Annotated in this window: 55 protein-coding genes and 1 pseudogene (2 of these 56 running past the window's edge); 37 read left to right on the top strand and 19 right to left on the bottom strand. The window is 59.7% G+C overall.

Annotated features, from left to right (window positions below):
* The 8 genes from KW837_RS14255 to KW837_RS14220 form a co-directional block, all read left to right on the top strand.
* Positions 1–1,849, top strand: partial view of a phytase gene (locus KW837_RS14255; RefSeq protein WP_218396614.1) — the 3' portion only. The gene continues 65 nt to the left of window position 1, outside the view; only the last 1,849 of its 1,914 coding nucleotides appear in the window; its start codon lies off the left edge, out of view; the stop codon is at positions 1,847–1,849.
* A gap of 96 nt (positions 1,850–1,945) precedes the next feature.
* On the top strand, positions 1,946–2,656 hold the full coding sequence (gene tolQ, locus KW837_RS14250; protein ID WP_123499589.1) for a protein TolQ: 711 nt from the start codon (positions 1,946–1,948) through the stop codon (positions 2,654–2,656).
* 13 nt (positions 2,657–2,669) lie between these two features.
* Complete coding sequence (gene tolR / locus KW837_RS14245) at positions 2,670–3,116, top strand: protein TolR (RefSeq protein ID WP_218396612.1); 447 nt, start codon at positions 2,670–2,672, stop codon at positions 3,114–3,116.
* Positions 3,113–3,907, top strand: coding sequence for an energy transducer TonB (locus KW837_RS14240; protein WP_218396610.1), 795 nt, complete (start codon positions 3,113–3,115; stop codon positions 3,905–3,907). The genes tolR and KW837_RS14240 overlap by 4 nt, the downstream gene beginning before the upstream one ends.
* 96 nt (positions 3,908–4,003) lie before the next feature.
* Positions 4,004–5,224: a helix-turn-helix domain-containing protein gene (locus tag KW837_RS14235; RefSeq protein WP_218396608.1), complete on the top strand. Its 1,221-nt coding sequence runs from the start codon at positions 4,004–4,006 to the stop codon at positions 5,222–5,224.
* Between the two features lie 36 nt (positions 5,225–5,260).
* Positions 5,261–5,890: a PQQ-binding-like beta-propeller repeat protein gene (locus KW837_RS14230; protein WP_218396606.1), complete on the top strand. Its 630-nt coding sequence runs from the start codon at positions 5,261–5,263 to the stop codon at positions 5,888–5,890.
* A 103-nt stretch (positions 5,891–5,993) separates the two neighbouring features.
* Entirely contained in the window at positions 5,994–6,716 is a 723-nt protein-coding gene (locus KW837_RS14225) for a DUF2238 domain-containing protein (RefSeq protein WP_218396604.1), read from the top strand.
* A gap of 434 nt (positions 6,717–7,150) precedes the next feature.
* Positions 7,151–10,351, top strand: a complete 3,201-nt coding sequence (locus KW837_RS14220; RefSeq protein ID WP_218396602.1) for a glycogen debranching N-terminal domain-containing protein — start codon at positions 7,151–7,153, stop codon at positions 10,349–10,351.
* Positions 10,352–10,370: 19 nt separating this feature from the next.
* On the opposite strand, the gene KW837_RS14215 is transcribed toward KW837_RS14220, so the two are convergent.
* Positions 10,371–10,634, bottom strand: coding sequence for a hypothetical protein (locus tag KW837_RS14215; protein ID WP_218396600.1), 264 nt, complete (start codon positions 10,632–10,634; stop codon positions 10,371–10,373).
* A gap of 456 nt (positions 10,635–11,090) precedes the next feature.
* On the opposite strand from KW837_RS14215, the gene KW837_RS14210 reads away from it, so the two are divergent.
* Both KW837_RS14210 and KW837_RS14205 read left to right on the top strand, forming a co-directional pair.
* Positions 11,091–12,152: a hypothetical protein gene (locus tag KW837_RS14210; RefSeq protein WP_218396598.1), complete on the top strand. Its 1,062-nt coding sequence runs from the start codon at positions 11,091–11,093 to the stop codon at positions 12,150–12,152.
* 16 nt (positions 12,153–12,168) lie between these two features.
* Positions 12,169–12,522, top strand: a complete 354-nt coding sequence (locus KW837_RS14205) for a DUF1428 domain-containing protein (RefSeq protein WP_008068166.1) — start codon at positions 12,169–12,171, stop codon at positions 12,520–12,522.
* 14 nt (positions 12,523–12,536) lie between these two features.
* On the opposite strand, the gene KW837_RS14200 is transcribed toward KW837_RS14205, so the two are convergent.
* A complete protein-coding gene (locus KW837_RS14200) occupies positions 12,537–12,731 on the bottom strand; it encodes a hypothetical protein (protein ID WP_192343516.1) in 195 nt (64 codons plus the stop codon).
* A 126-nt stretch (positions 12,732–12,857) separates the two neighbouring features.
* On the opposite strand from KW837_RS14200, the gene thpR reads away from it, so the two are divergent.
* Positions 12,858–13,397: an RNA 2',3'-cyclic phosphodiesterase gene (gene thpR / locus KW837_RS14195; protein WP_192343517.1), complete on the top strand. Its 540-nt coding sequence runs from the start codon at positions 12,858–12,860 to the stop codon at positions 13,395–13,397.
* A gap of 307 nt (positions 13,398–13,704) precedes the next feature.
* On the opposite strand, the gene KW837_RS14190 is transcribed toward thpR, so the two are convergent.
* The 5 genes from KW837_RS14190 to KW837_RS14170 all read right to left on the bottom strand — a co-directional run bounded on the left by KW837_RS14190 (position 13,705) and on the right by KW837_RS14170 (position 18,981).
* Positions 13,705–14,802: a polyamine ABC transporter substrate-binding protein gene (locus KW837_RS14190; RefSeq protein WP_218396596.1), complete on the bottom strand. Its 1,098-nt coding sequence runs from the start codon at positions 14,800–14,802 to the stop codon at positions 13,705–13,707.
* Between the two features lie 131 nt (positions 14,803–14,933).
* Positions 14,934–15,818: an ABC transporter permease subunit gene (locus tag KW837_RS14185; protein WP_218396593.1), complete on the bottom strand. Its 885-nt coding sequence runs from the start codon at positions 15,816–15,818 to the stop codon at positions 14,934–14,936.
* Positions 15,815–16,696 (bottom strand): ABC transporter permease subunit, encoded by an 882-nt coding sequence (locus tag KW837_RS14180; RefSeq protein ID WP_218396758.1) that lies wholly within the window; start codon positions 16,694–16,696, stop codon positions 15,815–15,817. Before KW837_RS14180 ends, KW837_RS14185 begins: the two co-directional genes overlap by 4 nt.
* 29 nt (positions 16,697–16,725) lie before the next feature.
* Positions 16,726–17,868 carry a polyamine ABC transporter ATP-binding protein gene (gene potA, locus KW837_RS14175; RefSeq protein ID WP_008011735.1) on the bottom strand — a complete coding sequence of 381 codons (1,143 nt, stop codon included), beginning with the start codon at positions 17,866–17,868 and terminating at the stop codon, positions 16,726–16,728.
* Positions 17,869–18,219: 351 nt separating this feature from the next.
* The gene (locus KW837_RS14170) at positions 18,220–18,981 is read right to left on the bottom strand and encodes a gamma-glutamyl-gamma-aminobutyrate hydrolase family protein (RefSeq protein ID WP_218396591.1); all 762 of its coding nucleotides are present in this window, start codon (positions 18,979–18,981) and stop codon (positions 18,220–18,222) included.
* A 280-nt stretch (positions 18,982–19,261) separates the two neighbouring features.
* Here KW837_RS14170 and KW837_RS14165 point away from each other — a divergent pair, with 280 nt between their 5' ends.
* From KW837_RS14165 to KW837_RS14130, 8 genes are all read left to right on the top strand, one after another.
* Complete coding sequence (locus tag KW837_RS14165; protein WP_050681361.1) at positions 19,262–20,638, top strand: glutamine synthetase family protein; 1,377 nt, start codon at positions 19,262–19,264, stop codon at positions 20,636–20,638.
* Between the two features lie 239 nt (positions 20,639–20,877).
* Positions 20,878–22,368: an aldehyde dehydrogenase gene (locus KW837_RS14160; RefSeq protein WP_192343522.1), complete on the top strand. Its 1,491-nt coding sequence runs from the start codon at positions 20,878–20,880 to the stop codon at positions 22,366–22,368.
* 52 nt (positions 22,369–22,420) lie between these two features.
* Entirely contained in the window at positions 22,421–23,719 is a 1,299-nt protein-coding gene (locus KW837_RS14155; RefSeq protein WP_218396588.1) for an FAD-binding oxidoreductase, read from the top strand.
* Positions 23,720–24,025: 306 nt separating this feature from the next.
* Entirely contained in the window at positions 24,026–24,574 is a 549-nt protein-coding gene (locus tag KW837_RS14150) for a cupin domain-containing protein (protein ID WP_008011722.1), read from the top strand.
* Between the two features lie 299 nt (positions 24,575–24,873).
* The gene (locus tag KW837_RS14145) at positions 24,874–25,341 is read left to right on the top strand and encodes a GNAT family N-acetyltransferase (protein WP_218396586.1); all 468 of its coding nucleotides are present in this window, start codon (positions 24,874–24,876) and stop codon (positions 25,339–25,341) included.
* Between the two features lie 180 nt (positions 25,342–25,521).
* Positions 25,522–26,517, top strand: coding sequence for an isocyanide synthase family protein (locus KW837_RS14140; protein ID WP_218396582.1), 996 nt, complete (start codon positions 25,522–25,524; stop codon positions 26,515–26,517).
* Positions 26,517–27,233, top strand: coding sequence for an HAD family hydrolase (locus tag KW837_RS14135; RefSeq protein ID WP_218396579.1), 717 nt, complete (start codon positions 26,517–26,519; stop codon positions 27,231–27,233). Before KW837_RS14140 ends, KW837_RS14135 begins: the two co-directional genes overlap by 1 nt.
* Positions 27,234–27,260: 27 nt before the next feature.
* Positions 27,261–29,021, top strand: a complete 1,761-nt coding sequence (locus tag KW837_RS14130; RefSeq protein WP_218396577.1) for an L-tyrosine/L-tryptophan isonitrile synthase family protein — start codon at positions 27,261–27,263, stop codon at positions 29,019–29,021.
* A gap of 280 nt (positions 29,022–29,301) precedes the next feature.
* Here KW837_RS14130 and KW837_RS14125 read toward each other — a convergent pair whose 3' ends face one another.
* Positions 29,302–29,595, bottom strand: coding sequence for a fructose-bisphosphate aldolase (locus tag KW837_RS14125; RefSeq protein ID WP_218396576.1), 294 nt, complete (start codon positions 29,593–29,595; stop codon positions 29,302–29,304).
* A 593-nt stretch (positions 29,596–30,188) separates the two neighbouring features.
* On the opposite strand from KW837_RS14125, the gene KW837_RS14120 reads away from it, so the two are divergent.
* Together KW837_RS14120 and KW837_RS14115 are read left to right on the top strand one after the other, a co-directional pair.
* A complete protein-coding gene (locus tag KW837_RS14120; protein WP_218396572.1) occupies positions 30,189–30,539 on the top strand; it encodes a hypothetical protein in 351 nt (116 codons plus the stop codon).
* Between the two features lie 15 nt (positions 30,540–30,554).
* On the top strand, positions 30,555–30,977 hold the full coding sequence (locus KW837_RS14115; RefSeq protein WP_218396570.1) for an HD domain-containing protein: 423 nt from the start codon (positions 30,555–30,557) through the stop codon (positions 30,975–30,977).
* Positions 30,978–31,009: 32 nt separating this feature from the next.
* Here KW837_RS14115 and KW837_RS14110 read toward each other — a convergent pair whose 3' ends face one another.
* Positions 31,010–31,450, bottom strand: coding sequence for a hypothetical protein (locus tag KW837_RS14110; protein ID WP_218396568.1), 441 nt, complete (start codon positions 31,448–31,450; stop codon positions 31,010–31,012).
* Between the two features lie 117 nt (positions 31,451–31,567).
* Here KW837_RS14110 and KW837_RS14105 point away from each other — a divergent pair, with 117 nt between their 5' ends.
* From KW837_RS14105 to KW837_RS14095, 3 genes are all read left to right on the top strand, one after another.
* Positions 31,568–32,242: an isoprenylcysteine carboxylmethyltransferase family protein gene (locus KW837_RS14105; RefSeq protein WP_218396566.1), complete on the top strand. Its 675-nt coding sequence runs from the start codon at positions 31,568–31,570 to the stop codon at positions 32,240–32,242.
* Positions 32,243–32,387: 145 nt separating this feature from the next.
* Positions 32,388–32,591 carry a hypothetical protein gene (locus KW837_RS14100; protein WP_218396563.1) on the top strand — a complete coding sequence of 68 codons (204 nt, stop codon included), beginning with the start codon at positions 32,388–32,390 and terminating at the stop codon, positions 32,589–32,591.
* 146 nt (positions 32,592–32,737) lie between these two features.
* Entirely contained in the window at positions 32,738–34,066 is a 1,329-nt protein-coding gene (locus KW837_RS14095; RefSeq protein WP_218396561.1) for an alkaline phosphatase, read from the top strand.
* Between the two features lie 656 nt (positions 34,067–34,722).
* Here KW837_RS14095 and KW837_RS14090 read toward each other — a convergent pair.
* On the bottom strand, positions 34,723–35,559 hold the full coding sequence (locus KW837_RS14090; protein WP_218396557.1) for an NAD(P)H-dependent oxidoreductase: 837 nt from the start codon (positions 35,557–35,559) through the stop codon (positions 34,723–34,725).
* Between the two features lie 85 nt (positions 35,560–35,644).
* Here KW837_RS14090 and KW837_RS14085 point away from each other — a divergent pair, with 85 nt between their 5' ends.
* The 5 genes from KW837_RS14085 (at position 35,645) to KW837_RS14065 (ending at position 38,649) form a co-directional block, all read left to right on the top strand.
* Positions 35,645–36,538, top strand: coding sequence for a LysR family transcriptional regulator (locus KW837_RS14085; protein ID WP_218396555.1), 894 nt, complete (start codon positions 35,645–35,647; stop codon positions 36,536–36,538).
* Between the two features lie 191 nt (positions 36,539–36,729).
* Positions 36,730–37,554 carry a DeoR/GlpR family DNA-binding transcription regulator gene (locus tag KW837_RS14080; protein ID WP_218396552.1) on the top strand — a complete coding sequence of 275 codons (825 nt, stop codon included), beginning with the start codon at positions 36,730–36,732 and terminating at the stop codon, positions 37,552–37,554.
* A gap of 25 nt (positions 37,555–37,579) precedes the next feature.
* Positions 37,580–37,816: a hypothetical protein gene (locus KW837_RS14075; protein WP_008006271.1), complete on the top strand. Its 237-nt coding sequence runs from the start codon at positions 37,580–37,582 to the stop codon at positions 37,814–37,816.
* 128 nt (positions 37,817–37,944) lie between these two features.
* A complete protein-coding gene (locus tag KW837_RS29080; RefSeq protein ID WP_371317129.1) occupies positions 37,945–38,181 on the top strand; it encodes a hypothetical protein in 237 nt (78 codons plus the stop codon).
* A gap of 69 nt (positions 38,182–38,250) precedes the next feature.
* The gene (locus tag KW837_RS14065; RefSeq protein WP_218396549.1) at positions 38,251–38,649 is read left to right on the top strand and encodes a DUF5329 domain-containing protein; all 399 of its coding nucleotides are present in this window, start codon (positions 38,251–38,253) and stop codon (positions 38,647–38,649) included.
* A 14-nt stretch (positions 38,650–38,663) separates the two neighbouring features.
* On the opposite strand, the gene chrA is transcribed toward KW837_RS14065, so the two are convergent.
* Together chrA and KW837_RS14055 are read right to left on the bottom strand one after the other, a co-directional pair.
* Positions 38,664–40,022, bottom strand: coding sequence for a chromate efflux transporter (chrA, locus tag KW837_RS14060; RefSeq protein WP_218396547.1), 1,359 nt, complete (start codon positions 40,020–40,022; stop codon positions 38,664–38,666).
* Between the two features lie 35 nt (positions 40,023–40,057).
* A complete protein-coding gene (locus tag KW837_RS14055; protein ID WP_218396545.1) occupies positions 40,058–40,909 on the bottom strand; it encodes a CAP domain-containing protein in 852 nt (283 codons plus the stop codon).
* A gap of 190 nt (positions 40,910–41,099) precedes the next feature.
* Here KW837_RS14055 and KW837_RS14050 point away from each other — a divergent pair, with 190 nt between their 5' ends.
* The 3 genes from KW837_RS14050 (at position 41,100) to KW837_RS14040 (ending at position 46,063) form a co-directional block, all read left to right on the top strand.
* Complete coding sequence (locus tag KW837_RS14050) at positions 41,100–41,720, top strand: cell wall hydrolase (RefSeq protein WP_218396543.1); 621 nt, start codon at positions 41,100–41,102, stop codon at positions 41,718–41,720.
* 337 nt (positions 41,721–42,057) lie between these two features.
* Positions 42,058–43,959 (top strand): potassium transporter Kup, encoded by a 1,902-nt coding sequence (locus KW837_RS14045; RefSeq protein ID WP_218396541.1) that lies wholly within the window; start codon positions 42,058–42,060, stop codon positions 43,957–43,959.
* 388 nt (positions 43,960–44,347) lie between these two features.
* Positions 44,348–46,063, top strand: a complete 1,716-nt coding sequence (locus KW837_RS14040; RefSeq protein ID WP_218396539.1) for an amidase — start codon at positions 44,348–44,350, stop codon at positions 46,061–46,063.
* 316 nt (positions 46,064–46,379) lie between these two features.
* Here KW837_RS14040 and KW837_RS14035 read toward each other — a convergent pair whose 3' ends face one another.
* From KW837_RS14035 to KW837_RS28800, 3 genes are all read right to left on the bottom strand, one after another.
* The gene (locus tag KW837_RS14035; protein ID WP_218396537.1) at positions 46,380–47,120 is read right to left on the bottom strand and encodes a Mut7-C ubiquitin/RNAse domain-containing protein; all 741 of its coding nucleotides are present in this window, start codon (positions 47,118–47,120) and stop codon (positions 46,380–46,382) included.
* 31 nt (positions 47,121–47,151) lie between these two features.
* Entirely contained in the window at positions 47,152–47,631 is a 480-nt protein-coding gene (locus KW837_RS14030; protein ID WP_218396535.1) for a VOC family protein, read from the bottom strand.
* 107 nt (positions 47,632–47,738) lie between these two features.
* Positions 47,739–48,038 carry a hypothetical protein gene (locus tag KW837_RS28800; RefSeq protein ID WP_256348756.1) on the bottom strand — a complete coding sequence of 100 codons (300 nt, stop codon included), beginning with the start codon at positions 48,036–48,038 and terminating at the stop codon, positions 47,739–47,741.
* 177 nt (positions 48,039–48,215) lie between these two features.
* Between KW837_RS28800 and KW837_RS29075 the strand changes: the two are divergent.
* A pseudogene (locus tag KW837_RS29075) lies at positions 48,216–48,293 on the top strand (GFA family protein); the annotation flags it as partial.
* 59 nt (positions 48,294–48,352) lie between these two features.
* On the opposite strand, the gene KW837_RS14025 reads toward KW837_RS29075, so the two are convergent.
* From KW837_RS14025 to KW837_RS14015, 3 genes are all read right to left on the bottom strand, one after another.
* Complete coding sequence (locus KW837_RS14025; protein ID WP_218396533.1) at positions 48,353–49,279, bottom strand: sugar ABC transporter substrate-binding protein; 927 nt, start codon at positions 49,277–49,279, stop codon at positions 48,353–48,355.
* A 243-nt stretch (positions 49,280–49,522) separates the two neighbouring features.
* Positions 49,523–50,311 (bottom strand): TIM barrel protein, encoded by a 789-nt coding sequence (locus KW837_RS14020; RefSeq protein WP_218396531.1) that lies wholly within the window; start codon positions 50,309–50,311, stop codon positions 49,523–49,525.
* Positions 50,308–51,330: a Gfo/Idh/MocA family oxidoreductase gene (locus KW837_RS14015; RefSeq protein ID WP_218396529.1), complete on the bottom strand. Its 1,023-nt coding sequence runs from the start codon at positions 51,328–51,330 to the stop codon at positions 50,308–50,310. The genes KW837_RS14020 and KW837_RS14015 overlap by 4 nt, the downstream gene beginning before the upstream one ends.
* A 200-nt stretch (positions 51,331–51,530) precedes the next feature.
* Between KW837_RS14015 and KW837_RS14010 the strand changes: the two genes are divergently transcribed.
* On the top strand, positions 51,531–53,561 hold the full coding sequence (locus tag KW837_RS14010) for a sigma-54-dependent Fis family transcriptional regulator (protein WP_218396756.1): 2,031 nt from the start codon (positions 51,531–51,533) through the stop codon (positions 53,559–53,561).
* On the opposite strand, the gene KW837_RS14005 is transcribed toward KW837_RS14010, so the two are convergent.
* Complete coding sequence (locus tag KW837_RS14005; RefSeq protein ID WP_218396527.1) at positions 53,541–54,590, bottom strand: LacI family DNA-binding transcriptional regulator; 1,050 nt, start codon at positions 54,588–54,590, stop codon at positions 53,541–53,543. The genes KW837_RS14010 and KW837_RS14005 overlap by 21 nt on opposite strands.
* A gap of 180 nt (positions 54,591–54,770) precedes the next feature.
* On the opposite strand from KW837_RS14005, the gene KW837_RS14000 reads away from it, so the two are divergent.
* From KW837_RS14000 to KW837_RS13990, 3 genes are all read left to right on the top strand, one after another.
* Positions 54,771–55,883: a fatty acid desaturase family protein gene (locus KW837_RS14000; RefSeq protein WP_218396525.1), complete on the top strand. Its 1,113-nt coding sequence runs from the start codon at positions 54,771–54,773 to the stop codon at positions 55,881–55,883.
* A 149-nt stretch (positions 55,884–56,032) separates the two neighbouring features.
* A complete protein-coding gene (locus KW837_RS13995) occupies positions 56,033–56,353 on the top strand; it encodes a MocE family 2Fe-2S type ferredoxin (RefSeq protein WP_007904516.1) in 321 nt (106 codons plus the stop codon).
* 18 nt (positions 56,354–56,371) lie between these two features.
* Positions 56,372–56,423, top strand: partial view of an NAD(P)/FAD-dependent oxidoreductase gene (locus KW837_RS13990; protein ID WP_218396522.1) — the 5' portion only. It continues 1,190 nt past the right edge of the window; the window shows 52 of its 1,242 coding nt (coding positions 1–52); its start codon is at positions 56,372–56,374; the stop codon falls past the right edge of the window.

Raw genomic sequence — 56,423 nt, 5'->3', positions numbered from 1 at the left:
GGCCATGGCGGCCGCGCCGAACCTGAACCTCACACCCTGGGCGCCGAACCTGGCGGTCGACGCAGTGGCGTTTTTGCCCGCCGACCTCGGCCCCGAACGCCTGGCCGCCAGCGAGCGTGACGGCTTGCTGCTGCTCGACGCGCAGGGCAAAGAGCTGGCGCGCCTGAAAGGTTCGTTCAGTAGCCTGGACAGCCGCGCCGCCGGCCAACACGTCTTGGTGGCCAGCCTCGACAACGCCCGTCAACAAGCGGTGCTGGTCAGCCTCGATCCGGCCAAGCGCAGTTGGGGGCAACCGGTGTATCTGCCGACGCGGGATTACCCGGTGAACGGTTTGTGCCTGTACCGCGACGAAGCCGGCAACCTGTTCCTGTTTCTGGTGGGCGAGGAGGGCAAGGGTGAGCAATGGCTGGTGGGCAATGGCGCCACTTTGAACCCGCAACCGCAACGGGTGCGCGGTCTGCCGCTGCCGCCGTCGGCACAGTTTTGCCAGGTCGACGATGGGGCCAATCAGTTGGTGGTCAATGAAGAGAATGTCGGCTGGTGGGCCTACCCGGCGCATGCCGAAGCCGATGTGACGCGCTCACCGGTGGCCATGCGCGAACCGTTCGGCGAGATCAAACAGGCCGCTGGCGTTATGGCCCTGGTGCCGGGTGGCATCGTTGCACTCGACCCGAAAGCCGCGCAGCTGCATCTCTATCAGCAGCAGGGCGAACGCTGGACGGCTCAGGCCACATTAGCGTTGCCAGGCTTGAACGAGCCGGAAAACCTCGCCCTGCGCCCGACGGCCAAAGGCCTGCAAGTACTGCTGCGCGACGATGACAACGGTCGTCTGTATCAGGGCGAACTCGACTGGCAAGCCACGCCGGTGCCCTTGGCGCCGGTGCTGGCGAACGTAAAAGCAATCAGCCAAAGCGACCCGGTGGGGCGCCAGGGCGATGCCGCGGATGATCCGGCGATCTGGGTTCATCCGCAGCAACCCGCCCTGAGTCGGGTGCTGGGCACCAATAAAAAGCAGGGGCTGATGGCGTACGACCTGCAAGGCAAGTTGCTGCAGGAATTGCCGGTGGGGCGGCTGAACAACGTCGATATACGGCCGAATTTCAAGCTCGGTCAGCAGACCGTCGACCTCGCGGTGGCGAGCAATCGCGATCACAACAGCCTCAGCCTGTTCAGCATCGACCGCACCAGCGGTGAGTTGCGCGAAGCCGGCGAGATTCCCACGCCGCTCAAGGACATCTACGGCATCTGCCTGTTTCAACCGGCCAGCGGCGAAATCTACGCGATCGTCAACGGCAAGGACGGCACCTTCCTGCAATACCGCCTGAGCGCGCCGAACGGCCGCGTACAGGGCGAGTTGGTGCGCCAGTTCAAGGTCGATAGCCAGCCCGAAGGCTGTGTTGCCGACGACCAGCGCCAGCGCCTGTTTCTCGGTGAAGAGGACGTCGGCGTCTGGGCGGTGGACGCCCGCGCCGATCAGCCGGCGACGCTCAGCAGCGTGATCAAGGTCGGTGCGCAGTTGCAGGCGGATGTGGAAGGGCTGGCGCTCTATCAAAGCGCGGCGCAGGACTATCTGGTGATCTCCAGCCAGGGCAACGACAGCTATGTGGTGCTCGATGCCGAACCGCCGTTCGCGTCTCGCGGCGCATTTCGCGTCGGGCTGAACGCGGCGGCGGGTATCGACGGCGCTTCGGAAACCGATGGTCTGGAAGTCACTTCGGCCAACCTCGGCGGCCCCTGGAGCCACGGCATGCTGGTGGTGCAGGACGGACGCAAACGCATGCCCGAGCAAACCCAGAACTTCAAATTCGTGCCCTGGGCCGAGGTCACCAAGGCGTTGAAATTGCCCTGACCCAGCCAGTCATCAACCTGTCATCACTATTTCATCGAATAGCTCAACGGCCGTCGCGCATCGACGGCCCGGGAGCGCCAGACAAGGAGTTTCACCATGCAAGCGACACTGGAACACATGACCATCTGGGGCCTGATCAGTGACGCCAGCCTGCTGGTCAAAGCCGTCATGCTCATCCTGTTGCTGGCGTCGGTGCTCAGCTGGTACCTGATCATCCAGCGCAGCGGCGTGCTGCAACGTCGCGAGCGGCAGCTGAACGGCTTCATGCAACGCTTTCGCAGCACGGCGGACCTGTTACCGCTGTACCGCGAAACCGCACAGAGCACTGACAGCGAAGCCGGTGTCGAGCCGATTTTCCACGCCGGGTTTCAGGAGTTCAGCCACCTCAAGCAGCACGCGGGCAACGCGGCCGATGTGGTGCTCGAAGGCGTTGAACGGGCGTTGTACGTGGCCATCAGCGAGCAAGAAGTTCGCCTGGAGAAGGGCTTGCAGTTCCTCGCCACGGTCGGTTCCGTCAGCCCCTATATCGGCCTGTTCGGCACGGTGTGGGGGATCATGAATTCCTTCCTCGGCCTGTCCCAGGTGCAGCAGGCGACGCTGTCCACCGTCGCCCCGGGCATCGCCGAAGCGCTGATCGCCACGGCCATTGGCCTGTTTGCCGCCATCCCGGCAGTGATCGCCTACAACCGTTTTTCGGCGCGCAGCCAAACCCTGCTGACTCGCTACTACGCCTTCGGCAATGAATTGCAGGTGCGCTTGCATCGCACCTTGCATGGCACGCCGATGAACCTGGCCGTCGCAGCCTGAGAGGAGAATGCAGATGCTCGTCAGACCGCAACGCAAGCACGGGCCCAAGGCCGAAATGAACGTGGTGCCCTACATCGACGTGATGCTGGTGCTGCTGGTGATTTTCATGGTCACCGCGCCGATGCTGACCCAGGGCGTGAAGATCGAACTGCCCAAGGTCGCCAGTGAAGCGTTGGCCACCGATACTCGCCAGCAAATCCTTACCCTGTCGGTGAAGGCCGAGGGTGGTTATTACTGGAACCTGGGCGGTGAACTGGATACGCAGCACCAGACCGACAGCGCAGTGGCGCTCGACGAGATGCGCGCCAAGGTGGCGCAAGTCGTTGCCGAACGCCGTGACACCCATGTTTACATTCGCGCCGACAAGGACGCCGGTTACGGCAGCGTGGTCGCAGCCATGGCGGCACTGCAGCAGGGTGGTGTGAGCAACCTCGGGCTGGTGACCGAGGCCCCGCAATGACGGCGATGATCATGCCCAGTCCATCCATGACGTTGCGGGATGCGGCTCGCAGCGGGTTCTGGAAAAACAGTCTGGCGGCGAGCCTGGCGGTAGGGCTGCATGCCATTGTGCTGGCATTGTTGGTGCACGGCTGGTCGCTGGAGAAACCACCGGTCGAACAGCCTGCGGTGTTGAGAACGCAACTGGTGATGCTGCCACCGGCGCCGCAGCCTCAGGCGCCCGAACCGGTAGCGACGCCGACGCCGGAGCCGGTTGTCGAGGCGCCCATCCAGCCCGTCAAACCTACTATCGATCCGCAGATCCAGGCGCAAAAACTTGAACAGGCCGTTCTTGCGCGCAAACGCGTCGAAGACAAAAAACGCGAGCTCCAGGCCGAGCAACAACGCCAGCGTCAGGAGACAGAAAAGCGCACTCATGACCTCGAGCAGCAACGCCAGGCCCAAGAACAGGCACTACGCGCCGAACAATCGCGCCTGGCCGCCGAACGCGCGCGTCAGCAGGCCGCCCAAATGGCCGCCGACAGCCGCCAATACCTCCCTCTGAGCAAGGAAGCGCCGGACTATCCGCAACGGGCGCTGGATAAGAACATCGAAGGCGATTGCACCGTGGAATACACCGTCAATCCCCAAGGCAACATCGAGAACCCCAAGGTGCTGGACGGCTGCCATCCGTTGTTCATGCGTCCGTCGCTGGCCGCCGCCAACACCTTCCGTTACCAGCCGAGAATCGTCGACGGCCACGCGGTTGCGGTGCCGGCCGTGCGCAATACCTTTCACTACCGGATCAAGTGAGCAGCTCCCATGGCGGATCGGCGTGCGGCCGGGCGGTCGTGAGATAGACTGATCAGCGGGCATCGGACGGTGGGGGTGACAGGTGGCGCGCTTCAGATGGATTCGCTGATCACGGCGGCAGCCCGTGCGCTCGCGGCGGGTGATCCCCTCGGCGCGCTGAACCGCATCGCCTTGCGCGACGATGCGCCTGCGCTCGCGCTCCGCGGCATCGCGATGGCGCAGCTGGGCGACCTTGTGCGCGCGAAGGCGCTGGTGCGCAGCGCCGCACGTGCTTTCGCGCCGAAAGAGGCGTTGGCCCGGGCGCGATGTGTCGTCGCCGAGGCCGAGATCGCGCTCGCCTCGCGGGACCTGAACTGGCCAACCAAGGCACTCGACGCCGCGCGGGCGACGCTTCAGGCGCACGGCGACCGGGTCAACGCCGCCCATGCGCGGTACCTCGAGATTCGCCGCTTACTGCTGATTGGGCACCTCGACGAAGCCGAACACCGGCTCGCCGAACTCGATCCGACGCCGTTACCATCCGCATCGAGGGCAGCCTACGAACTGGTCGTGGCAGGCGTTGCGATGCGTCGCCTGCAAACAAAAGCAGCGCGCGCGGCACTTGAACGGGCCGAGCGTGCCGCACAACACGCCGCTATCCCCGCGTTGACGGCCGAGGTCGAAAGTGCCGCCCGCATCCTCGACACGCCGGCGGCGCGGCTGATTGTCGGTGGTCAGGAACGGCCGCTGCTGCTCGATGAGATTGAAGCGTTATTGGCATCCCCTAAGCTGGTCGTGGATGCCTGCCGGTATGTCGTGCGTGACGCAGGCTCAGCGGTTTCACTTGCCCGGCGGCCGGTGCTCTTCGCGCTCGCCCGGGCGTTGGGCGAAGCGTGGCCCGCCGACGTGCCGAGGGAGACGCTGATTGCGCGCGCCTTTCGGATGAAGTTCGCGGATGACTCCCATCGCGCGCGGTTGCGCGTCGAGCTCGGGCGCCTGCGCGCAGCGTTGCACCTGATCGCTGATGTCGTCGCGACCCCGCGCGGGTTTGCTCTGGTGCCGCAGGATGCGCGTGACGTCGTGGTGCTGGCGCGGCCTGTCGAAGAGCAACATGCGACGCTGCTCGCCTTCCTCGCTGATGGCGAATCATGGTCGAGTTCAGCCCTGGCGTTAGTGCTTGGCGCCAGTCAGCGCACCGTGCAACGAGCCCTCGACACGCTGGCGGTGGCCGGCAAGGTGCAGTCGTTCGGTCATGGCCGGGCCCGTCGCTGGATGACCCCGCCGGTTCCAGGATTCGCGACGGTATTGTTACTCACAGGGTTGCTGCCCAATGATTAGCATCCCTTCACCAACCCAGTGAACGAGGAACAAGACATGAAACATTCAACAGCCGAAATCATCCGCGAATACGGCCCTTTTCCAGGCGTCGACAGCGTCCATGGCGTCACCCATGACGGCCAGCAGGTCTGGTTTGCCTCCGGCGACAAACTCAACGCCCTCGATCCAGCGAGTGGCAAGACGCTGCGCTCGATCGATGTCGCCGCCCATGCCGGTACCGCCTTCGACGGTCAGCACCTGTTTCAGATCGCCGAGGATCGTATCCAGAAAATCGACCCACAGACCGGGCGTGTGCTCTCCACCATCCCCGCGCCCAGCGGCGGTGGCGACTCGGGGCTCGCCTGGGCCGAAGGGACGCTTTGGGTGGGTGAATATCGCGAGCGCAAGATTCATCAGGTCGACCCCCAGACCGGGGCAGTGCTGCGCACGCTCGAATCCAACCGCTTCGTCACCGGGGTGACCTGGGTCGAGGGCGACCTGTGGCACGGCACCTGGGAGGGTGACGAGAGTGAGCTGCGGCGAGTCGACCCGGCCACGGGCGAGGTGTTGGAGAGTGTCCAGATGCCAGCTGGCGTCGGGGTCTCGGGACTTGAGTTCGATGGTCACGACCGGTTTTTCTGTGGCGGCGGCAGCAGCGGGAAGGTGAGGGTGGTGCGCCGGCCTTGATAAGCGTTGGGGGCGGGTATCGAGCCGCAATATCCGCCCAGAAAAAACGAACTTGCGAAGCGGCCGCGTCTCGAATTTAAAAGACTCGAGAAGAAGGCGCCCAATGAGCAAGTCGATAGGCGCAAAAGACCTGAATAGTCACAGCAGACCTCTGCCGGTCATGACGCCCAAGGAGCACCCGCGATACGACCTGGCGCTGTTGATTGCATTTCTTCTCATCGTCGCAGCACTGGGTATTTCACCCCATAGCCGAGTGGATTGGGTCCTGGAAAACCTGCTGGCCCTGCTGCTGGTGATGGTCCTGGTGGGCGTCTCTCGACGGTTCCGTCTGTCTGCCGTTTCCATCAGTCTGGTGTTCGTATTTCTCTGTATTCATGAACTCGGGTCGCACTACACCTATGCGCTGGTGCCCTACGACCGCTGGTGCTCAGCCTTGACTGGGGTCAGCCTGAACAAAACCCTTGGGTTGGAACGCAATCATTACGATCGGCTGGTCCATCTGACGTATGGACTCTTGATGGTGTATCCGATTCGGGAAGTGTTGGTGCGAATCACGCCGCTGCGCGGTTTCTGGGTTGGGTTTATCGCGTTGAACATCGTGCTGTCGACCTCGGCAGTCTATGAAATCGTGGAATGGATAGGTGGGCAGTTCCTGGGAAAAGACACGGCGAAGGCGTTTGTCGCTGCACAAAATGACCCATGGGACTCTCAAGCCGACATGGCGCTGGCCGTGGCAGGTGCGTTCTTTACGTTATTGGCTGTCTGGTTCCGGCGACGGTTGTTTCATCGAAACGCTCAATTAAATGCTTTCGAAGAGAATTCATAATATTTATAGAGTGTTCCAATTGAATGATGTCGATAAGCCGCCAATGTAAAACTACGGACCGCGCCAGGCCCCTTCATCGCCGTACTCCGGGGCTGAATGCACTCTGTAGCAGCTGCCTCGCGGGCTCGGCAGCTGCTACAGGATTAGGTCGTATTACCGGATGGAACTGTTGCAGCAGGCGTACCGTCAATCGAGGACAGGGCCACCAGATCTGACTGTGTGAGAACTAGAAGCACTGGAGGCAATGCCAGTCAGTCAAACCGCACAACCTGTGGGAGCGGACTTGCTCGCGAAGACGGCGTTACAGTCAACATTGATGTCGCCTGACACACCGCATTCGCGAGCAAGCCCGCTCCCACAGGGATTTCGCTTAACTGACTGGCATTGAGTGCTGGAGGCCTTAATTCTTCGACCGAATGACGGAGGGCCTCTCCATGAGGATCGCTCAGATCGCGCCGCTCACCGAACGTTGTCCGCCCCGTTTGTACGGTGGCACTGAGCGGATTGTGTCTTACCTGACCGAAGAACTGGTGCGCCAGGGCCACGATGTCACGCTCTTCGCCAGCGGCGATTCGCAAACCTCGGCACGCCTGGAAGCGGGCGCGCACCAAGCCCTGCGGTTCGATCCACGCATCAAGGACGGGGCACCTCATCACATTCTGATGCTCGATCAAGTCCTGCGGCAGGCGGATCAATTCGACGTGATGCATTTTCATGTCGATATCTTTCATTTTCCGTTGATTCGACACTTGGCCGGGCGCAGCGTGACCACGCTTCACGGGCGTCTGGACATTGCGGATTACCAATCCTTTTACCCTCACTTTCCCGAGGTGCCGCTGGTCTCGGTGTCCAAGGCGCAACGCAGTCCGGTGAAGGGCGACGTCAATTGGGTGGGCAACGTCTATCACGGCATTCCGGGTGATCTGCTGACCTTCAACCCTGAACCGAGCGGCGACTATCTGGTGTTTCTGGGGCGTATCTCTCCCGAAAAGCGCCCGGACCGCGCCATCGAGATTGCCTCGAAGGCCGGGCTGCCATTGAAAATCGCCGCCAAGGTCGACAAGGCCGATCTGGTGTATTGGGAAGAAATCATTGCACCGATGATCGCCACCCATCCGAATGTCGAATTTCTCGGCGAGATCGATGAATCGCAAAAGGCAGATTTGCTGGGCAATGCTCGCGCCTTGATCTTTCCCATCGACTGGCCTGAGCCGTTCGGCCTGGTCATGATCGAAGCCATGGCGTGCGGCACGCCGGTGATTGCGTTTGGTCAGGGCTCGGTGCCGGAAGTGATCGATGAGGGGGTATCCGGTTACATCGTCGATGGTGTCGCAGGAGCGGTAGCGGCGGTGCAGCGGTTGGCAGAGCTGGATCGGCGCAAGGTGAGGGCCAGGTTCGAGGAGCGATTCACGGTCGAGCGCATGACCAATCACTATCTGGAGTTGTACCGCCATCTCACGGCGGGCAACACCTATGGCCATCCCTCCACGCCCTTCGATATTCCCGCCACCGCGTCGTTGCAAGAGCTGCGTTTGCGCAACCTGAAAAACAACGACACCTTCGCGGTGTTCGATCCCAATGGCGATGTGCTGTTTGCGGACGACAGCCCGCAAGGGATTTTCCATACCGATACCCGCCACCTTTCCGGGCTCTACCTGACGCTTAACGGCGCGCGGCCGCTGTTGCTCAGTTCGACGCTGCGTGACGATAACGCGATGCTCACGTGCGACCTGACCAACCCGGATCTGTTCGACAGCCATGGCGAAAAAATCCTGCACCACGATTTGATCCATCTGCGCCGTTCACGGTTCTTGTGGAACGGCTCCTGCTATGAACGCCTGACCCTGCGCAATTTCGATGATTCGCCCCAGCATCTGCAATTGAGAATTCAGTTCGCAGCCGACTTCAAAGACCTGTTCGAAGTTCGCGGCGCCCGGCGTCCGCAACGCGGCGAAGGGCACCGGGCAGAGATTACCGATGAAGAGGTGGTGCTTTCCTACACCGGTCTGGATCACAAACGGCGCATGACCCGCCTGCGTTTCGCCCCGGTGCCGGTAAGCCTGACCTGCGATTCGGCGTTGTTCGAGGTTCGGCTGGCCCCTGGGGAAAGCCAGTCGCTGTTCATGGACATCAACTGCGGCGTGCAAAATCCGCCGTTTACGGTGCGCCATGGGTTCTTTATTTCATTGCGCGATTCCCGGCGCGAGTTACGCACATTCTCTTCGCGGGCGGCCTCTGTGGTGAGCTCCCACGATGTGTTCAACGAGGCGGTCAGCCGCAGCGTGTCCGACCTCTACATGCTCATGACCAAAACCCCCGAAGGGCTATATCCCTATGCCGGCATTCCATGGTTTAGCACCGTTTTCGGACGAGATGCGCTGATCACGGCATGGGAGATGCTGTGGTTTGATCCCGGTATTGCCAAAGGCGTGCTCGGGCATCTGGCCGCCAACCAGGCAACCATCGTTGACCCCCATGCCGATTCCGAGCCCGGTAAAATCCTGCACGAGATAAGGCTGGGGGAAATGGCCGAATTGGGCGAGGTGCCGTTCCGCCGCTACTACGGCAGCATCGATTCCACGCCGCTGTTCGTCATGCTGGCCGCCGCGTATCTGGAGCGCACCAATGACCTGGGCACACTGCGTCAGCTCTGGCCGAATATCGAAGCAGCGCTGAGCTGGATCGAGGAGTACGGCGACCGTGATGGCGACGGTTTTGTCGAGTATGGCCGGCAGTCCGCCGAGGGGCTGATTAACCAGGGTTGGAAAGACAGTCACGATTCGGTTTTCCATGCCGATGGGCAATTGGCCGTGGGTCCGATTGCGATTGTCGAAGTTCAGGCCTACGTGTATGGCGCCTGGACTGGTGCCGCTAAAATCGCTCGTCGGCTGGGTAATCCAGACCGGGCTCAACGCCTTAAATACAAGGCTCAACGCTTGCGCGAAGAATTCGATAACCGCTTCTTCGACGAAGAGCTGGGCACCTATGTATTAGCTTTGGACGGCAACAAGAAACCCTGTCGAATCCGTACCTCCAATGCCGGCCATGCCCTGTTCGCCGGCATCGCTTACCCGGAACGCGCGGCATCGGTCGTCGACGCCCTTATGGACCGCTCATCCTTTTCCGGCTGGGGCGTGCGCACCGTCGCATCCTCCCAGGCACGCTATAACCCGATGAGTTATCACAACGGCTCCGTCTGGCCCCACGACAATGCGCTGATCGCCGCCGGCTTCGCCCGCTACGGTTACCGTCGGGACGCGGCGCGGATTTTCGAAGGTCTGTTCGCCGCGTCGACCTACATCGATCTGCGGCGCCTGCCCGAACTGTTTTGCGGCTTTGCCCGGCAACGTACCCAAGGGCCGACGTTCTATCCAGTCGCCTGCATGCCCCAGGCCTGGGCCGCTGCAGCGCCGTTGTCGATGATTCAGTCGTGCCTGGGGCTGAGCTTCAGGCCGAGGAAGCTCAACATCCTGTTCGACGAACCGGTGCTCCCGGCGTTTCTGGACACCATCGCCTTGCGGCGTTTGGCAGTGGGTGCTGAATGTGTGGACTTGATGCTCCGGCGCTCGGGGGAAAACGTCATGATCGAGGTTCTCAATCGCCAGGGGCCGGTGCGGATCTTGAGCACCAGTTAGCAAGATGGGCGCGAGCGTGTCAGAAGGTGAATGCTTGTGCCGACGAACGCTGAGCCATTTCAGTCTCCAGCAAATGCTCAACCAGCACATCATTCAAAAAGCGGAACTGATCGTTGAGCCCGACCACTTCGTTACTGAAGTGGTTGGCCGCTGCCGGCATCAGCAAGGCCTCGAAGTGCTCATCGAACACCAGCGCGACTGCTTTGCGAGACACGACCTGCTGTGAATAATAGTTGCTGCCGAATACCGGAAAGCTCACGGCGAGGCTGACGGAATGAATCATGATTTCGGCTCCTCGGTTTGACCGATATCCAGCACCAAGCGGGAAAACAGGGTCAGGGTAACGGTCGTCAGGGCCAGGCAGGTCAGGAGATGGATCAACATGGTTTGCCCCTCCGGTGCGGGGTTGAAACAGGGATGAGATTGATCCTGCACCTGATGGTTTTTTTGCGGAAGGCATTCGCGGCGATGGTGAATATTGATGTGAATGATGGTGGCGATCTTCGGTGGTCTTGAGGGCCTATTCGCTTGCAAGCCCGCTCCCACATTGGATCACCTGCGTACACAAATTTTGTGTCCGACTATGATCCAATGTGGGAGCGGGCTTGCTCGCGAAGGCGTCTTTGAGGGCGCCATCCATTCATCTGACGGACGGCCCTCGCCCCCGACCTATACTCAAATCAGTACGCTGTTTAGCGTTGGACACTCCGTTCGACGCAGTCTGTAGGACCCCGCGATCTTGAACCTGCGTTCGCTGATCGTCGCTGTGTTGGTGATCTTGGCGGGATGCGCCACGCCCACGCCTGCCCCGGTAATCGTGGTGCCGGTGGTCGTGTCCCAGAGCACCTGGCAGCAGGTGGACCGGGAGATTGTCGCCGCTTCGCAACAGGCCACCGAACAGGCCAGGGTCTACGCCCGCGGGTCCATGGAGCACTGGCGCACGCGGGTTTATCAGCAAACCGAAGAAGTCTTCATTCCGTGGTTCAGCAGCTACTGGACCCAGGAATGGCTGTCGATGAAAGTCAGCTGGTACGCCATCAATGCCGGAGACGAGCAGGATGCGGCGACCAAACGCCTGGCGGCCTATCTGCTGGAGCAATATCACCGGCGGGTGCTGGAACCGGTGGCGGTGGAAGTCGATCCCGACGCGATCCTTGGGCAGGCGACAGAGTTTTATGTGCAACTGATGGGGCAGCAACTCGAAGTTATTTCCAAACGTCATGGCGTGCCAATAGCGCAGCTCAACGGTCGCATCCAGAGAATTCCCGCTATTTCATTGGGCCCGCCGCCTGCCCGTGACGCTTCGCTGTATCAGGTGGTGCATGCCGAACTCAGCAAATTGCCGGCCTACCTGGCGCTGATCGAGAAGATCCACACGGCAGGCGGCGAGAAGGGCATCGCCTCGACGGACGCCGGCATGGCGCCGGTGGCCAAGCGTGCCAGCAAGCGAATACAAGCCGAAATGGCCCCGCGAGGGGCGGCCAGTGCGGTGGCAGCAATGGCGGGGAAGGCGGCCGGTGCGCTGATCTCTGTGGGAGTGGCGGGGGTGCGCGCAATTATCCAGGCCAACGACCGGCCCGACAGCGAAGCGCTGATCCGCAGCAGCCTGGGCAATTCGTTCGACAAGGCATGGGTGAAGCTGGTGGATAACCCCGCAACCGGCGTCATGGCCGGAACGCTGTACATGGCCAGGCAGATCGAGGGCAGCCTGGAGGAGACCGTAGAACCGTCGGTCGGTCTGGATGCAGGCACTGTCGATTTTAGCCACGTTGAATCGACTACCCAGCAGATCACCCCATAACCCGAGGAGAACGATCATGGCTTACGTAGATGGCTTCGTCGCTGCAGTACCCACCGCCAACCGCGAAAAATTCAAGCAACACGCACAATCCGCTGCCGAAATTTTCAAGGAAAGCGGCGCACTCAGCCTCGCCGAATGCTGGGGCGATGACGTGCCAGATGGCAAACTGACCTCATTTCCCATGGCAGTAAAACTCAAGGAAGACGAAACCGTGGTGTTTTCCTGGATCGTCTGGCCGGACAAGGCCACCCGTGACGCCGGGATGGCGAAACTCATGAGCGATCCGCGGATGCAGCCAGACGTCAATCCGATGCCGTTCGACGGCCAGCGGGCGATTTTTGGCGGTTTCGAGATGCTCGTCAAAGCCTGAACATCGTCGCAGGATCACTCCGGCGTCGGTGTGGTCCTGCAACTCTTGCGGTTACGAATCTGGCTGTCCGACGGCCGCTCCTTGATGAACTCGAAGCGCGGCTCGCCTTCGTTGTAGTGAACCAGCCAACCCCATTCCAACTCGGATTCATCCTGGCCCGGCTTGGGTGGCACAGCCCACCATGGCTCTTTGCTGATGACCTGACGCATGGCGCCCTCCCGTCGATTCGGTTGTTTCAACTATAACGCGCCTGCCGGCAGGTGCCAGAAATACGCTTGCTGGTGTGGTATCCCTTTGTAGAATCAAAGGGACTCCGAAGCCTTGAGGTGGCAGACATGAGCGATGAATCCCGTGAGCCGTTCAAACGGCTGTTCTTCGCCCTCAACTGCGCCCCCGAACAACGCCGGGCCATCGCCCAATGGCGCAGCGCGTTGGGGCTCAATGTCGGGCGCCCGGTGCCGGCGGAAAACTTTCATCTGACGCTGCTGTTTCTCGGCACGGTGGGGATGGCGCAGATAGCGGGCGTCTGCGAGGCCGCCGCCAGTGTGCGGATGCCCGGCGTGCCGTTGACGGTTGTGCTTGATCGTCTGGAAGTCTGGCGTCGCTCCGGGGTTTTGTTGCTGGCGCCCGAGCAGGCAGCACCTGAGTTGCTGCGGTTGGTGTATGCGCTGGAGCAGGCCATGTTGCCCTTTGGTTTCGAAGACACCCGGCGGGAATTTCGCCCGCATCTGACCCTGATGCGCGACTACCGGGCACCGGTCCCCGAATCCGCTACGCCGCCAGAGTTTTTCCTGCGTGCTGACCGCTTCACCTTGTTCGAATCCCATAAAGGCCGGTACCGGGCGCTGGCCGAATGGCCGCTGGTTTCTACATAAAAAAAGGCGCCCGAGGGCGCCCGAAATTCACCTTAACCGAGGAAGCCAGGTGAAGCCGTTCTTCTTCAGAGGAGTGCGGCGGTGGTAAGGCGCTGCGTGAACGGAAAAGGAGAGAGCATTTCGGTCCTGCATTGGTCTGTGGTGCTCAGATATTCTGTGTCCGAGCCATTACCCCTGTGGGAGCGGGCTTGCTCGCGAAAGCGGTGGGTCAGTCACCAATGATGTTGAATGTGATGGCCCCTTCGCGAGCAAGCCCGCTCCCACATTTTGGTCCGTGGTGTTCAGAGATTTTGTGTCCGATTTTGAATCACTTACCAAGCTTCACCCGCGTCCAGCCCCGGGTCATCACTCGCTGAATACCGATCGGCATATCCGGAATGGCATACAACGTCGCCATCACCGCTTGCGGCGGATAGGACCCCGGGTCGTTTCGAATGGCTTCATCCACCAGCGGCGTGGCCGCTGCGTTGGCGTTGCTGTAGCCGACACTGTTGGTGACTTCGGCGATGATGTCCGGGCGCATCAGAAAATTCATGAACAGGTAAGCACTGTCGACGTTGGCCGCGTCCCGTGGGATGGCAACCATGTCGTAAAAGCTGCCGGCGCCTTCTTTCGGGATGCTGTATTCGATCTTCACCTTGTCGCCGGCTTCCTTGGCGCGGGCCTTGGCTTGCAGCACGTCGCCGGAGTAACCGACCGCTACGCAGATGTTGCCGTTGGCCAGGTCGGAGATGTACTTCGACGAATGGAAATAAGCCACCGACGGGCGAATCTTCATGAACAGCGCTTCAGCTTCAGCGATCTGCGCCTTGTCCTGAGAATTCACCGGGTAACCCAGATAGTGCAGGGCGGCCGGGAGCATTTCTGTCGGTGAATCAAGGAAGCTGATGCCGCAGGCTTTCAACTTCGCGGCGTTTTCCGGTTTGAACAGCAGGTCCCAGGAGTTCACCGGCGCATCAGTGCCCAGCACTTCCTTGACCTTGGCGGGGTTGTAACCGATACCGATCGAACCCCACATGTACGGGAAAGCGTGGCCATTGTCAGGGTCGCTGGCGGAGGCGTTTTTCAGCAGCACCGGGTTGAGGTTTTTCCAGTTCGGCAGCTTGGATTTGTCCAGCGGCTGATAGACGCCAGCCTTGATCTGCTTGGCCAGGAAACTGTTGGAGGGCACCACGATGTCGTAGCCGGATTTACCGGCCAGCAAGCGTGCCTCAAGGGTTTCGTTACTGTCGAACACATCGTAGGTCACGCGAATGCCGGTCTCGTCTTCGAACTTCTTGACCGTGTCCGGGGCGATGTAATCCGACCAGTTGTAGACGCGCAATACCTTGTCATTGGCCTGGGCACCGGTCGCCATTGCGCCCAATAAGGACAGTGTCAGCAGAGTCCTGCCAAACATTTTCATGGGTACAACTCCATTTTCTTTTTATAGAACACAGTAGGAGCGAGGCTTGCCCGCGAAGAACGATGACGCGTAATGCCTGAAAAACCGCGGTGTATTCTTCGCGGGCAAGCCTCGCTCCTACAGGATTTTCACTAGGCCGTCGCTTCGACCCGCTGGTTTTTCGGCTGCTGCCAGGATTCGGTGGCGGTCTGGTCCATGGCTTCCTGGATCGCCCGCTTGCGTGTGGCTTCCGCCTTGCGGCTGAAGTACCAGACCATGAACGTGACGATCGACACTGCCAGCAGAATCAAACTGGCCACGGCATTGATCTCAGGCTTCACGCCCAGACGCACCGCCGAGAACACCTCCATCGGCAACGTCGTCGAGCCCGGGCCAGAGACGAAACTCGCCAACACCAGATCATCCAGCGACAAGGCAAACGACATCATGCCGCCCGCCGCCAGCGACGGCGCGATCATTGGAATGGTGATCAAAAAGAACACCTTGAAAGGCCGCGCACCCAGGTCCATGGCCGCTTCTTCAATCGACAGGTCCAGCTCACGCAAACGCGCCGATACAACCACCGCCACATAGGCTGCGCAGAACGTGGTGTGGGCGATCCAGATCGTGACGAGGCCACGTTCCTGCGGCCAGCCAATCAACTGCGCCATGGCCACGAACAGCAGCAACAGCGACAGACCGGTGATCACTTCCGGCATCACCAGCGGTGCCGTCACCAGACCACCAAACAGCGTGCGACCCTTGAAACGCGTCACGCGGGTCAGCACGAAAGCGGCGAGGGTGCCCAACGCCACGGCGGCAATCGCGGTATAGCAGGCGATTTCCAAGGAGCGCACCACCGAGCCCATCAGTTGCGAGTTGTCGAGCAGGCCGACGTACCACTTCACCGACCAGCCGCCCCACACCGTCACCAGTTTCGAGGCGTTGAACGAGTAGATCACCAGAATCAGCATCGGCAGGTAGATAAACGACAGGCCGAAAATCAGCATGAACTTTGAAAACCCGAAGCGTTTCATCCCCGTCCCTCCATCTCTTTGGCCTGGCTGCGGTTGAACAGCAGAATCGGCACAATCAGGATCGCCAGCATCACCACCGCCAGCGCAGACGCCACCGGCCAGTCGCGATTGTTGAAGAACTCCTGCCACAGCACGCGGCCGATCATCAGGGTTTCCGGGCCGCCCAACAGTTCCGGAATCACGAACTCACCCACTACTGGAATGAACACCAGCATGCAGCCGGCGATGATGCCGTTCTTGGCCAGCGGCACGGTGATTTTCCAGAAGTTGTTGAAGTTGCTCGAACCCAGGTCTGACGCGGCTTCCAGCAGGCTTTGATCGTGCTTGACCAGGTTGGCGTACAGCGGCAACACCATGAACGGCAGGTAGGCATAGACCACGCCGATGTACACCGCCGTGTTGGTGTTGAGGATCTCGATCGGCTGCGACGTCACCCCGGTCCACATCAGGAACGCGTTGAGCAAACCGTTGTTGCTGAGAATGCCCATCCACGCATAGACGCGAATCAGGATCGCGGTCCAGGTCGGCATCATGATCAACAACAGCAGAACGTTCTGCGTTTCCTTGTTGGCCTTGGTGATCGCATAAGCCATCGGGAAACCGATCACCAGGCACATCAGCGTGCTTAAAAACGCGACCTTCAACGAACCAAAGTAGGCCGAGATGTACAACTCATCTTCGGTCAGCAGCGAGTAGTTGCCGATGTTCAGCAGCAGCTGAAATTTCTGCTCGGCGAAGGTGTAAATCTCGGAGTAGGGAGGAATGGCCAGGGCCGCTTCCGAGAAGCTGATCTTCATCACCAGGAAGAACGGCAGCAGGAAAAACAGGCACAGCCACAGGAACGGGATGCCGATGACCAGTTTGCGACCACTGGGCACCAGGCGCAGGAACTGCTGATTGAAGGTTCTCATGAGCGCAGTACCACGCCGCTATCGTCTTCCCACCACACGTAGACCTGATCGTCCCAGGTCGGGCGTGCGCCACGGCGTTCGGCGTTGGCCATGAACGACTGGACGATCTTGCCGCCGGGCAGTTCCACATAAAACACCGAGTGGCCGCCGAGGTAGGCGATGTCATGCACCTTGCCTTCGGACCAGTTGTATCGAGTCTCGGGCTTGAGGGTGCTGACCAGCATTTTTTCCGGGCGGATGGCGTAGGTGATCGACTTGTCCTGCACCGAGGTACTCACGCCGTGGCCGACGTAAATCTTCTGCTCAAGGTCCGGGCTGTGAATAATCGCGTGACCTTCCAGATCCTCGACCACCGTGCCGTCGAAGGCATTCACGTTGCCGATGAACTCACAGACCATGCGGCTGACCGGCGCCTCATAAATATCCACCGGGCTGCCGATCTGGGCGATCCAGCCCAGGTGCATGATCGCGATGCGCTCGGCCATGGTCATGGCTTCTTCCTGATCGTGGGTCACCATCACGCAGGTCACGCCGACGCGCTCGATGATCTCCACCAACTCCAGTTGCATCTGCGAGCGCAGCTTTTTATCCAGTGCACCCATCGGTTCGTCGAGCAACAACAGCTTCGGTCGCTTGGCCAGAGAGCGGGCCAACGCCACACGTTGACGCTGGCCGCCAGACAACTGATGCGGCTTGCGTTTGGCGTACTGGGTCATGTGCACCAGTCGCAGCATCTCTTCGACACGAGCGTCGATTTCGCTGGCGGGCAAACGGTCCTGCTTGAGGCCGAAGGCGATGTTCTGCGCCACCGTCATGTGTGGGAACAGCGCGTAGGACTGGAACATCATGTTGATCGGCCGTTCGTACGGCGGCATGTCGGTGATGTCGACCCCGTCGAGCAGAATCCGCCCTTCGGTCGGGCGCTCGAAGCCGGCGAGCATGCGCAGCAGCGTCGATTTACCCGAGCCGGAACCGCCGAGCAGGGCGAAGATTTCGCCTTGATGGATCTCCAGGGACACATCGTCCACAGCGGTGGTTTCGTCGAATTTCTTGGTGACGCGGTCGACTTTCACCAACACCTTTTTCGGTGCCTGGTGACCTTCAAGAGCCTTCCTGTAGATGCTGGAGGCGTTTGCCATATGAAACTCCCAACAGGTTTCAGTCGTCGGGCCAACGCGGCCTGACTTAAGAGTGGATTGCAAACCCGGGCCGGACGATGCCAACGCGATCCCTGTAGGAGCGAGGCTTGCCCGCGAAGACGGTGTGTCAGTCGACATCATCGTTACCTGATACACCGCCTTCGCGGGCAAGCCTCGCTCCTACAGGGATTTGCGTTTATCTGTACCGGCCGGGCTTATTCGGCACCGCCATCCTGGCTGCCTGGTCGTACTTGTTGTTATTGCGGTTCATCTATTACGTGAGCGACCGGCGCGCAAAGGCACGCCCGCCAGACTCACGGGGGCAGTTAAATCGTTGAATGCTGTTTGAAGTCAGCGCGTATTACGCAGCGCCGCCCTTTGCCGGCACGCGTCGCCAAACGCCTGGAAAATACTCAAGTAGGGGGGATTCGAAAGCACCTGCCATTCCGGGTGCCATTGCACGCCGACAGCGAAGGCCTTGCCGTGTTCGACGGAGATCGCCTCGATCAAACCATCCGGCGCGATCGCCTCAGCGCGCAGGCCGGGAGCGAGTCGGTCGATGCCCTGGCTGTGAATCGAATTCACCTGAAACACCTGCGGCAGGTCCAGCGCTTCGAACACACCGCCCGGTTGCACATTCACCGCATGGGCCGGTGCGTACTGCACGGCCAAATCCGGATGATCCGCTTCCCGGTGATCGAGCATGCCGGGCAGTTCATGCACCTTCTGATGCAGGCTGCCGCCGAACGCCACGTTCATTTCCTGAAAACCCCGGCAGATGCCGAGCACCGGAATACCGGCGGCGATGGCTGCACGCAATAAGGGCAGGGTGGTGGCGTCCCGTTGCGGATCGTGATCCGTACCGGGGGCACTGGCCGGGCCTTGATAGTGGAAGGGCTCCACATTCGACGGCGAGCCGGTCAGCAGCAGACCGTCGAGCTGCGCGAGCAGGTCATCGATTTCGGTCAGATCGCCTAGAGAAGGAATGACCACTGGCAACCCCAAAGCCGCGACGCTGACAGCACGCAAGTACTTGTCGCCGCTGACATGGTAGGGGTGCAGGCCAATCTGTTTGACGCACGCAGTAACGCCGATCAATGGCTTGAATGCCATTTTTATCACCTCGAAGTTTCACACTTGAACGAGCTTTTCCGGAGCTTAGCCTTGTTGATTTTAATTAACAACTCTCATGTAAAAAATTCTAAACGCCGCGCATCCGATCTTCAGGGTTTACGCGGTGCGCAAGACTGATCTGGCACTCTTGCGCCCAAAAAAGGCCCGAAAATAAAGGTTGAAAGGCCAAGTGTTCGCTATTGACTTCACTTTGCCTTTCGGATTGACTGGGCTCGTGAAAGGGTAGTGAACATAATAATTAACAGCTAATAGGTGCATCATGTCGGTCCCTCTGCGTGCCGTTCAACTCAACGAAGCAAACGCATTCCTTAAGAAATATCCTGAGGTTTTGTACGTCGACCTTCTGATTGCGGATATGAACGGTGTGGTGCGCGGCAAGCGCATCGAACGCACCAGTCTTCATAAGGTTTACGAAAAAGGCATTAACCTCCCGGCGTCACTGTTTGCTCTGGACATCAACGGCTCTACGGTGGAAAGCACCGGCCTGGGTCTGGACATAGGCGACTCGGATCGAATCTGCTTCCCCATCCCCAATACCTTGAGCATCGAACCCTGGCAGAAGCGCCCGACCGCGCAGCTGTTAATGACCATGCACGAACTCGAAGGCCAGCCGTTCTTCGCTGACCCTCGCGAAGTGCTGCGTCAAGTGGTGAGCAAGTTCGATGACATGGGCCTGACCATTTGCGCGGCGTTCGAACTGGAGTTCTACCTGATCGACCAGGACAACGTGAACGGTCGTCCGCAGTCGCCACGCTCGCCGGTGTCCGGCAAACGTCCGCACTCGACCCAGGTGTATTTGATCGACGATCTGGACGAATACGTCGACTGCCTGCAAGACATCCTCGAAGGCGCAAAAGAGCAGGGCATTCCTGCCGACGCCATCGTCAAGGAAAGCGCCCCGGCGCAATTCGAAGTGAACCTGCATCACGTCTCCGACCCTATAAAGGCCTGCGACTACGCGGTGTTGCTCAAGCGTCTGGTGAAGAACATCGCCTACGACCACGAGATGGACACCACCTTCATGGCCAAGCCGTATCCGGGCCAGGCGGGCAATGGTTTGCACGTGCACATTTCGATTCTCGACAAAGAAGGCAACAACATCTTTGCCAGCGAGGATCCCGAGCAGAACGCCGCACTGCGTCACGCGATCGGCGGTGTGCTCGAGACCCTGCCGGCGCAGATGGCGTTCCTCTGCCCGAACGTCAACTCGTACCGTCGCTTCGGCGCGCAGTTCTACGTGCCGAACTCGCCAAGCTGGGGCATCGACAACCGTACCGTTGCGGTACGCGTGCCCACCGGTTCGGCGGATGCCGTGCGCATCGAGCATCGTGTAGCCGGCGCCGACGCCAACCCGTACCTGTTGATGGCATCGGTACTGGCCGGTATTCACCATGGGCTGACCAACGAAATCGAACCGGGCGCCCCGGTGGAAGGCAACAGCTACGAGCAGAACGAGCAAAGCCTGCCGAACAACCTGCGCGATGCACTGCGCGAGCTGGACGACAGCGAAGTCATGGCGCGCTACATCGACCCGCTGTACATCGACGTGTTCGTGGCGTGCAAGGAAAGCGAGCTGGCCGAGTTCGAAAACTCCATCTCCGACCTTGAGTACAACTGGTACTTGCATACGGTTTGATGCCAAACACCCATCAAATGTGGGAGCGGGCTTGGCGGCGTACACAGGCTTTGCAAACAACACCGATCAACTGTGGGAGCGGGCTTGCTCGCGAAAGCGGTGGATCAGTCAATGCTGATGTCACCTGACACACTGCCTTCGCGAGCAAGCCCGCTCCCACAGGAAATCGTGGTTTTCTGATCGTTAATTGGTCGGCTTTAGTCCGGCGACTACTTATTCCTCTGCGTAGAGTCACAACCATGACAAACACTCGCAGCGACTGGGAACAACGCTTCCAGTCCCTCACACTAGAAGGCCGCGCATTCATCGACGGCCAATACTGCCCGGCGCTCAGCGGCGACACCTTCGAATGCATCAGCCCGGTCGACGGCCGCTTCCTGGCGAACATCGCCAGCACCGACGAAGCCGACGCCAATGCCGCCGTGCAGGTTGCACGCCGCACATTCGAATCCGGCATCTGGGCGCGGTTGGCGCCCGCAGAACGCAAGCGCATTTTGATTCGCTTCGCGGACTTGATCCTGGCCAACCAGGAAGAACTGGCGCTGCTCGAAACCCTGGACATGGGCAAGCCGATCAGCGATTCCATGAGCATCGACATCCCAGCGACCGCCAACGCGATCCGCTGGAGCGCCGAAGCCATCGATAAAATCTACGACGAAGTCGCCGCCACACCGCACGACCAACTCGGCCTCATCACCCGCGAACCAGCAGGCGTGGTCGCCGCCATCGTGCCGTGGAATTTCCCGCTGATCATGGCCAGCTGGAAGTTCGCCCCGGCCCTGGCGGCAGGCAATTCGTTCATCCTCAAGCCTTCGGAAAAGTCACCGCTGACGGCGATTCGCATCGCGCAGTTGGCCCTCGACGCCGGCATCCCCAAAGGCGTGTTCAACGTCTTGCCAGGCTTCGGTCACACCGTCGGCAAAGCGTTGGCGTTGCACATGGACGTCGACGTGCTGGCCTTCACCGGCTCCACCGCGATTGCCAAGCAACTGCTGATCTACGCCGGGCAAAGCAACATGAAACGCGTCTGGCTGGAGGCGGGTGGGAAGAGCCCGAACGTGGTGTTCGCCGATGCACCGGACTTGCGTGCAGCCGCTCAGGCAGCGGTCAGCGCGATTGCCTTCAACCAGGGCGAAGTCTGCACGGCCGGTTCGCGTTTGCTGGTGGAGCGTTCGATTCGCGAGCAATTCATTCCGCTGCTGGTGGAAGCACTGCAAGCCTGGAAACCGGGCCACGCCCTCGATCCTGAAACCACCGTCGGCGCAGTCGTCGATCAGCGCCAACTGGACAACGTGCTGCGCTACATCCAGATCGGCAAAGACCAGGGCGCGCAACTGATTGCCGGCGGCAATCGTACCCTCGCAGACACCGGTGGCCTGTACGTGGAGCCGGCGATTTTCGACGGCGTGACCAACGCCATGACCATCGCCCGGGAAGAAATCTTCGGCCCGGTGCTGTCGCTGATCACCTTCGACACCGCTGAAGAAGCGCTGCAGATCGCCAACGACAGCATCTTCGGTCTGGCGGCCGGCGTATGGACCAGCAACCTCAGCAAGGCCCACACCTTCGCCCGTGGTTTGCGCGCCGGCAGCGTCTGGGTCAACCAGTACGACGGCGGCGACATGACCGCGCCGTTCGGCGGGTTCAAGCAGTCGGGTAATGGTCGGGACAAATCGCTGCACGCGTTCGACAAATACACCGAACTCAAAGCGACCTGGATCAAGCTCTAACACCTTTACAGCGGCGGTCGCAGGCGAGCGTTTGCGGCCATCGGAGAAACCTATGAAACAAGACTCTGTTAAACAAAAGCATGTAAACAGCTACTACGCCGCCACCCGCAATCAGACCGGGGATTACCCAACTCTGGAAGAACTGGTGGACTGCGACGTCTGCGTGATCGGCGCCGGCTACACCGGTTTGTCCTCGGCGCTGTTCCTCAGCGAAGCGGGCTACAGCGTGACCGTACTGGAAGCCGCCAAAGTCGGCTTCGGTGCCAGCGGTCGCAACGGCGGCCAACTGGTCAATTCGTATAGCCGCGACGTCGATGTCATTGAAGAGCGTTACGGCGACAAAACCGCCGAAGTGCTCGGCAGCATGATCTTTGAAGGCGCCGATATCATCCGTTCGCGCATCAAGGAGTACGACATCCAGTGCGACTACCGCCCCGGCGGCATCTTCGCAGCGCTGAACAAAAAGCAACTCAACGGCCTGGCCGAGCAAAAGAGCAGCTGGGAGCGCTATGGCAACAAGAACCTGAGAATGCTCGACGCCGCTGACATCAAGCGCGAAGTGGGTTGCGACAACTACGTCGGCGGCTTGCTCGACATGCAGGGCGGCCACATTCACCCGCTGAACCTGGCCCTCGGCGAAGCCGCCGCGATCATCCGCCTGGGCGGCAAAATCTACGAACAATCCGCCGCCGTGGAAATCACCTACGGCGAGCCGATCACCGTGCGCACCGCCAAAGGCGTGGTGCGGGCCAAGTACCTGCTGATCGCCGGCAACGCCTATCTGCCTCAAGACCTCGACAACCGCGTCACGCGCAAAAGCATGCCCTGCGGTTCGCAAATCGTTGTCACTGAGCCGCTGTCCGAAAAAATCGCCCGCAGCCTGATCACCAACAACTACTGCGTCGAAGACTGCAACTACCTGCTCGACTACTACCGCCTCACCGCCGACAACCGCCTGCTGTACGGTGGCGGCGTGGTCTACGGCGCCCGCGAGCCGGACGACATCGAGCAACTGATCAAACCAAAAATCCTCAAGACTTTCCCGCAACTCAAGGACGTGAAAATCGACTACCGCTGGACCGGCAACTTCCTGCTGACCATGTCACGCATGCCGCAATTCGGTCGCATCGAAAAGAACGCCTACTACATGCAAGGCTACAGCGGTCACGGCGTCACCTGCTCGCACCTGGCCGGCAAACTCATCTCGGAAATGATCCGCGGCGACGCCGAACGCTTCGACGCCTTCGCCTCCCTGCCGCACATGCCCATGCTCGGCGGCCGCACCTTCCAGGCCCCGCTCACCGCCATGGGCGCCGCGTATTACGCGCTGCGTGACCGGTTTGGTATCTAACCTGACGCAACCCCTGTAGGAGCCGAGCTTGCTCGCGAAGGCGGCCGCACAGTCAGCATCTCTGTCGACTGACACACCGCCATCGCGAGCAGGCTCGCTCCCACAATTCCCGCACCTGACCGACCGGCATCAGGGGCCCGCCGGCTTTTTTCATAGCCGTTTATCGAACCTGCTGAGCAACACCAACAAACGTGATTTAATACCCGCCTTTCACGGTTCCGGGACGGGAAACGGCGTGATCCGCGGCCACCAGTCGCCCGCCACCCACCCCCATTACCCCTTAAGTATTCTTCGCATAAGGCTGTCATGGACACGGGCTCACGACTCAAATTAGTACGCGAAAGCTACAAACTGTCCCAGCGCGAGCTGGCCCGGCGTAGCGGCGTCACCAATGCCACCATTTCCCTGATCGAACAGAATCGCGTCAGTCCCTCCGTCAGCTCCCTGAAAAAACTGCTCGAAGGCATCCCCATGTCTTTGGCGGACTTCTTCACCTTCGACCAACCGCCCCGCGAGCACCAATACGTGTTCCGCGCCAATGAACAGCCGGATCTGGGGCGTCATGGGTTGCGGTTGCTGCTGATCGGCGCTTCGGTGCCGAGCCGGCAGATGCGGCTTTTGCGCGAGCAATACGCGCCTGGGGCGAGTTCGGGTGAAGAACCCATCGTGCATGCTGAGGGGGAGGAGTGTGGGCTTGTAACCCGTGGCACGGTTGAATTGACCGTGGATGGGCAGATCAGTGTGCTCAACGCTGGCGACGGCTATTACTTCCCGACCACGTTGCCGCATCGGTTTCGCAATATTGGGGCGGATGAGGCGGAAATCATCAGCGCCAACACCCCAGCGAACTTCTGATATCGATAGCGAACATCAAACCTGTAGCAGCTGCCGAAGGCTGCGTTCGGCGGCGAAGCAGTCGTAAATCCGAGGACTGTTCCTAATCATTGCGCTCTACGATTGACAACCCGAATCATCCAAAACACTATCGACCCATGACCTGCATCCCCCGCATGAACATGATGTGCTCCTCCATGACCGCCTCTGGCGGGCCATGAGGTCATGCGTTCACAGGATTGACGTAATCACCCAAGGCCCCGCCAGAAATGGACGGGGCTTTTTAGTTCTCCGTCTACCGATGGCTAACGGAGAATGAAATGTTCGAGATTAGACGCGCCACGCACAGCGATGCCCAAACGGCGTTCGACATTCGCCTTCAAGCGATACGGCATCAATGCGTCGGTGCCTATACCACGGAGCAAATGCTGGCCTGGACGGCAGGAGCGGCCAAGGACGGGTATAGCGACCTGATGAATAAACACTTTTATCTGGGCTGTATTCAGGGTGAGCCGGTGGCGACAGGAATGCTTGATCTGGAGAAGAGTGAAATCGGCGCAATCTTTGTGCTCCCGAGCTTTATGCAACGTGGCATTGGCTTGAGAGTCTTGGACTACCTTGAATGCCTGGCGCGGGATTTGGGGCTTAGGGAAGTCAATCTGGACGCCACTTTAAACGCCGCTGACTTTTACCGGCGCTGCGGTTTCGTTGGTCACGAACCAGCAATTTACCATTCGCCCTCCGGGCTTCAGCTGGCTTGTGTGCCGATGGTGAAAGCGCTTTTGTAGGCTTGGCATTGGTTGATAGCTTCACCGACGGCAGACCCGGAGGGGCTCGTGCAGCCCGCAATATTCCTGATTGCCACGATTGACAGTCGTAACGACTTGTAGGAATTTAGCCGCCCGCAGGTAAGGAATATCTGCTGACGGCCAAAAAATGGCCGTTATTCACCACACAAGGGATTGTCTATGCAGGGTTCAAACACCGTTGCTCAACAGGTGTGCGGTCAGCTGGTGCACGAGCGTCAGAACAACGCGCACATGAACATTGCCCAGCAAATTCTCGAATGCCTGTTTCGACGTCGTAGCCTTGCCCCGGGGCAGGATCACGAGCTTTCGTTGCAGGTGCTGGAACCCCATCTGACCAGGGTCATGCAAGCAGTCGAGAGCGGTCGCAAGGTCGAAATGGTCCTGCCGGCCTTTCCCGGCAAGTCGCCCAGCCGCAAGAAAACCCTCAGCCGTCTGCCCGATCTTGCCGAACATCATGCCATCGACGAGTTACATCGCCTGTGCAATGAGATCCAGCAGATCTACGCACCGGGGGCGCTGATTCATATCTGCTCCGATGGCTATGTGTTCTCTGACCTGGTGCATGTTCCCGATGCGGACGTCAAAGCCTACACCGACGCTATCCAGGACTACGCCGAACAGCACTATCCCGGCACGTTCGCCCATTTCGATCTGCGGGATGCCTATCCTCCGCTTGATTGTCTGGACGCCATGCGTGAGGAGATGATGATCGAGCACGGCCAGTCATTGGTCTTGTTGCAGCAGCGTTTCAAGGATGATCCGCACATGATGTTGATGTACTGCGGCATCCATCGCTTCCTTTCCGAGGATTACTCGGGGCTCAAAGTATTCGCCGGCATGAGCCTTAATGCGGTGAAGAAAATCGCCAAGCCTGCCTCGCAGCGGGTGATCCAGCGCAGTGAAGCCTGGAGTGCGCTGTTACAGGCGCGCTACCCGCATTGCCTGCGCCTGTCGATTCACCCGCAACTGGCGGTGTCGACGAAAATCGGTATCCGGTTGGTGCCAACCAGTGACCTGTGGCGCACACCCTGGCATTCGGTGGCGATCAAGCGACGGGGTGTGGTCACCCTCGAAAAACGCAGCAATGTCGATGAACGCTACCACCGCTTGGTGTTCCGCAAGGGGCGTCCTTGTCACTACGCCAGTGCTCAATGATGGCGTCTCGGTTGCGGGTCGAAGCCGTACTCTTCGATTTGGATGGGACCCTGGTCGACACCTTGCCTGACATCACCTGGTGCCTGAACCAGGTGTTGCTCGAACACGGTTGCCCGGCGCAGACAGCGGAAACGGTGCGGGGCTATATCGGCGGTGGGGTCACAGCGATGATCGAGCAGGTCGCCACGGGGTTTGGCATTGCCGATGGGGCCGCGATGCACCAGCGCTATGTGACGCTCTACCAAAACAACCTGGTTCAATTTTCCCGGCCGTTCAGCGGTGTGCTTGCCTTGCTCGAAGGCTGTCGCCAGTTACAAGTGCCGCTGGCTATCGTCACCAACAAGACCGAGGAAATGGCCCTGCAAGTAGCCGATGCGCTGCTTCCGCAGAATGCCTTCGGGACGATTCTGGGGCACCGCACGGGCAGGGCGCTCAAACCTCAGCCGGAGGTGGCATGGGAAGCTGCCCGGCGATTGTCGGTTGATCCGCAACGCTGTTTGTTCGTCGGTGACACCGAGATCGATCTGAAGACCGCCCGTGCTGCAGGCATGTACTCGGCGGCGGTCACCTGGGGCTATGGCCTGACACCTGACTTGCAGGCCCTGGCCCCGAACTTCTGCTGTGAACAGCCGGCCGGATTGCTGCGCATTCTGCAGCAAGTCTGTGGTACAGCGCATGCATTCACCGAGCATGGCGACACCGTTAAATCCTACTGATACACACACTCTCAAGGAAGTTGTTCTATGGAACATAGAGACGCCTGGATCGCTGCCGTCAGCGATTTGCTCGCGGGTTATCTGCTCAAAGGCACGGATGATTGTTTCGACACACAAGGCAGAGCGCATCTCGCGTTACGTTTGGAGCACTGCTTCGATCAGGGCCTGCCGGTACGTCTGGTACTGCCAGGTTTTCCCTGCAAGTCGCCAAACGCCACTGACCAGACATTCGGCGTGCTGCCGGACTACGGCGAGGTCATCGCCATCGAGCGCCTCGACCAACTCGGCCAAGCCATCGCCGCGCTGCACGCACCGGGTTGTGTGGTCTCGATCCTCAGTGACGGAACGACCTTCAACGACATCGTCGGCGTGGCCGACGACGTTCGCGAGACCTACAACCGGGCTTTGCGTGACCTGTGCACCACCCATACGATTCAGTGGGTCAGCATGGAAGACCTGTTCCCACAGGCCCAAAGTGCCGAGTCGGTTCGCGCCAGCCTGATCAAACAGGCCCGTTTGCCCTGGAAAAACCTTGGGGATCTGATCGAGCAGAGCCGGCACGATGAATCCCTCAGCCAGGCCCATGACCACCTCTGCAGTCACCTCTACAACGACCTGCGTCTGTGCCGTGAAGACGGGCAGAGCGAGGACGAGTACCTGCAGCAAATCAACTTCAAAGCCTACCAAATGATGTATCGAGGGCAGGCATTAAATGCGGCAGTGGATCGTTTCTTCGGCGATGACATTCGCTTGTCGGTCCATCAATACAGCAATGCCGGACCCAAATTCACCTTCGGCCTGGCCGAAGGGCTGACCCGTGTCGACAGCCCCTGGCACGCCGTACCGGTGTGCAACCTCGATGGCAGCCAAACCCTTCGCGCCCGCGCCCAGGTCGATCTCGATCATCATGTGCTGGTCACCTTTCAGGGGAGGCCATGGCTCTACCACCAAACAGAAAACCCGCAGGCCCAAGGTTTCGAATACGAACTGCAAAAACTGCCGCTGTTTGGCCTGGTGGTGCGAGACCCGTTGGGGCTGGGTTTCGAACGACTGTCCACGGGCCTGCTGGAAGCACTGGTGGAAACCTTCGGTTTCGTCTGCCTCAAGGGCTGCCGCTTCGACGACCAGGACAGTTTTGCTCGCAGCTGCGAACGCTTCGGCACGCTGTACGAATGGGCCTTCGGCGCCGTGCACGTGGTCAAGCCTGCGGACAAACCCCAAGGCGTGGTGCACTCGCTGGAGAAAACACCGTTGCACTGGGACCTGAACATGCTGCCCGACAGCGACGCACAGGTTCAGCGCAACCCGAAATTCTGCGCCAGCAAATTCATGCTGTATTGCAAGACCGCGCCGCAGCCGGGCGAGGGGCAGACCACCATCGTCGACAGCCGAAACGTACTGCGCAAAGTTGGGCAGCAAGTCGCCCGACAATGGCAGTCGGTGAACATCACCTACTACACCAAAATGACCTACTTCGGTGGTTCCCCGCGCATGTACAGCCTGGTGGATCATCACCCCCGCAGCGGCGAACTGATCCTGCGTTACCAAGAGGGCACCGACTCGACATTGCAGACCCTGAGCCAGGCTGTGCAGGACCATGATGAGGAAGCTCAACAGGCGCTGCTCGAACAGGTCAACTCGCTGGTTTATGACCCGGAGTGCCTGATTGCTCATCAATGGAGTGAGGGGGATCTGGTGTTGATCGACAACTATCGGACGCTGCATGGCCGGTTGCCGATGTCGGCGGGTTCTTCGTCGCGGGAGTTGTGGCGGGTGCAGGTTTACTGACCGCCATCGTTTGGGAGGCCCTGGAGACAGGGCCTTCTTCGAGACCTTTTCCCATCACTGTGCGATGAAGTTGCGAATCGAGAAAAATCGCTGGCATTGCATCAGCATCACACCAAGTTGGCCCAATACTCACATCTACCTCGACGCAGATGGCAACATTGATATGCGAAAAGGAAGTGGCACTGACACTGATCGCTTGAGGCCGTGCGAATGGGATCTAGCGAAGCCATAGTCGTAAAAAACCCGCAATAACACGGGTTTTTTTACGGCTCAAATAGGGTCACTGCCCCTTGGGCGCATCAAACCCACGCTGCTCAATCACCCGAAACACATCGCTCACATCCTGGACCATGATCCGGGCGATGTTGGTGACGGTGTTGATGTCGTGCTCGGCGTAGTCGGGAAGGCTGGTGCAGGCCATGAGGTTGAGGTATTTGAGGACGGCGTTGAGGCGTTCGCTGAGGCAGTTGTGGAGTTCGCGTAGCGGGGCGTCGGCGTCGATGAGGAGGACGGGGTGGTCGGTGGCGAAGTGGGACATGGGGGTGTAGTGGCGGAGCGGGTTGTTCGTACTCATAAGTAAATCTTCCTCGTATCTGTAAGAAGAGCTACTGCCGTTCGCTGCGAATCGAAAGGGTGGTAGCTATGTGCGGGTTCGCAGACCGAGGATACGAGGAACCCGGCAGACCCGAAGATCTCCCACACACAGCCACCATAAAACGGAGTACGGGCGCGTTTGTGCGGCCGTTGCTGGTTATGGGGGGCAAGGTTACTACACGTATCGTCAGGGCTGCGAAACCCTATCGCTGAATTCGCTCAGCGACAGACCCACTCTAGGCAGCGATTTCGGTAGCCGCAACCGGGCTGTAGGACCACGCGCGCTCACTGTGGCGAGGGGGCTTGCCCCCGTTCGGTGGCGCAGCCGCCGTAAAACCGGGCGTTGCGGTGTGTCTGAGGAGATGGGCTAGCAGGATTTGGGGCTGCTTCGCAGCCCAACGGGGGCAAGCCCCCTCGCCACAAAGGGCAGATTCCTACATGTTTTTCAGACTTCAAAATCTTGGGCGCGCCTTCATTGCGTGGGATTTTCGGTGGTGAGTACGCTGACTTCCGTTCTGCGCCGCCACCGTCGTAGACTGAACGCCAACGGGAATTCAAGGATGGAACGCGCCCATGATCGAAATCGGCAGCCGCAACAACGCCCCCACGCCACAGCACCAAACCCAGGACATTTACCTCTTTCACATCGACCTTTCCCGCCCCGACACGCCTTTTTGTTTCGAACAGTCCATCGGTGGAGGTCATTGCGAGCAGGGTGGGGCGGCGTGGTTGGCGGTGTCGGCGCTTGAAGCCTGGCCGGGTGAGTGGCGTCTGCATTTGCAGAAGTCTGGTTGTGGCTGGGTCGCTGAAGTGGTGGAGAGGCATCCTGGCGTCGATCAGGCGACGCTGGTGTCGATGATTCTCGAACGCCACGCTGAGGGCGCCAAGCGCAACATTCATTTCAGCGGCCGTTACGGCGTTTAACCCGAGGAGAATCCCATGACCCAAACACTGGAACGCGCCATTGCCATCGCCGCGGCGGCACATGAGGGGCAGGTGGACAAGGGCGGCGCGCCTTACATCCTGCATCCGCTGAAAGTCATGTTGCGGGTGAACACGCTGGAAGAGCGCATCGTCGCGGTGCTGCATGACGTGGTCGAAGACTGCGGCATCAGCTTTGACGATCTGCGCAAGGAAGGCTTCAGCGAAACGGTGCTGATGGCGATTGCGTCGGTGACCAAGGTGCCGGATGAGTTGTACGAAGAGTTTATCGAGCGCGCGGCGCAGAACCCGATCGGGCGGGTGGTGAAACTGGCGGATCTGGAAGAGAACAGCGACTTGTCGCGGATTGCCCAGCCGTCCTGGGAGGATCTGGAGCGCGTTGAGAAGTATCGGCGGGCGATCGGGGTGTTGCGTTCGTAGAGTGGAGTTCCAGATTTACTGCGTGCTCATGCTTATAAAACGCCCTCCGCCGGCGATGCATCGGGCTTGGCAATCCAGCCGACATAGGTGAGCCAGAGGCCGATCAGCACGGCGACGCCGAAGCCGACTTGCACCAGCAACGGCACCCTCGCCGATACAGCCACGCCACGTTCAATCAGTTGCGGCGCGGCCAGGAGTACAGCGCCGCGAAGCGCCAGGAACCAACCGAACAGGGAAATCACAACCGCCGCGGCGTTCGACCAATATTGATGGAACGCGATGATCAGCAGGCCACCGAACAACAGCAGGGCGCCGGCAAACCACACGGTGAGCGGGCTCGCGAAGAAGTCGGCTGCCAGTGGCCCCATGTCTGGCGCCCGCACGGCGATGATGCCGGGCACGATGACCAGCCAAGGCCCGATGACGCGTGCGAACGCGCGCGTGCATGCTCTGGATTCTGCTGTGGCGGGCATGGGAGTTCCCTCGATCACGTCGCTCGGTGATTAGGGGAACTCTACACTCCATTTGCGGGCCTATCGAATATGGCAAGCAAAATGGGAAAGACAGAAACTCCCCAGGATCCGAAGGCGATGTCACGCCGTACGGCCATCACTTATGGGATCGGCCTGCCGCTTGCGCTGCTGGTATTGATCTTCCTGCCGGCTGGCACTATTGCCTGGCGGCCCGGATGGGTATTGCTGATCGTGCTGATTTTGGCTTTGGGCGCGTCAGGCCTTGTCCTGGCGTGGGTCAACCCTGTGATCTTTCGCGCGCGCAGCCGGATTCAGCCAGGCACTAAAAGTTGGGACAAAGCGCTGCTGGCGCTCATATTGCCGACGATGACGGCGGTCCTGCCGGTCGCGGCGATCGATGCCGGGCGTTTCCATTGGTCGGCGGTACCGGCCTGGTTGGTGCCAGGCGGCTACATCGCTGTGCTGGCGGGCATCGCGGTAACAGGCTGGGCGCAGGCAGTGAATCCGTTCTTCGAACCAGGTGTGCGCATCCAGGCCGAGCGGCATCAGCGCGTGATCGACAGCGGCCCTTACCGTTTCGTGCGTCACCCCGGGTACATCGCCGCACTGTTCCTGTTCTTCGGCATGGCCCTTGCGCTGGGTTCGTTCTGGGCACTGTTGCCCGCCGCACTGGCGTCGGCGTTACTTGTCTTGCGCACGGCATGGGAGGACCAGCTGTTGCGGTCCGAGCTTGCAGGGTATGACGATTACGCCCGTCGAGTACGGTGGAGATTGGTCCCCGGCCTCTGGTGAAGGCCAGGGTTGGATAGTGGTTTCCGAGCGGGAGGAGAGGAGCGCGCCAAGGCTGGCCGCCCCTTCACGACTTCACACACTGGGCCGGCAAAAAACAACGCTTTTGCTCGCCTGTTACGTTCATAGTCAGGTCGAGGATAACAGCATGAAATCCCGGATCATTGGGCTGCGAGTGGCCGGCACCGTCTACGCACTGATGGCCTTGGCGCAACTGGGGCGCCTGATTATTCGCCCCGAGGTTCTCGTTGATGGGTATCCCATGCCCCTGTGGCCCAGCGTGCTCGCCTTGGTATTGCTCGTGGTATTGAGCGTCTGGATGTGGTCGCTCACACAGTCGCGAGCAGAGTGAGGCTGACTCATCCAGGCCGAACCGCTTTTTGAACGACAAAGCCTCAAATCATCAGGGCTTTGTTCTTACGCGACGGGTTTGATGTCTTAGTGGCGCGATGCTGATTTATCGACTGAACTGCTGCTCAGGTTTCAGGAGGAAATCAGATGGCGCGGCTCATTCTCGGTCATACCACCGATACGTCGATTAAAGTCTGGGTACGCGCCAGCGAGCGTTGGCCGGTGGCCTTTGTTGATGTCGTGGATTGCGACAACAACGCGACAGGCCCCACCAAGGTGCTCGATGCCCAGCCAATGGAGTTTTACACGGGCGTTCTGGAGTGGAAAAAGCTCAATCCCGATACGCCTTATACCGTGAAGGTGGCTTTCGGCAAGACCCGCGGTGCGGCAGCCGATGAGCGAGTTCGTGATGCCTATACCGAAGGGCGCTTTCGCACCTTTCCCGCGGTAGAACTGACCGGATCATTCTCTTTCGTGCTCGGCTCCTGCAATTTGCATTCGCTCGGGATACTGGAGAGGCCCGACCGCGCCTGGGTCGAGATTTCTCGGGTGGCCAAAAACAACGACGCACGCTTCATGATTCATTGCGGCGACCAGATTTACTCGGACATCCCGCGCCAGCCCGCCATCGATGTGCAGTTCTTTCGTGACAAGTATCTGGATGCCTGGGAGGACTGTGTGCCCGCGCGCCGGACGCTGACAGAGTTGTCGCATTACATGATTCTTGACGACCATGAACTGATCAATAACTTCGACACGGCCACCGGTTCGTCCACGCAAGCGCTGGCGAACGCCGCCATCAAGGCGTATTGGGAGTTTCAGCATTCGCACAATCCTTCGAGTCGTCATGCCGAGCATCATTACCACTACGAGTTCAACTACGGCGCGGTGAAGTTCTTTGTCATGGACACCCGTTATTACCGCAGCACGGCGCAAAAGTGTTTGCTTGATGAGGTCCAGGAAGACGACCTGTTGCGCTGGCTGTCGCGTTACCGTGATGACCTGAAGTTCGTTGTCACCAGCGTGCCATTCGTGGGAGTGGTGAAAAACTCTGAAGGTGACAAATGGTCGGATCCTGCTTTCGAAGAACAGCGAAGCCGCATCCTTGAGCATGTCCTCGAAAAAAACGTGTCACGCCTGACCTTCCTGACGGGCGACATGCACACCTCTTATCACGCCACGCTTGCGGTTTCGCGCGGTGAGAAAAGCACGGTGATCAATGAGTTGATGTCCAGCCCGATAAACCAGTACACCCCAAACATAAGGCCCGAGCAGATCTACAACATGAACCACTCGCACACCCTGCCTAATGGAATTTCCACGCTGTCGTGTATCGATCCGGATTCCTTTTACGGTAATCACTCGAATGTCATGGTGATCGATGTCGATATGACGTCAGCCAGGCAGACGGTGGGCTATAAGATTTTTCGCACAACAAAAACGGGTGCGGGGCCGAGTGGGAAATTCCATCCCTGAAGGGAAAGGAGAGTTCCATTGTGGTGAGGGGATTCCTATGGGTTTTTCGGGCCTCAGATCAATAGATCGCAGCCTTCGGCAGCTCCTACGCTGTGGCGTTCGTCCTGGTTCGAGCCATAGGGGCGCAGCGTTAGTATCTTTCCATTTACCTGTCATTCCCTTAGAAAAGAATCGGTCTAAAAAGCCCGACCCAGGCTTCGATCGATTTGCTATTCTGAAGTTGTAGGTGAAGACGCAGACTGATGCGCAAAGGGATAGCGAGGAGGCGTGGGGCGCGCTCCCAAGGGTACACGGTTAGAAAGATCTCCGCGCTGAGATCCAGCCCTTATGCCGTGTGAGGCAGAACAGCCTAAAGTTAAAAATCCTGTTCTGTGAGAGGCCCGATAAACCTTGTAAGCCAGAGACCAGCGCTGGCCACCTACATCGATTTCCAAAGCCCGCCTTGTGCGGGCTTTTTCGTATTTGCGAGTTGGTTAAACCATTTCAGCCACGACGCGTTCTTCGTAGCAGCTGCCGAAGGCTGCGTTCGGCTGCGTAGCAGTCGTAAATTCAGAAATTGCGGTACATCAGGCAGACCGAGCTCCCCGGATTCACGACTGCTTCGCAGCCGAACGCAGCCTCGCAAGCTCGGCAGCTGCTACAGATCACATTACGATTTAACTCACGGCACTCGCTTTTGCGGTTGGCGCCCGCACATCTGATTCATCACGCTCTGCCTGTCTGACGTGAGCCGAAAACCCAGTCTGATCCGACGCAATCTCCGCACGCAATGTCAGCTGCGGGATGTCATACGCGCCTGCATTCTGTGGCCGGAAAGGAATCGGTGCGGTCTTCCATAGGTCATCCAGCCGTTGGCCGAGCGCATCACAGGTCGTCGAAAATTTCGCTTCGTCCATTCGGCTGGTGCGATAGATCACGAACGGTGGCAGCACGTCGAAACCGGGGTAAAACAGCACGCCATGCTGAATCGGGAATAACACATCATCGATGGGCCCATTGATGCCCCGAGGGCTGTAATGAGACTCCCATCCACCCGCAGTGACGATCAGCATCGCCCGTTTGCCCGCCAGCGTGCCTTCTCCATAGCGGTTACCCCAGCGCGCATCGGAATGCTCTCCTACGCCATAGGCAAAACCATAGGCATAGACGCGTTCCACCCAGCCCTTGAGGATCGCCGGCATCGAAAACCACCACAGTGGAAACTGCAGAATGACGGCATCGGCCCAGAGCAGTTTTTCCTGTTCGAGGACGATGTCCTGGCTTTGCCGGCCTTCTTCGAAGGCAAGTTTGGAGTCCAGCGAAGGATTGAACCGCGATTCGGCTGGCCGGCCGGGACTGTCATCGGCATCCAGCGAGGCTTTCCAGTCCATCGCGTATAGATCGGAGACTTGCACCTGGTGGCCGTTAGCTTCCAGGCGTTTGACGGCAAAGTCTTTGAGCGAGCCGTTCAATGATTTTGGTTCGGGATGGGCATAAACGAGCAGAACTTTCATGGCTGAGTCTCCGGTGTCAGGAGCCAGCAGAATCGGACGTTACCCGGTATATTGGAAATGAATAACCAATATGCCAGGTATTACCATGAATAATCTGCGACGCCTGGACATCAATCTGTTGCTGACCCTTGATGTCTTGCTCTCGGAACACAACGTGACCCGTGCGGCGCAACGCCTGAGTTTGTCTCAACCGTCGGTGAGTGTTCATCTTGCCAAATTGAGGGACATTTTCGGTGATCCGCTGTTGCTGCCAGGACCACGGGGCATGCGGCCCACGGCCAGGGCCGATGAGTTGCGCGAGCCGTTGCGTCAGGCCCTGGAAGCCCTGGAGCGTGCCGTGTCGCCGGCCAGCCCTTTCAACCCGCTTGAGGCACGGCAGACGTGGAACGTCATGGCGTCTGACTACGGTGAGTCGACCATCGTGTTGCCCGCGTTGGCCGGGCTGCGTTCGGCAGCACCGGGCACGCGTTTGGCGGTGTTTGATCTGGTTCCGTCTCAGACCGCCAGACAAGCGGAGCAGGGGGCAATCGATCTGGCTTTCCACACCAGCGAGGACGCTCCCCCCGGCTTGCGACGTCGCGCGTTGTTTACCGAGCAATATGTTTTGGTGGGCCGTGCCGGCCACCCGCAGTTGAAAAAACGGCCGACACTGGCGCAATTTTGTGAACTCGACCACGTGATCGTGTCACGGGATGGTGGGGCGTTTCAGGGTGTCACCGACCAGGCGCTTTCGGCGGTGGGCATGACGCGCCGGGTGGTGCTTTCAGTCCCGCATTTCCTGTTTGTGCGGTCGGTGGTGGGGAGTACCGACATGGTGGCGATGCTGCCGTCGCGGCTGGTTCGCGATGCGGGGGCGTTGGAAGTGGTCGAGCCACCGCTTGATGTCCCGGGTTACGAGATGTCGATGCTCTGGCCCGAGCGTGTTCATCGCGACCCTGCGCATCAATGGTTGCGCGAGTTCATTGTGAATGCGTTGTGATTAACGTCCGTTAAACGCAACCCATGTGGGAGCGGGCTTGCTCGCGAAAGCGGTGTGTCAGGCGACATCAATACTGGATGTGCCGCCGCCTTCGAGCAAGCCCGCTCCCACAGGTTCTGCGCTGCCATGCCGGTTGTGTTCATTTCGCTGTTTGGCTAATCTCGCACAAACACGCAAAAACAGGCATAACCATGCAAGCTGAGCATTCCATCATCGAACTCCCGCAGTTGCGCCGTCAGAAAATCCTTTTGATTCTGGAACGCGACGGTAAGGTCATGGCCTCCGAGCTGAGCCAGCATTTCGCTGTGTCCGAAGACACTATTCGTCGGGATCTGTCGGAGCTGGCCAGCGCCGGGCTGGTGCAGCGGGTGCATGGCGGAGCACTGCCGCGGCCCAAGGATACGGGCAAGGATTACTTCACCCGGGTTGGCGAAACCGATGAGGTGAAAACCCGTCTGGCCCAACTCGCCGCACGCCGGGTCAAAAACGGCCAGATTGTGATTTTCGATTCCGGCAGCACCACGCTGCAGATCGCGCGCTCGCTGCCCGCTGACATTTCCATCACGGCCATTACCGCGTCGCCGATGATCGCGATCACACTGGCCGAATACAAAGGCATCACGGTGATTGTTGCCGGTGGTCAGCTCAATCCCGCGACGATGTCTTCCGGCGGCCATGAAACCCTGCGGTTGATCGAAGGCATCAAGGCCGATCTGCTGTTCACCGGGGTCTGCGCCATTCATCCGGAAGTCGGCATCAGCTCGTTGCATTTCGATGAGGTGCCGGTGAAGCAGGCGATGCTCGCCAGCGCTTCCCATGTGATTGCCGTCACCACCGCGGACAAGCTGGGGGCGGTGGAGCCTTTCGTTGTTGCGCCTTGCAACCGCGTGCATACCCTGATCACCGAACGTCACGTGGCCTCGGGCAATGTCGAGGATTATCAAAAGCTGGGGATCGAGGTGGTGCAGATAGACGCTTGGGCGTCATCGCGCTCAGTGCTGCATGGGTTACGCTGATAGCAACGACGGGAGGAATGCAGCCATGACTGAGCGCCATATGATCCACTCGGAAACGCTATCGAACGGATGCAGCATCGAGGTTAAAGCCGAGATATTGAGAGACGGCTCGCTGAAAATGTTCATGGGTGTCTATTGGCCGGACGGTTCGGCCATCGTTGAGGACAACCACCCGTCGCCGCATCTGCTGGACATGGAAGCGGCGATGGAGTGGGCGATCGAAAAAGCCAAAACCATCGGTAACAGCCAAAGAACGCTGTAAGGCCTGGCGATAACTGAATCATTGAGCATCTGGAAGGTCGTATCTGCGGTTTGCACGCACTTCGATTGAATTCGTGGATAGCGTCAACTCATCCCCGCAGCTCTGACCTTTGCTTTTAGGATGTTCAAATGAAGCGCACCGCGATAATGACCCTGGCCATTGCAGCTACTCTCTTGTTGGGAGGCTGCTTTCCTCACTGGGAAGATGATGACAGGTACGATCGGGATCACCGCCGTGAATACCGTCGCGACCATGACCGAGGCTATGACCAACGTGATGATCGAGGGTATGACCGGGATTATGACCGGCGTGATGATCGCCGTCGTTACCGTGACCGGGACCGCGACGACCGCGACGACGATTGATACTTGCTCGCCAGCCTTCAGAGCGGGCGCCACCGCTCTGATCTGCCGTCAGTCATGCGAGGTGTCACCATGGGAGTTCTGCCTGGACGTTTCACTCGGCATGTCAGCCACTGGTTGATCGCGGCGGGTATCGGCCTGACCGCAGTGGTGCTCAATGCACAGGCGCAAACCCCACCTCAAGCCACTCAGGAAATAAACAGCTTGCTGGACTTTGTCGAGCACAGTGAGTGCCGGTTTGTGCGCAACGGGAGCGAATACCCAGGCGCTCAGGCCCGGGCACATCTGGAAAAGAAGCTTGAGTATCTCGAAGAGAGGGGCGCGATCAATAGCGCAGAAAACTTCATCGACCTGGCGGCCACCCAAAGCAGTGTGAGTGGTCGCGCCTATGAAGTGCGTTGTCCGGCGGGCGTACAACCGGCAGATACCTGGCTGAAGACCGAGCTGCAGAGGCAGCGACAACTTAATTGATCACGTTCGCTGCGCTAGCGCAGCAGATGAACCACCAACCCGATCAGCCCGCACCCCATCAGTACTTCGATCACACCCCGCTTGAAGCGGAACAAGGCGATGGCCGCCGCAACGGCGATCAGCGCCGAAGGCCAGTCGAGTTGGCCGCTGAAGCCGTTGGGCCAGAGCACGTGGTAGCCGAAGAAGCACGCCAGATTAAGGATCACGCCGACCACCGCCGCGGTAATCGCGGTCAGCGGTGCGGTGAGCCTGAGTTCGTTGTGCGTCGACTCCACCAGCGGACCGCCGGCGAGGATGAACAGGAACGATGGCAGAAAGGTGAACCAGGTCACCAGCGTGGCGGCGAGGGCGCCGGCCAGGAACACATGATCGGGACCGAACACCTGCTGAACATAGGCGCCGACGAAACCGACGAAGGCCACCACCATGATCAGCGGCCCGGGGGTGGTTTCGCCGAGTGCCAGACCGTCGATCATCTGCGTGGGTGTCAGCCAGCCATAATGGCCGACCGCGCCCTGATACACATAGGGCAACACGGCGTACGCGCCGCCGAATGTCAGCAATGCCGCTTTGGTAAAGAACCAGGCCATCTGGGTCAGGGTGCCTTCCCAGCCGAACAGTGCGGTGAGAATGCCCATCGGCAACACCCACAACGCCGCACCCACCAGCGACAGGCGCAGCAATTTAAAACGGTTGAAACGGGCGTGTTCGGGAGGCGGGGTATCGTCATCGATCAAGGCTGGGCCGAAGGATTTTTTCGCAGCACCGTGGCCCCCGGTCTGGAACCTTTCAGGTGCCAGACGTCCGCCGACATAACCGATGATGGCGGCGCCCAGCACAATCAACGGGAAGGGCACATTGAACACGAAGATGGCCGTGAATGAAGCCGCGGCGATGCCCCACAGCCAGTTGTTCTTCAGGGCCCGCGAGCCGATCCGGTGGGCCGCCTGCACCACAATGGCGGTCACGGCAGGCTTGATGCCATAGAAAAGCCCGGCCACCACCGGCACTTCGCCAAAGGCGATGTACACCCAGGACAACGCGATCAGGATGAACAGCGAAGGCAGCACAAACAGCACGCCGGCAATCAGGCCGCCCCACGTGCGGTGCATCAGCCAGCCGATGTAGGTCGCCAACTGCTGAGCCTCAGGCCCAGGCAACAACATGCAGTAGTTGAGGGCATGTAGAAAACGCCGTTCCGAGATCCAGCGTCGGCGCTCCACCAACTCCTGGTGCATGATCGAAATCTGTCCGGCCGGCCCGCCGAAACTGATGAAACCCAGCTTCAGCCAGAACAGAAAGGCTTCCCGCAGGCTGATGGCCTCAGGCTTCGACAGGTCCTGTTCGACGGTCGAAGAGGGGGCTTTATTCAAATGATGATTCCTTTTTCAACTGTCGATTCAAGCCTTCACGGCGTCCCGAACATCGCCGTCCAGTAAATGCCTGCGTCACTCTTCGGGTCCACCGCGTAAGCCGCACCCAGTTCACGAAATTGCGGGTTCATCAGGTTGGCGCAATGGCCTGGGCTGGCCAGCCAGCCATCGACCACTTTGCGCACGGTGTCTTGCCCGGCGGCGATGTTTTCGCCGACCTGCTGGCCCGCATAACCCGCCAGTTCAGCCCGATCACCCGGCGTGCGACCGTCGCGGTCCTTGTGATCGAAATAGTTATTGTTGGCCATGGCCCGGCTGTGGGTCTCGGCCGCGGAGCCTAGTGTGGCGTTCCAGGCCAGCGGCGTCGTGGCGGCAAAGGCTTGAGTGCCGCACTGGCGCGTCTGGGCGCGGGCGCTATTCATCGCTTCAAGCAGTTTCTGTCCCTCCGCCTGCCAGTCACCCAAACGCCCGGTCAACAGCGGACGCGCCAGCACAATGCGCCACTCACGGCCATCGCGGCTAACGCCGATGTCGACGAATTGCGGGTCCAGCACCACTTGGCAGAAGCTCTCCTGAATCGCCTTCATGGCGGACGGCGCATCACGCGGACCGGACAGGCTGATCGCCTGGACATTGACCATCGGATACGCCGCGCGGGCCAGTGCCTGTTGCAAGTCACCGATGCTGTTGGCGGACAGGACCAGACGCGGATCGCTCGCCAGTGGTGGCAACTCCGAAGACGCCTGGCCACCGCAGCGCTGCGCCTGGCTGCGGTAAACGTTGATCGACTCGACCAGCTGCGTTTCATCGGCCGCCGACGCGGCGACGCTGAACACCAGCCCGAATGACAACACGGCAAGATGCAAAACGGATGACAGGCTGCGCATGAAAATCTCCCTTGGACGGACTGCGTCCATGATGCGCGATTTCACCCCTGCGAATGCAATGCCTTTTCGCCTCGACATGCAGATTATTGTCAGACGGCTGGAATGACGTGCGACGACTACAATCACAGCAGGTCAGCGCTACAACATCGCCGTTTCATTGCTTAAGCCAGTGTCATCGGAAGGATCGATCATGCGATTAAAATGGGTACTCACCTGCTTCGCAATCATCCTTCTGTGCAGCCAGGTGTTGGCGACTGAGCAAGAGCAAAAACAGGAAGTGGCCGAAGACAAGGCGCAGGTCCTGGAGCAGAAAGCGGCCGAGAAGGACAGCGAACTCCCGGTGCCCAAGTCCGCAGTCATCACCCCCTCCGAAGCGCAGGCGGTCGATCCGGCAGGCGCAGCCCCTCTGGACGATGCAATCACCTGCTTTGCACGCAGTATCTATTGGGAAGCCAAAGGTGTTGCACCTGCCAACATGGAAGCCGTCGCCAGCGTGGTCATGAACCGGCTCGGCCATGGTGGGTTTCCCGATACGGTGTGCGCCGTGGTCAAGCAAGGCTCTGAAACGGGCTCCTGCCAGTTTTCATGGTGGTGCGACGGACGTGCAGATCAGGTAAAGGAAGACGACGAATATGCCCTCGCCAAGGAAATCGCGCGCAAGGCACTCAACAAGCAACTCACGGACCGAACCCAGGGTGCCTTGTATTTCCACGACAGAACGGTGAAGCCCGCCTGGGCGAAGAAATACACCAAGACGGCTGAAACCCGGAAGTTCCTGTTCTATAAGCCTCGTGGCGGGACGGCAAAATAGGAGTGAACCGCTTGATGATCATTGGTGGAGGGTGCTATTCGTACAATTTTACGGATTCTTTACGGTCGATATTCTCCCTCGCGACGATACTTGCCGCGTTTTTTTGATCATGAATATGCCTGTAATTTTTCCTGATTCCAGTCAGTTAAGGCGCGAAACCTGTGGGAGCGGCGGTGCGACGATTCGACTTGCTCGCGAAGACGGTGGCCCAGTCAACACTGATGTCGCCTGACACATCGCTTTCGCGAGCAAGTCGAATCGTCGCACCGCCGCTCCCACATGGATTTCGCTAAACTGACTGACATTGCAATCCTTCCTCCTTATCGAGAAGCTACCCGTGAGCGAAACTGCGATCCCGGCCCATGAAGAATCCCATTCCAAAACCTCGGGAGTGGGCTTGCTCATCGCCGCGGTGGGCGTGGTTTATGGGGATATCGGCACCAGCCCTCTTTACACCCTCAAGGAAGTGTTCGCCGGTCATTACGGAGTCCAGGCCAATCACGACGGTGTACTGGGCGTTCTGTCGTTGATCTTCTGGTCACTGATTTGGGTCGTCTCGATCAAGTACGTGCTGTTTATCCTTCGCGCCGATAACCAGGGCGAGGGGGGCATCATGGCCTTGACGGCACTGGCACGTCGGGCTGCGGCGCCGTATCCCAAAATGAGCAGGGTGCTGGTGTTGCTTGGCCTGTTTGGCGCGGCACTATTTTACGGGGACAGCATGATCACCCCGGCCATCTCGGTGCTCTCTGCGGTTGAAGGGTTAGAGCTTGCGTTTGATGGCATTGAGCATTGGGTGGTTCCGCTGTCCCTTGTCGTCCTGGTAGTACTTTTCTTGATACAGAAACATGGCACGGCTCGTATCGGCATCCTGTTCGGCCCGGTCATGGTGCTGTGGTTTGTGGTGTTGGGGGTACTCGGCATTTACGGCATCTTGCAACGGCCGGAAGTTCTGCAAGCGCTGAATCCTGCGTGGGCGGTGAAATTTTTCGTGGTCCATCCGGGCATTGGCATCGCCATTCTGGGCGCCGTCGTGTTGGCATTGACTGGTGCTGAAGCACTGTATGCCGATATGGGCCATTTTGGTCGCAAACCCATTGCTCGTGCCTGGTTCATCCTGGTGCTCCCCGGCCTGGTACTTAACTACTTTGGCCAAGGCGCGCTGATCCTCGGGAACCCTGAAGCGGTACGTAATCCGTTCTATCTATTGGCACCTGACTGGGCGCTGCTGCCGATGGTTGCGCTCTCGACACTGGCCACCATCATCGCCTCCCAGGCCGTGATTTCCGGGGCATTCTCACTGACTCACCAGGCCATTCAGCTGGGTTACGTGCCTCGGATGTTTATCCAGCACACCTCCAGTCAGGAGCAGGGGCAGATTTACATCGGCATGGTGAACTGGGCGCTGATGGTCGGCGTCGTGTTGCTGGTCATCGGTTTTGAATCGTCCAGTGCACTGGCGGCGGCTTATGGTGTGGCGGTGACGGGCACCATGCTGATTACCACCATTCTGTCCTCGGCTGTTGCATTGCTGCTTTGGAAAACACCTCGTTGGCTGGCTATTCCGATGCTCTTGGGTTTTCTCTTGGTGGACAGCCTGTACTTCGCTGCCAACGCGCCGAAGATCTTCCAGGGCGGTGCGTTCCCGGTGATTGCCGGTATTGCCCTGTTCATATTGATGACCACCTGGAAACGGGGCCGAAAGATCATTGTCGAGCGGCTGGACGAAACCTCGCTGCCGCTGCCATTGTTCATCAGCAGCATCGGCTCGCAACCCCCCCATCGTGTGCAGGGTACCGCGGTATTTCTGACGGCCAGGGCGGATGCGGTCCCTCATGCCCTCTTGCACAACCTGTTGCATAACCAGGTGCTGCACGAGCAGGTGGTGTTGCTTACCGTGGTGTCTGAAGACAGTCCGCGTGTGCCGGCGGACCGGCGATTCGAGGTCGAGGCTTATGGTGAAGGGTTCTTTCGAGTGAGTCTGCACTTTGGTTTTATCGAGGAGCCCGACGTCCCTCTGGCGTTGAGCCTGTGCCATTTGAAAGAGCTGGATTTCAGCCCGATGCGCACCACGTATTTCCTCAGCCGGGAGACTGTCATCCCGACCAAGCGTATTGGCATGGCCCGTTGGCGCGAAAGCCTGTTCGCGTTCTTGCTGAAGAACGCCAACAGCAACCTCAAATACTTCAAGTTGCCGCTCAATCGCGTGATCGAGCTGGGCACGCAGGTTGAGATGTAGACGGCAACAGTCAGTCAAACGCACATCCCTGTGGGAGCAGGCTTGCTCGCGAAGAGGCAGTGTCAGCCGACATTAATGTTGCCTGGCACACCGCTTTCGCGAGCAAGCCCGCTCCCACAGGTTTTGCGTTCCTCGGTGAGCCGCCGCCATCGCCACAGGACCCTCACCGAGACACCGGGCCGTTCATGGAGTGGGCTCTTGCTCTAATCTCATGCAAAATCACGGGTACAACGTGCTCACCACGTATTGATCGCAGGTTAAGCACCTATTGTGAGTAATCGATCGCGCTAATGCAGTGCAACGAGAGCCACTATGAAAACCCTTTTTGAGATAAGTGATGTCTTTGAGCCCAACATCCAGTCACCCATCACCCGCCGGCGGTAACAGCATGATCGAGGTCACCGAGGTTTCCATTGCCCAACTGCGTGCCGCACTCGAATCGGGCCAGACGACGGCGGTTGAACTGGTCCAGGCCTATCTCGCCAGGATCGATGCCTACGACGGCCCCGACACGCCCACCGCCCTCAACGCAGTGGTGGTTCGCAACCCCGATGCGCTCAAGGAAGCGCAGGCATCCGATGCCCGTCGGGCCAAGGGCCAGACGCTGGGACCGCTCGATGGCATTCCCTATACGGCCAAGGACAGTTATCTGGTGAAGGGGCTTACCGCCGCTTCTGGAAGTCCCGCGTTCGCGAACCTGATTGCTTATCGCGATGCGTTCACCATCGAACGGCTTCGTGCCGCTGGCGCAATTTGTCTGGGCAAGACCAATATGCCGCCCATGGCCAACGGCGGCATGCAGCGTGGGGTGTATGGCCGGGCCGAGAGCCCGTACAACGCTGGCTATCTCACCGCACCCTTCGCCTCGGGCTCATCGAACGGCGCCGGTACTGCAACCGCCGCCAGCTTCGCGGCATTCGGCCTCGCCGAAGAAACCTGGTCGAGCGGCCGGGGGCCTGCCTCGAACAATGGCTTGTGTGCCTATACGCCTTCGCGCGGAGTGATCTCGGTGCGCGGGAATTGGCCGTTGACGCCGACCATGGACGTTGTCGTGCCGTTTGCCAGAACCATGGCCGACCTGCTCGAAGTGCTCGACGTGGTGGTGGCGGACGATCCCGACACACGAGGCGATCTGTGGCGGATGCAACCCTGGGTGCCTATTCCAAGTGTCGCCTCGGTGCGTCCCGCTTCCTATGGGTCGCTTGCCGCCAATACCGATGCCCTCGCTGGCAAACGCTTCGGCGTTCCTCGTATGTACATCAACGCGGATCCCGAAGCGGGTACGAGCGATGCGCCGGGTATCGGTGGTCCGACGGGGCAGCGAATCAACACCCGTCCTTCCGTGATCGGGCTCTGGGAGGAGGCACGCAAGGCACTCGAAGCCTTTGGGGCCGAAGTGATCGAGGTCGATTTCCCGCTGGTTTCCAATTGCGAGGGTGATCGTCCCGGTGCGCCAACGGTGTTTAACCGGGGCCTGGTTTCCAAAGAGTTCCTTCACCATGAGTTGTGGGATCTGACGGCCTGGGCGTTCGACGATTTTCTGCGGGCCAACGGCGATCCAGAACTCAATCGCCTGGTCGATGTGAACGGGCCGCTGATTTTCCCGCACGACCCGGGGACGCTGCCCAATCGTGAGGGCGACCTTGCCGCTGGCATGGACGAGTATGTGCGGATGGCCGAGCGCGGCATCACGCCTTGGGACCAGATCCCCACGGTGCCGGACGGGCTACGCGGCCTTGAGCAGACGCGCCGTATCGATCTTGAGGACTGGATGGATCGGTTGGGGCTCGACGCAGTGATCTTCCCGACGGTGGCCGACGTCGGGCCGGCGAATGCCGATGTCGATCCGAAGTCTGCGGACATCGCATGGAGTAACGGTGTCTGGGTCGCTAACGGCAATCTCGCCATCCGCCACCTGGGTGTTCCCACGGTCACGGTGCCGATGGGAATCATGCCGGACATCGGCATGCCCGTCGGGCTGACCTTCGCCGGTCGGGCCTATGACGATTCGACGCTACTGCGCTTGGCTTCGGCGTTTGAGTCGACGGGGACGAAGCGATTGATTCCGCCGCGAACCCCACCGTTGTCGGGTGGTCAGAACTAGGAAGGGCGGGATTGGCGCACGGCACACGCGTCAATCCCGCCCGGTAACGGTAAGCCAGGGCAGTCTGGCTGTACTCAAATCGTCGCTCGCAAAAATAGTGTGCAACGCAGCCGATGTGTATTCCCGGCAAAGGTGCAGTGTCTTGTCTTTCTAACGCAGTCCTGTCCAGGTTGAGAGGTGGATTTCATGAACAACATCATCTACATCGTCGGGGTAGTTGTGATCGTCGTGGTTATCCTGTCGTTCCTCGGGTTTGCATAGGCTCCAAGACCCTGCAAAAGCCAGTTTCCCTGGCGGCCGTCCCCGATGCGCTCGGCTATTGGCCCAGCAGAGGTGCCAGCAGTGCACACATGCTGCGCCAGTGCGAACCCTCCCAGTAAACCCGTTGGCAGGCGTCGCAGCGCAGGAAGTGCGAATAGAGGGCGCCAACGCGGGGCGGCACCTGCAACCGGGCCACTTCCGGGCTGATCTCGTGCAGCGGCAGGTTGCAATGCAGGCACAGGCTGAATGGTCGCGCGTTACGTGCGAGATCGAGGCGCTCGTACAATTCGCGCAGCTGCAGCGACGGTTTCAGGGCATGCACGTAACAGCCGTGGCTGATGATCCGCCGCTTGAGCAGTTCGCGGTCGCGAGTTAGCACGATGCGTCCTTGCTGCGCTGCGATCTCGGCGATCTCGCCGTCCTCGAAGCCATTGTCGTAGAGGGTGTCGAAGCCGCTCATGCGCAGCAGGTTGGCCAGTCCGCCAAGGTGCGCATCAGCGATAAAGCGCAGCACCCGTAAAGGTTGCGCACGAACCTTGAGCAGCGGGCTGATGTCCAGCGCTTCGAACTTGGGATACACCGCCAGCCGGTCATTGTCGAAAATCACCCGCTCCAGGCCCACCGACTCGCCGTTGAGCAGCACCAGCTCGACCTCGGTGTGCGGTATTCCGAGCGCTTCGATCATGTGCTTGACCGTCGCCCCGCGTGCGCACTCGCAGGTGAAGGACTGCCGCCGCCGGTCGGCCGGCAGGAAATCGTTGAGCTCCTCGTAGAAGCGGAAGGTTGCACGGGTCATGTTGAACAGTATGGCAGGGCTGCAGCGCTGGTTAACCTTTCAAAGCCGCTTCAATCGCAGCGATGTCGATCTTGCCCATCCCCATCATGGCGTCGAACGCACGCTTGGCCGTCGCTCGATCAGGATTGGCTATCGCGGCGGTCAGCACGCGTGGAGTGATCTGCCACGACAGTCCCCACTTGTCCTTGCACCAGCCGCATACATTTTCCTGGCCGCCGTTTCCGACGATCGCGTTCCACAAGCGGTCGGTTTCGGCCTGGTCGTCGGTCGCAACCTGGAACGAGAAAGCCTCGTTGTGCTTGATCTGCGGCCCGCCGTTCAGCCCCAGACAAGGGACACCCATCACCGTGAACTCCACCGTCAAGACATCGCCCTGTTTACCCGCCGGATAGTCGCCAGGCGCGCGAAGGACAGCGCCCACGGCGCTGTCCGGGAACGTCTCGGCGTAGAACGTCGCGGCATCCAGCGCGGTGCCGTCGTACCAGAGACAGATCGTGTTCTTGCTGATCATCTTGGTTCTCCAGAATTGGCGTGTTATTCAGTGCCCTCGGTCATGACCGACGGGTGTTTGTTCAGTGATTGACGGCGAACAGAATGGACCGTTTCGATGGCGCTCTATTAATTTTTGCACTCCGACAACACCACCTGGCAGGTATTGGGCGTACCCCCGGATCGGCCGGCATAGCGGATGCAATTATCCATGGATTTTTTGCGAGCCATGCTCAAGGTATCGCCCCAAGCCAGGCCGCCCTCGCCGGCAGTGGGTATCGCTTTTGCGTAGCAGTGTGAGCCTGTATTTGAGGCTGAATAGTGAGCCGTGGAAGCTTTGCCTGCACATCCCGCCATCAGCGCCAGGTTGATCGCGAGCAGGGAGGGCAGGACCCATGACGAACACTGGCGCGCTGTTTTTCCGGTCATCCCGTTTCCCCTGAGGCTAGAGGCGTGTTTGTGCTGGTGCTCTACTCAGATTAGTCGACCCATGGCCGTGGCATCGCTACTATTTTCACAGTTTGCAAAGTCACAACCGTCGCTTGATCAGAGGAGACGCAGCATGGACCGATTCACCGGCGGTTGCCTGTGCGGCAACGTCCGGATCGAGGCGCCTGGTTGCCGCCGTTTCCGCTCACGCGACGATACGAGCGCGATCGTGACGCCACGGGGCGCTTTGAGGAGTCGGTCGCCCGAACGGTGCGAAGGCGCCCGGCCAAGACCGCGATGTCAGCCGTTCGACCCTATTTATAATGCTGCTCAAACACCGCTACCTGCTCCGGCGTGATCAGATGAAAGGGCACCCAGACATCCGTCTCGACCGGCTCCCCTTTGATCATCTTGATGGCCGCTTGCAGCGCGCTGGTCGCTTGCGCTTTGGGGTCTTGAAAGACGGAGGCTACGAGCATCCCGCGCTTGATGGCCGCCAGACCGTCAGGCAGGCCGTCGATGCCGACAATTGCAATCTCGCCCTTGGCTTTGCCGGCTTGCTGCAATGCCATGGCGGCGCCGATCGCCATCTCGTCGTTGTTGGCCACGATGGCATCGAAGCCGGTGCCGGCCAGCAGCCAGTTGCTGGTCAGGTCCATCCCTTTGTTGCGCTGCCACTCGGCACTTTGTTGTTCGACGATCTTGATCCCGGGATAGTCCTTGAGCACTTGTTTGACGCCTTCGGTGCGGTCGTGGGTGGAGTTCTGCGCCAGGTCGCCCATGATGATTGCGATGTTGCCTTTGCCCGCCATCTTGTCAGCCAGGTAGCGCATTTGCAGTTGCCCGGCCTCAACGTCGTTGGACGCCACCGTGACCACGCCTTTGGGCAGGACGCGTTCGTCCGGATGGCGGTTGACGTAGACCAGCGGTATTTTCGCTTCGACGGCGGCACGAGTCATGTTGGCGGTGGCGGCGGTGTCTACGGGCAGGACGATGACGGCATCGACCTTCTGGCCGAGAAAGCCCTGAATCTGATTGAGTTGGCGAACCACATCGCCCTGGGCATCCTCGAACTGGATCTGGACGTTTTCCTTCCTGGCGGCATCTTCCAGGCCGCTGCGCACATAGGTCATGAAGTTGTCGTCAACCCTGGCAATGCTGACGCCGATACGATAGCTGGCGACGGCCCATTGGCTGAAGAGGAATAACAGCGTGGCAAAAAGAAGTGTGCAGCGACGCATGATGGTTTTTCCTTTTTTGTTATGAGTTGAAATTCACCAAGATCAAAAAAATGCGTAGTGCGATCTGTAGCAGCTGTCGAGCCTGCGAGGCTGCGATCGGCTGCGCAGCAGTCGTGAATCCGGCTGATACGGTCTGCCTGACACACCGCGACTTCTGGTTTTACGACTGCTTCGCAGCCGATCGCAGCCTCGCAGGCTCGACAGCTCCTACAAGGGCCGAACGCAGCCTCGCTGACCGGCATTTCAATCCAGCGTAAAGGCTTGCCGAAAGCGTTCAAGTGCCGCTTCGCTGTCGCCGCTGGCCCAGCCCTCAAGCCCGACGACACCGGTGTATCCCATGCGGAACAAGGCTTTGGCAATGGCCGGATAATGGATTTCACCGGTGCCCGGTTCCATGCGGCCGGGGACATCGGCGACCTGGATTTCCCCGATGGCGCTGCCGGCACGCTGGATCAGTTCGATCAGGTTTCCTTCGCCGATCTGGGCATGGTAAAGATCCAGGTTCATCTTCAGATGAGGGCTGCCCACGGCCTCGATCAGCGCCAGGGTATCGTCGGCGCGAGCGAAGGGAGTGCCGGGGTGATCCACCTCGGTATTGAGGTTTTCCAGCAAGAATACCCGGCCTGCGTCTTCGCCCAGGCGAGCGATTTTTTCCAGGGTCTTGCAGGCGCTCAACCACATGCGTCCGGTGGTGTGGGCCACGGGTTTGACCGGCAAACCTTTGTCGCCCAGGCCAGTGCCATGCAGGTTGAGACTCGGGCAATTCAGTTGTGCGGCGACGGCCAGCGATTCTCGTGCGCTGTCGAGCAGGTGCTGGATATCTTCGGGGTCGGTCAGGTTGCCCGAGATGTAGCCGGTCATCGAGGTGAAGTCAGCGCCCGTGGCGACAAGGGCTGCAATGTCTTTCTTCGTCCAGTCCCAGAGTTCGGCACTGAACCCCAGCGCGTGAATGCGTTTTACGCGCTCTGTGAACGGCAAGTCGAGGAAGACCATTTCGGCACTGATCGCCAGTTTGAACGGTGTGAAACTCATGAATGGGCTCCTTGCACGCGCACTGGTTTGCCCAGCTGGAAGGACTCGATACACGCGCGGGCAATGGCCAGTGCCGCCCGGGCATCTTCGCCGCTGGCAAGCGGTTTTTCACCGGTGCGCAGGCAGTCGACAAAGTGATTGAGCTCGGCCACGTAGGCATCACGCAGCAGGTCGGTGTCCAGGCGCTGGGTGTCTGTCTGGATGCCATTGGCCAGATAACGAACCAGGTCAGAATCATTGAGGCTGCCCATGGTCAGCATGCCGGCGCTGCCGAACACTTCTCCTCGAACATCGTAGCCATACACGGCCTGGAAATTGGCCTCGGCCGTCGCGATGGCGCCGTTGTCGAAACGGATCGTGACCACGGCGGTGTCGAGGAAGCCCTTGGCCTTGTAGTCCGGTGCAATCAGGGCATCGGCCATGACAAAAACCTCAACCGCTTCGGCACCGGGATTGAGGTAGCGCAGGGTATCGAAGTCATGAATCAGGGTTTCGAGGAAAATCACCCACTGCGGCGAGGCAGCCGGATTGTTCAGCGCCGGGTCGCGGGTCAGCGAGCGCAGCAGTTGTGGCGTACCGATGCGGCCGGCGACCACGTCCAGATGGGCAGCCCGGAAGCTTTTGGCGAAGCGGCGGTTGAAGCCAACCTGTAGCGGCACGCGCGCATCGGCGGCTGCGGCGATGGCGCGGTCCGCCTCGTCGAGGGTGATGGCCATGGGTTTTTCACAAAACACGCCTTTGCCTGCACGGGCCGCACTGATCACCAGTTCGGCATGGCTGCGGGCGGGGGCGGCGATCAAGACAGCATCGATTTCCGGGTCATCGAGCAGTTGCTGTGGATCGGTATAGACCCGTTGCACACCCAACTCTGCGGCCAGGCGGGCGGCTTGACCGGGGGTAGGGTCGGCGATGGCGGCCAGACAGGCGCCGGGAATGTGTCTGGCGGCAGTCAGGCCGTGAAAGCTGCCCATGCGGCCAGCACCGATGAGACCCAGGCGGATGATCTTGGACGTACTCATGAAATGACTCCCTTTTATTGTTGTTCAATGACTCGCAGCAGGAATGTCCTCGCTGGCGTAAATCAAGGGAGCAAGGGCTGTGCCAATATGTAACTAGTTGATAGTTAAGGAGTTAATTTGTATTTATTAAAAAATTTGTTCATTCGCATGACATGTCTACACTGACATGTCTAAAACGTGAACATAGAAGCGGATCGATGATGGTGAACCCACAGCTAACAGCCTTCAGCGCGCAAGACCTCGATTACATCACCGCGCTCGGGCCTGCATCGTTGAACGAAGGACCGATCGCCGAGCTGGATCAGGCTTGGCTGGCTTGTTTGAACGGCCGCACCGATCGACCGGCCGGGGTCAGGCAGGTTATCTGGGACTCCTGGCTGCGCAGCGTCAGTGCCGGCCTCGATCCTGAGGATGGCGAATACCGGTTTGTCGCCCCGACCGTTCTGGCTGCAACGCTGGCGGCCAATCGTGCCTTGATCGCGGCGGCGGCGGAGGTCATGAAGGGATTGCTGGCTTACAACCCCAGGGGCCATATCAATCTGACCGATGCCGCAGGCACGACCCTGTATTTCTGCGGCCTAGACCTCACGCCGGTGGGCAGTCGGCTGCTGGAGTCGGTGCAGGGCACCAACTGCACCGGGCTGGCGATTGCCGAAGATCGCTTGGTGTATGTGCTGGCCGAGGAAAACTTCGGGATCGGCCTGCGTCGCCGGCGAATGCATTGTGCTGCCGCACCGATCCGGGATGCGCAGGGAAGGACGCTGGCCATGCTGACCTTGACCGCCGAGCCGGGCTGGTTTCATTTCCATACGCTGGGCACCGTCCAGGCAGCGGCCGAAGCGGTCTCGCGGCAGATGGCGCTGCAAGCTCTGCTGGAAGAACAACAAACCGTTCTCGAAGTGCTCAACGAGGGCCTTGTGGTGCTGGATGAGCGGGGCTGCATCAAGGCGCTCAACCGCTATGCCCGCCAATTGTTCCGTGTGGGGCTGGATCTGCTGGGTAGCCCGTTCCAGCGTCTGGGCCAGAGCGAGCTGACCGATGAGATTTTGCTGCGCGGCGGGGAAGGGTTACGGGACCTGGATTGCACGTTTGAATTGCACGATCGCAGCCACTTGGCGTGCCTGGTGTCGGTGTGCCCACTGGAGCAGGGCGGGCGCATTGTTTCGTTGCGCGAGAACAGGCGCATCCGGGAAATTACCCGGCGGATTATCGGCACTCAAGCCAGCTACACCTTCGAGACCATTCAAGGCAGTTCGCGAGCCATACAGGACGCGTTGCACCTGGGACGGATTGCCAGTCGCAGTGACTCGACCACGCTGATCCTGGGTGAAAGCGGCACCGGCAAGGAGTTGTTTGCCCAGGCGATCCATAACGCCAGCGACCGTTGCAGCGGTCCTTTTGTGGCGGTCAATTGCGGGGCCATTCCGCGAGATCTGGTGCAGAGCGAACTGTTTGGTCATGTCGAGGGCGCCTTTACCGGATCGGCCCGTGGCGGCTCTGCCGGGAAATTCGAATTGGCCGATGGCGGAACGATCTTTCTCGACGAAATCGGTGACATGTCTTTTGATGCCCAGGTCAGCCTGCTGCGCGTCTTGCAAGAAGGCGAGGTGACTCGCGTGGGCGCGAAAAAATCGCAGCAGGTGGATGTACGCATCATCGCCGCCACCCACCGCAACCTGAGTCAGGCGGTTGCCGATGGCGCCTTTCGTGAGGATCTTTACTACCGGCTCAATGTGCTGAACCTGACGGTTCCGCCGTTGCGGATGCGTCGGGAAGATGTTCCATTGCTGGCGCGGCATTTTCTCAATCGTTGCACCCGGTCGCTGCGCAAATCGGTGCAGGGCATCTCGCCAGAGGCGCTGGATATTCTTTCGGCCTATAGCTGGCCGGGTAATGTTCGCGAGTTGGAAAACACCATTGAACGGGCGACCAATCTGGCGGTGACCGAACTGATCCAGCCAGCTGATCTACCGCTTGAAATCAAGCAAAGGCTACGTCAGCCGGCGCCAGGAAGTGCGCCCGAACCCCGGGCAGCCCTGGACCTCGGCACCCATGAAATGAATGCGATCATCGCCGCCCTCAGGGATACCCGCGGCAACATCCGCCTGGCCGCGAGGCAGCTGAACGTTTCTCGTGGCGGGTTGTACAACAAGATGAATCGGTTCGGGCTGAATGCCGATGCTTTTCGTGAAGGAGCCAATGGGGAGAGTTCAGCCTCGAGCGTTCTCTGAGGTCACGATCTGCAACGGAATATGGATTCGATGCCGTATCGGATCGAAGTCCGGCGTGGTCTGCAGCTCGACCAGCAAGTCGACCAGCGCTGCCGCCAGCAATCGCGGCTGAGAGTCGATCACCAGGCTGATCAATCCCTGATCCAGCGCTTGTCGCGACAGCTCGGTCGACTCCTGCAGAATGCAGCACAGTGACGGCTGCTTCGGTAGCTGCGACAGGGCATTGATGACCCCGTCGCCGCCACCGCCGACCACGCACAAACCGCGCAAGTCGTCATGCCGTGCCAGCAGGTCCAGCGTCGCCTCTTCGGTGATGTCGCAATTGTCCAGATTGATCACCGCTTCCAGCAGCCGCAACCCTGGGGCGCGTTCTGCCAGGTAGCTGCGCAACCCCTCGACCCGCGCCTGATGGCCAAGAAAACGGTGGCCGCCGAGCAACACCCCGACGCTGCCTTTGCGGGCGCCACACGTGTGTGCCATCAGCCAACCCATGGTACGTCCGACCTCGTGATTATCCTGGCCGACATAAGGCTCATCCGCCGCCTCATGAATGTCGGACAGCATCGCGATCACCGGCACGCCGGCCTCTCTGATCTGCGCGATGGCGGCATTGATCAGCGGATGCGCGAAGCTGACCACCGCCAGACCGTCGCACTGCACCGCCAGTTGTTCGATCTGGGCAATGATCGAGCTGGGCGTGCGATCGAAAACGTACTCGAATTGAATGCTCAGGTTGGCCCCAGCCTGACGCTGCGCCGCCTCGGTGATGGCGGTGGCCACGTTGCCATAAAACGCCTGGGCGGTGCCGAGCAGCAGGATGCCGAAACGATAGGTGGGACGCCGTTCGCGGATCCGCTGGCCGATCAGCCTGGCAGCGAAATAACCGACCGCTTCGGCGGCCAGGAATACCTGCTCGGCGGTGTCCGGGTTGACTGGAGCCCTGGCGTTCAGCACCCGGTCCACGGTAGCGACACTCAAGCCAGCGTGTTCGGCAACGGTGGCGATGGTTGGGCGTTTAGTGTTGTTCATGGCGGGCCCCGCAAGCGCCTTGATAGAAAACTATCAAGCTTCAATGGGCCTGGATGATAGCTTGATAGGGAATGTATTCAAGGGCTTGAGGGTGATTTCTGCGCTCTCTATATTTTCCCCAGCGATGTGATCCCGCGTCGAAAAGTGCCTAAAACAATCAAGCTTGCGGAGAACAATAAAATGCCTGAACAAAACGCAGCCTTTGAAAACCCCGGTAAACCCAAGCCACGGGATTATCGATTGACCGGCCCCGAAGCCGCCCGAGCGGCGCAAAAAGGCCTGGTATCGGCAAGCTGGTACCAATCCCCCATTTCTCGTAAACGCATGAAGGAATTAATGCAGCGCCGCGATGGCCCGGCCTTGCTGGATACCGCGATCTGGCTGTCGGCGATGGTCGTGACCGGGTTCGGTGGCTACTGGTTCTGGGGCTCCTGGGCCTGCGTTCCGTTCTTCTTCGTCTACGGGCTGCTCTACGGCACGGCGTCCAATGCCCGTTGGCACGAAGCGGGTCATGGTACGGCGTTCAAGACCCGCTGGATGAATGATGCGGTCTATCAGCTGTCGAGCTTCATGTTCATGTTCGAACCCCAAGTCTGGCGCTGGAGCCATGCACGGCACCACACCGACACCGTGATCGTCGGCCGCGATCCGGAGATCGTCGAACCACGTCCGCCAAGCCTGATCAATATGGTGCTGAGCCTGTTCAGAATGCCTTACGCGTTGAACACGATGTGGTCAGTCTGCAAACACGCGGTAGGGCGGATGGGTGAAGAAGAGCAGACGTTCATCCCCGAATCCGAGTGGCCCAAGGTGGTGAGGGACGCACGCGTCTGGCTTGCGATTTATGCGCTCACCGTGGGCACTGCGCTTTATCTGCAGAGCTGGTTGCCGCTGATGTTTATCGGCCTGCCGACCCTCTATGGCGGTTGGCTGTCCTACCTGTTCGGCCTTTCGCAGCATGTCGGCTTGGCTGAGGACGTACTCGATCATCGCAGCAACTGCCGCACGATTTATATGGGTCCGGTGCTGCGCTTCATGTACCTCAACATGAACTATCACCTTGAGCACCACATGTATCCGATGGTGCCGTTTCACGCGCTGGCACAACTTCACGAGGAGATCCGCCGTGACTGCCCGCCGCCTTACACCAGCCTGTTCGAGGCTTTCAAGGAAATCCTCCCGACCATCTGGAAGCAGCGCAAAGACCCGACTTATTTCGTCCGTCGCCCTTTGCCACAAAGCACCAAACCCGCCGCAACCGTCCGGGCACAACCTGAAGCAATGCCGGGCTGACATCCAATAGGCACAACCCCTGTGGGAGCGGGCTTGCTCGCGAAGACGGCGTCACAGTCAACATTGATGCCGCCTGATACACCGCTTTCGCGAGCAAGCCCGCTCCCACATGACACCTTCCTGTGTGTACCACTACAAGAGAAAACGCCATGACCGATCAATGGATCGATGTATGTGCCGTGGACGATATCGACGATGAAGATGTCATTCGTTTCGACCATGGCCAGCACACCTATGCCGTCTACCGCTCCGCTAACAGCGAGTTTTTCGCCACCGCGGGCTTGTGCACCCACGAGTCCATCCACTTGGCGGATGGCTTGGTGATGGACCATGTCGTCGAGTGCCCCAAGCACAACGGGCGTTTCGACTACCGCTCCGGCAAAGCCCTTGGCGCACCGGTGTGCGTCAATCTCAAGACCTATGAAGTCCGGGTCGAGGCGGGGCGTGTGCTACTCGCCATCACGGTTTAACTGCACGGAGTCTGTGCCATGAATCCTGCCAATGCTCCACTGGTCATCGTCGGCGCCGGGCATGCGGGTG

Source organism: Pseudomonas sp. PDM24 (genome assembly GCF_019218905.1).
Classification (GTDB): Bacteria; Pseudomonadota; Gammaproteobacteria; order Pseudomonadales; family Pseudomonadaceae; genus Aquipseudomonas.
Note: the sequence above shows the minus strand (reverse complement) of the source record. Positions and strands in the feature narration are given on the sequence as shown.

What these genes read in the sequence shown, in the direction of transcription:
- tolQ (WP_123499589.1), top strand. Translation starts at nt 1,946, where the DNA reads ATGCAAGCGACACTGGAACACATGACCATCTGGGGCCTGATCAGTGAC.
- tolR (WP_218396612.1), top strand. Translation starts at nt 2,670, where the DNA reads ATGCTCGTCAGACCGCAACGCAAGCACGGGCCCAAGGCCGAAATGAAC.
- KW837_RS14240 (WP_218396610.1), top strand. Translation starts at nt 3,113, where the DNA reads ATGACGGCGATGATCATGCCCAGTCCATCCATGACGTTGCGGGATGCG.
- KW837_RS14235 (WP_218396608.1), top strand. Translation starts at nt 4,004, where the DNA reads ATGGATTCGCTGATCACGGCGGCAGCCCGTGCGCTCGCGGCGGGTGAT.
- KW837_RS14230 (WP_218396606.1), top strand. Translation starts at nt 5,261, where the DNA reads ATGAAACATTCAACAGCCGAAATCATCCGCGAATACGGCCCTTTTCCA.
- KW837_RS14225 (WP_218396604.1), top strand. Translation starts at nt 5,994, where the DNA reads ATGAGCAAGTCGATAGGCGCAAAAGACCTGAATAGTCACAGCAGACCT.
- KW837_RS14220 (WP_218396602.1), top strand. Translation starts at nt 7,151, where the DNA reads ATGAGGATCGCTCAGATCGCGCCGCTCACCGAACGTTGTCCGCCCCGT.
- KW837_RS14215 (WP_218396600.1), bottom strand. Translation starts at nt 10,634, where the DNA reads ATGATTCATTCCGTCAGCCTCGCCGTGAGCTTTCCGGTATTCGGCAGC.
- KW837_RS14205 (WP_008068166.1), top strand. Translation starts at nt 12,169, where the DNA reads ATGGCTTACGTAGATGGCTTCGTCGCTGCAGTACCCACCGCCAACCGC.
- KW837_RS14200 (WP_192343516.1), bottom strand. Translation starts at nt 12,731, where the DNA reads ATGCGTCAGGTCATCAGCAAAGAGCCATGGTGGGCTGTGCCACCCAAG.
- thpR (WP_192343517.1), top strand. Translation starts at nt 12,858, where the DNA reads ATGAGCGATGAATCCCGTGAGCCGTTCAAACGGCTGTTCTTCGCCCTC.
- KW837_RS14190 (WP_218396596.1), bottom strand. Translation starts at nt 14,802, where the DNA reads ATGAAAATGTTTGGCAGGACTCTGCTGACACTGTCCTTATTGGGCGCA.
- KW837_RS14185 (WP_218396593.1), bottom strand. Translation starts at nt 15,818, where the DNA reads ATGAAACGCTTCGGGTTTTCAAAGTTCATGCTGATTTTCGGCCTGTCG.
- potA (WP_008011735.1), bottom strand. Translation starts at nt 17,868, where the DNA reads ATGGCAAACGCCTCCAGCATCTACAGGAAGGCTCTTGAAGGTCACCAG.
- KW837_RS14170 (WP_218396591.1), bottom strand. Translation starts at nt 18,981, where the DNA reads ATGGCATTCAAGCCATTGATCGGCGTTACTGCGTGCGTCAAACAGATT.
- KW837_RS14165 (WP_050681361.1), top strand. Translation starts at nt 19,262, where the DNA reads ATGTCGGTCCCTCTGCGTGCCGTTCAACTCAACGAAGCAAACGCATTC.
- KW837_RS14160 (WP_192343522.1), top strand. Translation starts at nt 20,878, where the DNA reads ATGACAAACACTCGCAGCGACTGGGAACAACGCTTCCAGTCCCTCACA.
- KW837_RS14155 (WP_218396588.1), top strand. Translation starts at nt 22,421, where the DNA reads ATGAAACAAGACTCTGTTAAACAAAAGCATGTAAACAGCTACTACGCC.
- KW837_RS14150 (WP_008011722.1), top strand. Translation starts at nt 24,026, where the DNA reads ATGGACACGGGCTCACGACTCAAATTAGTACGCGAAAGCTACAAACTG.
- KW837_RS14145 (WP_218396586.1), top strand. Translation starts at nt 24,874, where the DNA reads ATGTTCGAGATTAGACGCGCCACGCACAGCGATGCCCAAACGGCGTTC.
- KW837_RS14140 (WP_218396582.1), top strand. Translation starts at nt 25,522, where the DNA reads ATGCAGGGTTCAAACACCGTTGCTCAACAGGTGTGCGGTCAGCTGGTG.
- KW837_RS14135 (WP_218396579.1), top strand. Translation starts at nt 26,517, where the DNA reads ATGGCGTCTCGGTTGCGGGTCGAAGCCGTACTCTTCGATTTGGATGGG.
- KW837_RS14130 (WP_218396577.1), top strand. Translation starts at nt 27,261, where the DNA reads ATGGAACATAGAGACGCCTGGATCGCTGCCGTCAGCGATTTGCTCGCG.
- KW837_RS14125 (WP_218396576.1), bottom strand. Translation starts at nt 29,595, where the DNA reads ATGAGTACGAACAACCCGCTCCGCCACTACACCCCCATGTCCCACTTC.
- KW837_RS14120 (WP_218396572.1), top strand. Translation starts at nt 30,189, where the DNA reads ATGATCGAAATCGGCAGCCGCAACAACGCCCCCACGCCACAGCACCAA.
- KW837_RS14115 (WP_218396570.1), top strand. Translation starts at nt 30,555, where the DNA reads ATGACCCAAACACTGGAACGCGCCATTGCCATCGCCGCGGCGGCACAT.
- KW837_RS14110 (WP_218396568.1), bottom strand. Translation starts at nt 31,450, where the DNA reads ATGCCCGCCACAGCAGAATCCAGAGCATGCACGCGCGCGTTCGCACGC.
- KW837_RS14105 (WP_218396566.1), top strand. Translation starts at nt 31,568, where the DNA reads ATGTCACGCCGTACGGCCATCACTTATGGGATCGGCCTGCCGCTTGCG.
- KW837_RS14100 (WP_218396563.1), top strand. Translation starts at nt 32,388, where the DNA reads ATGAAATCCCGGATCATTGGGCTGCGAGTGGCCGGCACCGTCTACGCA.
- KW837_RS14095 (WP_218396561.1), top strand. Translation starts at nt 32,738, where the DNA reads ATGGCGCGGCTCATTCTCGGTCATACCACCGATACGTCGATTAAAGTC.
- KW837_RS14090 (WP_218396557.1), bottom strand. Translation starts at nt 35,559, where the DNA reads ATGAAAGTTCTGCTCGTTTATGCCCATCCCGAACCAAAATCATTGAAC.
- KW837_RS14085 (WP_218396555.1), top strand. Translation starts at nt 35,645, where the DNA reads ATGAATAATCTGCGACGCCTGGACATCAATCTGTTGCTGACCCTTGAT.
- KW837_RS14080 (WP_218396552.1), top strand. Translation starts at nt 36,730, where the DNA reads ATGCAAGCTGAGCATTCCATCATCGAACTCCCGCAGTTGCGCCGTCAG.
- KW837_RS14075 (WP_008006271.1), top strand. Translation starts at nt 37,580, where the DNA reads ATGACTGAGCGCCATATGATCCACTCGGAAACGCTATCGAACGGATGC.
- KW837_RS29080 (WP_371317129.1), top strand. Translation starts at nt 37,945, where the DNA reads ATGAAGCGCACCGCGATAATGACCCTGGCCATTGCAGCTACTCTCTTG.
- KW837_RS14065 (WP_218396549.1), top strand. Translation starts at nt 38,251, where the DNA reads ATGGGAGTTCTGCCTGGACGTTTCACTCGGCATGTCAGCCACTGGTTG.
- KW837_RS14055 (WP_218396545.1), bottom strand. Translation starts at nt 40,909, where the DNA reads ATGCGCAGCCTGTCATCCGTTTTGCATCTTGCCGTGTTGTCATTCGGG.
- KW837_RS14050 (WP_218396543.1), top strand. Translation starts at nt 41,100, where the DNA reads ATGCGATTAAAATGGGTACTCACCTGCTTCGCAATCATCCTTCTGTGC.
- KW837_RS14040 (WP_218396539.1), top strand. Translation starts at nt 44,348, where the DNA reads ATGATCGAGGTCACCGAGGTTTCCATTGCCCAACTGCGTGCCGCACTC.
- KW837_RS14035 (WP_218396537.1), bottom strand. Translation starts at nt 47,120, where the DNA reads ATGACCCGTGCAACCTTCCGCTTCTACGAGGAGCTCAACGATTTCCTG.
- KW837_RS14030 (WP_218396535.1), bottom strand. Translation starts at nt 47,631, where the DNA reads ATGATCAGCAAGAACACGATCTGTCTCTGGTACGACGGCACCGCGCTG.
- KW837_RS28800 (WP_256348756.1), bottom strand. Translation starts at nt 48,038, where the DNA reads ATGACCGGAAAAACAGCGCGCCAGTGTTCGTCATGGGTCCTGCCCTCC.
- KW837_RS14025 (WP_218396533.1), bottom strand. Translation starts at nt 49,279, where the DNA reads ATGCGTCGCTGCACACTTCTTTTTGCCACGCTGTTATTCCTCTTCAGC.
- KW837_RS14020 (WP_218396531.1), bottom strand. Translation starts at nt 50,311, where the DNA reads ATGAGTTTCACACCGTTCAAACTGGCGATCAGTGCCGAAATGGTCTTC.
- KW837_RS14015 (WP_218396529.1), bottom strand. Translation starts at nt 51,330, where the DNA reads ATGAGTACGTCCAAGATCATCCGCCTGGGTCTCATCGGTGCTGGCCGC.
- KW837_RS14010 (WP_218396756.1), top strand. Translation starts at nt 51,531, where the DNA reads ATGGTGAACCCACAGCTAACAGCCTTCAGCGCGCAAGACCTCGATTAC.
- KW837_RS14005 (WP_218396527.1), bottom strand. Translation starts at nt 54,590, where the DNA reads ATGAACAACACTAAACGCCCAACCATCGCCACCGTTGCCGAACACGCT.
- KW837_RS14000 (WP_218396525.1), top strand. Translation starts at nt 54,771, where the DNA reads ATGCCTGAACAAAACGCAGCCTTTGAAAACCCCGGTAAACCCAAGCCA.
- KW837_RS13995 (WP_007904516.1), top strand. Translation starts at nt 56,033, where the DNA reads ATGACCGATCAATGGATCGATGTATGTGCCGTGGACGATATCGACGAT.